Annotated in this window: 58 protein-coding genes and 2 tRNA genes (1 of these 60 only partly in view); 38 read left to right on the forward strand and 22 right to left on the reverse strand. The window is 62.4% G+C overall.

Going from position 1 to position 56,130, the window contains the following annotated elements:
• The coding region (locus KGJ62_06010) for a hypothetical protein (GenBank protein ID MDE2126125.1) at positions 1 to 428 on the reverse strand (428 nt) is incomplete at its 3' end.
• Positions 429 to 985: 557 nt separating this feature from the next.
• On the opposite strand from KGJ62_06010, the gene KGJ62_06015 reads away from it, so the two are divergent.
• Positions 986 to 2,023 (forward strand): Gfo/Idh/MocA family oxidoreductase, encoded by a 1,038-nt coding sequence (locus tag KGJ62_06015; protein MDE2126126.1) that lies wholly within the window; start codon positions 986 to 988, stop codon positions 2,021 to 2,023.
• Between the two features lie 42 nt (positions 2,024 to 2,065).
• Here KGJ62_06015 and KGJ62_06020 read toward each other — a convergent pair whose 3' ends face one another.
• The 9 genes from KGJ62_06020 to cax all read right to left on the reverse strand — a co-directional run bounded on the left by KGJ62_06020 (position 2,066) and on the right by cax (position 9,729).
• Entirely contained in the window at positions 2,066 to 3,052 is a 987-nt protein-coding gene (locus tag KGJ62_06020; GenBank protein MDE2126127.1) for a hydroxyneurosporene methyltransferase, read from the reverse strand.
• Positions 3,053 to 3,181: 129 nt separating this feature from the next.
• Positions 3,182 to 3,643 carry a hypothetical protein gene (locus KGJ62_06025; GenBank protein MDE2126128.1) on the reverse strand — a complete coding sequence of 154 codons (462 nt, stop codon included), beginning with the start codon at positions 3,641 to 3,643 and terminating at the stop codon, positions 3,182 to 3,184.
• Positions 3,644 to 3,657: 14 nt separating this feature from the next.
• Positions 3,658 to 4,116, reverse strand: coding sequence for a hypothetical protein (locus tag KGJ62_06030; GenBank protein MDE2126129.1), 459 nt, complete (start codon positions 4,114 to 4,116; stop codon positions 3,658 to 3,660).
• Positions 4,117 to 4,120: 4 nt separating this feature from the next.
• A complete protein-coding gene (locus KGJ62_06035; GenBank protein ID MDE2126130.1) occupies positions 4,121 to 4,753 on the reverse strand; it encodes a type II secretion system protein in 633 nt (210 codons plus the stop codon).
• Between the two features lie 513 nt (positions 4,754 to 5,266).
• Positions 5,267 to 5,770: a hypothetical protein gene (locus KGJ62_06040; GenBank protein MDE2126131.1), complete on the reverse strand. Its 504-nt coding sequence runs from the start codon at positions 5,768 to 5,770 to the stop codon at positions 5,267 to 5,269.
• Positions 5,771 to 5,895: 125 nt separating this feature from the next.
• Entirely contained in the window at positions 5,896 to 6,936 is a 1,041-nt protein-coding gene (locus KGJ62_06045; GenBank protein ID MDE2126132.1) for a Gfo/Idh/MocA family oxidoreductase, read from the reverse strand.
• 152 nt (positions 6,937 to 7,088) lie between these two features.
• Complete coding sequence (locus KGJ62_06050) at positions 7,089 to 7,937, reverse strand: DUF92 domain-containing protein (protein ID MDE2126133.1); 849 nt, start codon at positions 7,935 to 7,937, stop codon at positions 7,089 to 7,091.
• Complete coding sequence (locus KGJ62_06055; GenBank protein MDE2126134.1) at positions 7,922 to 8,542, reverse strand: DNA-3-methyladenine glycosylase; 621 nt, start codon at positions 8,540 to 8,542, stop codon at positions 7,922 to 7,924. The genes KGJ62_06050 and KGJ62_06055 overlap by 16 nt, the downstream gene beginning before the upstream one ends.
• 122 nt (positions 8,543 to 8,664) lie before the next feature.
• Positions 8,665 to 9,729, reverse strand: coding sequence for a calcium/proton exchanger (cax, locus tag KGJ62_06060; protein ID MDE2126135.1), 1,065 nt, complete (start codon positions 9,727 to 9,729; stop codon positions 8,665 to 8,667).
• Positions 9,730 to 9,828: 99 nt separating this feature from the next.
• On the opposite strand from cax, the gene KGJ62_06065 reads away from it, so the two are divergent.
• The 3 genes from KGJ62_06065 to KGJ62_06075 all read left to right on the forward strand — a co-directional run bounded on the left by KGJ62_06065 (position 9,829) and on the right by KGJ62_06075 (position 12,375).
• A complete protein-coding gene (locus KGJ62_06065) occupies positions 9,829 to 10,782 on the forward strand; it encodes a DUF111 family protein (protein MDE2126136.1) in 954 nt (317 codons plus the stop codon).
• A 112-nt stretch (positions 10,783 to 10,894) separates the two neighbouring features.
• Complete coding sequence (locus tag KGJ62_06070; protein MDE2126137.1) at positions 10,895 to 11,908, forward strand: ROK family protein; 1,014 nt, start codon at positions 10,895 to 10,897, stop codon at positions 11,906 to 11,908.
• Positions 11,908 to 12,375 (forward strand): SRPBCC family protein, encoded by a 468-nt coding sequence (locus KGJ62_06075; protein ID MDE2126138.1) that lies wholly within the window; start codon positions 11,908 to 11,910, stop codon positions 12,373 to 12,375. Before KGJ62_06070 ends, KGJ62_06075 begins: the two co-directional genes overlap by 1 nt.
• A gap of 28 nt (positions 12,376 to 12,403) precedes the next feature.
• Here the strand turns inward: KGJ62_06075 and KGJ62_06080 are convergent, their stop codons facing one another.
• Entirely contained in the window at positions 12,404 to 13,063 is a 660-nt protein-coding gene (locus KGJ62_06080; protein MDE2126139.1) for a hypothetical protein, read from the reverse strand.
• 105 nt (positions 13,064 to 13,168) lie between these two features.
• Here KGJ62_06080 and KGJ62_06085 point away from each other — a divergent pair, with 105 nt between their 5' ends.
• From KGJ62_06085 to KGJ62_06175, 19 genes are all read left to right on the forward strand, one after another.
• Complete coding sequence (locus KGJ62_06085) at positions 13,169 to 13,648, forward strand: DinB family protein (protein MDE2126140.1); 480 nt, start codon at positions 13,169 to 13,171, stop codon at positions 13,646 to 13,648.
• A 298-nt stretch (positions 13,649 to 13,946) separates the two neighbouring features.
• Positions 13,947 to 14,717, forward strand: a complete 771-nt coding sequence (locus KGJ62_06090; GenBank protein MDE2126141.1) for a 4'-phosphopantetheinyl transferase superfamily protein — start codon at positions 13,947 to 13,949, stop codon at positions 14,715 to 14,717.
• Between the two features lie 93 nt (positions 14,718 to 14,810).
• Positions 14,811 to 15,347: a hypothetical protein gene (locus KGJ62_06095; GenBank protein MDE2126142.1), complete on the forward strand. Its 537-nt coding sequence runs from the start codon at positions 14,811 to 14,813 to the stop codon at positions 15,345 to 15,347.
• Entirely contained in the window at positions 15,344 to 16,726 is a 1,383-nt protein-coding gene (locus tag KGJ62_06100; protein MDE2126143.1) for an aspartate kinase, read from the forward strand. The genes KGJ62_06095 and KGJ62_06100 overlap by 4 nt, the downstream gene beginning before the upstream one ends.
• Positions 16,727 to 16,738: 12 nt before the next feature.
• Positions 16,739 to 17,074, forward strand: a complete 336-nt coding sequence (locus KGJ62_06105; protein MDE2126144.1) for an AtpZ/AtpI family protein — start codon at positions 16,739 to 16,741, stop codon at positions 17,072 to 17,074.
• A complete protein-coding gene (locus KGJ62_06110; GenBank protein MDE2126145.1) occupies positions 17,071 to 17,583 on the forward strand; it encodes a hypothetical protein in 513 nt (170 codons plus the stop codon). Before KGJ62_06105 ends, KGJ62_06110 begins: the two co-directional genes overlap by 4 nt.
• Positions 17,584 to 17,587: 4 nt before the next feature.
• Entirely contained in the window at positions 17,588 to 18,433 is an 846-nt protein-coding gene (gene atpB, locus KGJ62_06115; GenBank protein MDE2126146.1) for a F0F1 ATP synthase subunit A, read from the forward strand.
• 50 nt (positions 18,434 to 18,483) lie between these two features.
• Positions 18,484 to 18,771, forward strand: coding sequence for an ATP synthase F0 subunit C (gene atpE, locus KGJ62_06120; protein ID MDE2126147.1), 288 nt, complete (start codon positions 18,484 to 18,486; stop codon positions 18,769 to 18,771).
• 52 nt (positions 18,772 to 18,823) lie between these two features.
• On the forward strand, positions 18,824 to 19,345 hold the full coding sequence (locus tag KGJ62_06125) for an ATP synthase F0 subunit B (protein ID MDE2126148.1): 522 nt from the start codon (positions 18,824 to 18,826) through the stop codon (positions 19,343 to 19,345).
• A gap of 37 nt (positions 19,346 to 19,382) precedes the next feature.
• Positions 19,383 to 19,916 (forward strand): ATP synthase F0 subunit B, encoded by a 534-nt coding sequence (locus KGJ62_06130; protein MDE2126149.1) that lies wholly within the window; start codon positions 19,383 to 19,385, stop codon positions 19,914 to 19,916.
• Positions 19,916 to 20,470 (forward strand): ATP synthase F1 subunit delta, encoded by a 555-nt coding sequence (gene atpH / locus KGJ62_06135; GenBank protein MDE2126150.1) that lies wholly within the window; start codon positions 19,916 to 19,918, stop codon positions 20,468 to 20,470. Before KGJ62_06130 ends, atpH begins: the two co-directional genes overlap by 1 nt.
• A 40-nt stretch (positions 20,471 to 20,510) precedes the next feature.
• Positions 20,511 to 22,208: a F0F1 ATP synthase subunit alpha gene (gene atpA, locus KGJ62_06140; GenBank protein ID MDE2126151.1), complete on the forward strand. Its 1,698-nt coding sequence runs from the start codon at positions 20,511 to 20,513 to the stop codon at positions 22,206 to 22,208.
• A 31-nt stretch (positions 22,209 to 22,239) separates the two neighbouring features.
• Positions 22,240 to 23,778, forward strand: coding sequence for a hypothetical protein (locus tag KGJ62_06145; GenBank protein ID MDE2126152.1), 1,539 nt, complete (start codon positions 22,240 to 22,242; stop codon positions 23,776 to 23,778).
• Between the two features lie 50 nt (positions 23,779 to 23,828).
• The gene (locus KGJ62_06150) at positions 23,829 to 25,901 is read left to right on the forward strand and encodes a Gfo/Idh/MocA family oxidoreductase (protein MDE2126153.1); all 2,073 of its coding nucleotides are present in this window, start codon (positions 23,829 to 23,831) and stop codon (positions 25,899 to 25,901) included.
• 3 nt (positions 25,902 to 25,904) lie between these two features.
• Positions 25,905 to 26,777, forward strand: coding sequence for an ATP synthase F1 subunit gamma (atpG, locus tag KGJ62_06155; protein MDE2126154.1), 873 nt, complete (start codon positions 25,905 to 25,907; stop codon positions 26,775 to 26,777).
• Between the two features lie 27 nt (positions 26,778 to 26,804).
• Entirely contained in the window at positions 26,805 to 27,695 is an 891-nt protein-coding gene (locus tag KGJ62_06160) for a diaminopimelate epimerase (protein MDE2126155.1), read from the forward strand.
• Entirely contained in the window at positions 27,692 to 27,955 is a 264-nt protein-coding gene (locus KGJ62_06165) for a hypothetical protein (GenBank protein MDE2126156.1), read from the forward strand. The genes KGJ62_06160 and KGJ62_06165 overlap by 4 nt, the downstream gene beginning before the upstream one ends.
• A complete protein-coding gene (locus KGJ62_06170) occupies positions 27,952 to 29,727 on the forward strand; it encodes a family 10 glycosylhydrolase (protein ID MDE2126157.1) in 1,776 nt (591 codons plus the stop codon). The genes KGJ62_06165 and KGJ62_06170 overlap by 4 nt, the downstream gene beginning before the upstream one ends.
• Positions 29,711 to 30,967, forward strand: a complete 1,257-nt coding sequence (locus KGJ62_06175; protein ID MDE2126158.1) for a DUF1343 domain-containing protein — start codon at positions 29,711 to 29,713, stop codon at positions 30,965 to 30,967. The genes KGJ62_06170 and KGJ62_06175 overlap by 17 nt, the downstream gene beginning before the upstream one ends.
• A gap of 548 nt (positions 30,968 to 31,515) precedes the next feature.
• Here KGJ62_06175 and KGJ62_06180 read toward each other — a convergent pair.
• The 3 genes from KGJ62_06180 to KGJ62_06190 form a co-directional block, all read right to left on the reverse strand.
• Positions 31,516 to 31,824, reverse strand: a complete 309-nt coding sequence (locus KGJ62_06180; protein MDE2126159.1) for a hypothetical protein — start codon at positions 31,822 to 31,824, stop codon at positions 31,516 to 31,518.
• Positions 31,825 to 32,195: 371 nt separating this feature from the next.
• On the reverse strand, positions 32,196 to 33,200 hold the full coding sequence (locus KGJ62_06185) for an acetyl-CoA carboxylase carboxyltransferase subunit alpha (GenBank protein ID MDE2126160.1): 1,005 nt from the start codon (positions 33,198 to 33,200) through the stop codon (positions 32,196 to 32,198).
• Positions 33,193 to 34,038: an acetyl-CoA carboxylase carboxyltransferase subunit beta gene (locus KGJ62_06190; protein MDE2126161.1), complete on the reverse strand. Its 846-nt coding sequence runs from the start codon at positions 34,036 to 34,038 to the stop codon at positions 33,193 to 33,195. The genes KGJ62_06185 and KGJ62_06190 overlap by 8 nt, the downstream gene beginning before the upstream one ends.
• 123 nt (positions 34,039 to 34,161) lie before the next feature.
• Here KGJ62_06190 and pheA point away from each other — a divergent pair, with 123 nt between their 5' ends.
• On the forward strand, positions 34,162 to 35,226 hold the full coding sequence (gene pheA / locus KGJ62_06195) for a prephenate dehydratase (protein MDE2126162.1): 1,065 nt from the start codon (positions 34,162 to 34,164) through the stop codon (positions 35,224 to 35,226).
• Positions 35,227 to 35,391: 165 nt separating this feature from the next.
• Here pheA and KGJ62_06200 read toward each other — a convergent pair.
• The 3 genes from KGJ62_06200 to radC all read right to left on the reverse strand — a co-directional run bounded on the left by KGJ62_06200 (position 35,392) and on the right by radC (position 37,445).
• Positions 35,392 to 35,474: transfer RNA gene (locus KGJ62_06200), tRNA-Leu, on the reverse strand.
• A gap of 281 nt (positions 35,475 to 35,755) precedes the next feature.
• A complete protein-coding gene (locus tag KGJ62_06205) occupies positions 35,756 to 36,712 on the reverse strand; it encodes a hypothetical protein (GenBank protein ID MDE2126163.1) in 957 nt (318 codons plus the stop codon).
• On the reverse strand, positions 36,699 to 37,445 hold the full coding sequence (radC, locus tag KGJ62_06210) for a DNA repair protein RadC (GenBank protein ID MDE2126164.1): 747 nt from the start codon (positions 37,443 to 37,445) through the stop codon (positions 36,699 to 36,701). The genes KGJ62_06205 and radC overlap by 14 nt, the downstream gene beginning before the upstream one ends.
• A 113-nt stretch (positions 37,446 to 37,558) precedes the next feature.
• Here radC and KGJ62_06215 point away from each other — a divergent pair, with 113 nt between their 5' ends.
• From KGJ62_06215 to KGJ62_06250, 8 genes are all read left to right on the forward strand, one after another.
• Complete coding sequence (locus KGJ62_06215) at positions 37,559 to 38,272, forward strand: hypothetical protein (GenBank protein ID MDE2126165.1); 714 nt, start codon at positions 37,559 to 37,561, stop codon at positions 38,270 to 38,272.
• Between the two features lie 53 nt (positions 38,273 to 38,325).
• On the forward strand, positions 38,326 to 39,522 hold the full coding sequence (locus KGJ62_06220; GenBank protein MDE2126166.1) for a pyridoxal phosphate-dependent aminotransferase: 1,197 nt from the start codon (positions 38,326 to 38,328) through the stop codon (positions 39,520 to 39,522).
• A 6-nt stretch (positions 39,523 to 39,528) separates the two neighbouring features.
• Positions 39,529 to 40,353, forward strand: a complete 825-nt coding sequence (gene rnc, locus KGJ62_06225) for a ribonuclease III (GenBank protein MDE2126167.1) — start codon at positions 39,529 to 39,531, stop codon at positions 40,351 to 40,353.
• Positions 40,238 to 41,158: an S-methyl-5'-thioadenosine phosphorylase gene (locus tag KGJ62_06230; protein MDE2126168.1), complete on the forward strand. Its 921-nt coding sequence runs from the start codon at positions 40,238 to 40,240 to the stop codon at positions 41,156 to 41,158. The genes rnc and KGJ62_06230 overlap by 116 nt, the downstream gene beginning before the upstream one ends.
• Positions 41,158 to 42,225, forward strand: a complete 1,068-nt coding sequence (gene mtnA, locus KGJ62_06235; protein MDE2126169.1) for an S-methyl-5-thioribose-1-phosphate isomerase — start codon at positions 41,158 to 41,160, stop codon at positions 42,223 to 42,225. Before KGJ62_06230 ends, mtnA begins: the two co-directional genes overlap by 1 nt.
• Entirely contained in the window at positions 42,222 to 42,746 is a 525-nt protein-coding gene (locus tag KGJ62_06240) for an adenine phosphoribosyltransferase (protein ID MDE2126170.1), read from the forward strand. Before mtnA ends, KGJ62_06240 begins: the two co-directional genes overlap by 4 nt.
• A gap of 291 nt (positions 42,747 to 43,037) precedes the next feature.
• A complete protein-coding gene (locus KGJ62_06245; GenBank protein MDE2126171.1) occupies positions 43,038 to 43,505 on the forward strand; it encodes a hypothetical protein in 468 nt (155 codons plus the stop codon).
• Positions 43,506 to 43,924: 419 nt separating this feature from the next.
• Positions 43,925 to 45,055 (forward strand): acetoin utilization protein AcuC, encoded by a 1,131-nt coding sequence (locus KGJ62_06250; GenBank protein ID MDE2126172.1) that lies wholly within the window; start codon positions 43,925 to 43,927, stop codon positions 45,053 to 45,055.
• Between the two features lie 295 nt (positions 45,056 to 45,350).
• On the opposite strand, the gene KGJ62_06255 is transcribed toward KGJ62_06250, so the two are convergent.
• From KGJ62_06255 to KGJ62_06270, 4 genes are all read right to left on the reverse strand, one after another.
• Positions 45,351 to 45,959, reverse strand: a complete 609-nt coding sequence (locus KGJ62_06255) for a cation transporter (protein MDE2126173.1) — start codon at positions 45,957 to 45,959, stop codon at positions 45,351 to 45,353.
• Between the two features lie 577 nt (positions 45,960 to 46,536).
• Positions 46,537 to 46,612, reverse strand: a tRNA-Val gene (locus KGJ62_06260).
• A 46-nt stretch (positions 46,613 to 46,658) separates the two neighbouring features.
• Complete coding sequence (alr, locus tag KGJ62_06265; GenBank protein ID MDE2126174.1) at positions 46,659 to 47,813, reverse strand: alanine racemase; 1,155 nt, start codon at positions 47,811 to 47,813, stop codon at positions 46,659 to 46,661.
• A gap of 147 nt (positions 47,814 to 47,960) precedes the next feature.
• A complete protein-coding gene (locus KGJ62_06270) occupies positions 47,961 to 48,734 on the reverse strand; it encodes a hypothetical protein (protein ID MDE2126175.1) in 774 nt (257 codons plus the stop codon).
• Positions 48,735 to 49,025: 291 nt separating this feature from the next.
• Here KGJ62_06270 and KGJ62_06275 point away from each other — a divergent pair, with 291 nt between their 5' ends.
• From KGJ62_06275 to KGJ62_06300, 6 genes are all read left to right on the forward strand, one after another.
• A complete protein-coding gene (locus KGJ62_06275; GenBank protein MDE2126176.1) occupies positions 49,026 to 51,005 on the forward strand; it encodes an APC family permease in 1,980 nt (659 codons plus the stop codon).
• Positions 51,002 to 51,829: a universal stress protein gene (locus tag KGJ62_06280; GenBank protein MDE2126177.1), complete on the forward strand. Its 828-nt coding sequence runs from the start codon at positions 51,002 to 51,004 to the stop codon at positions 51,827 to 51,829. Before KGJ62_06275 ends, KGJ62_06280 begins: the two co-directional genes overlap by 4 nt.
• Entirely contained in the window at positions 51,813 to 52,679 is an 867-nt protein-coding gene (gene nadC, locus KGJ62_06285; GenBank protein MDE2126178.1) for a carboxylating nicotinate-nucleotide diphosphorylase, read from the forward strand. The genes KGJ62_06280 and nadC overlap by 17 nt, the downstream gene beginning before the upstream one ends.
• Positions 52,669 to 53,457, forward strand: coding sequence for a biotin--[acetyl-CoA-carboxylase] ligase (locus tag KGJ62_06290; GenBank protein ID MDE2126179.1), 789 nt, complete (start codon positions 52,669 to 52,671; stop codon positions 53,455 to 53,457). Before nadC ends, KGJ62_06290 begins: the two co-directional genes overlap by 11 nt.
• A 284-nt stretch (positions 53,458 to 53,741) precedes the next feature.
• A complete protein-coding gene (locus tag KGJ62_06295; GenBank protein MDE2126180.1) occupies positions 53,742 to 54,452 on the forward strand; it encodes a prepilin-type N-terminal cleavage/methylation domain-containing protein in 711 nt (236 codons plus the stop codon).
• Positions 54,453 to 54,458: 6 nt separating this feature from the next.
• On the forward strand, positions 54,459 to 55,838 hold the full coding sequence (locus KGJ62_06300) for a hypothetical protein (protein MDE2126181.1): 1,380 nt from the start codon (positions 54,459 to 54,461) through the stop codon (positions 55,836 to 55,838).
• A 284-nt stretch (positions 55,839 to 56,122) separates the two neighbouring features.
• Here the strand turns inward: KGJ62_06300 and KGJ62_06305 are convergent, their stop codons facing one another.
• A protein-coding gene (locus KGJ62_06305; GenBank protein ID MDE2126182.1) for a M20/M25/M40 family metallo-hydrolase crosses the window boundary here: on the reverse strand, positions 56,123 to 56,130 show its final stretch. Its footprint extends 1,063 nt past the window's final position; only the last 8 of its 1,071 coding nucleotides appear in the window; its start codon lies beyond the right edge, outside the window — the gene reads right to left on this strand; the stop codon is at positions 56,123 to 56,125.

Consider the following 56,130-nt stretch of genomic DNA (forward strand, 5'->3'; position numbering starts at 1 on the left):
GCGGGGTACTCGCCGTTGCGCCGGAGCAGGTCGTTACCTATGGTGTACGCGGCAGTAAAGGTGCTCCCCTGCGTTTCCGTTACCGGCGCGCCGCCGGCGTACTGCGTGGAGGTGGTGGTGCCGGAGGCAGTTCGGCTCACGCGCCGGCCGAGGGCGTCGTAGCCGAAACCGGTCACCGCCGTACCCTGCGTAATCGACTTGAGTTGCCCGTCGTAATCGAAGGCGAGGGTGTATGCCGTACCGGCCAGCGTGCGGCCGGTCTGCTCGCCGTTGGCGTTGTACGAATAGCTGTTCGCGAATCCGCCGCTGGTCGACGTAAGCTCGTCGTCGTTATCCATCGTGAAGCTTGTAGAGGTGCTTCCCACCGTTTCGCCGGTGCGGTTTCCTACCGGATCCACGGTATACGAAATCGAGACCAAAGTGATCATGATCTAACAGACAAAGCCTGTCAAGGATTATACAGACTTTGCTTGAAAATGTTCGCACACACGCGGCATTTAATAACGTTAAGCGAGTTTTTTGGTCCGGAAAGTTCCATTCGGGCGACGTTTTTTGGATTCTTTTTTAGTTTGAGAGCGGAACGGCGCCGCAGTGAGCGCCGGAGCCCGAGCCATCAACTTTTTATCCTTTGGCTTCACTCAGGGCAGGTCCCTCGGCTTAGCTCGGAATGACGACACCAGGATTGGCTGCCGGTGGTCGTGCCGTCGTGCTGTAACCGCCAAACACGCAGCAGGAATATCGGGCCTTCTGGACGTCGGATCCGTGTTTGCGGTTTCATATTGCCAAAAGTCAGATACGTGCGTGGCGCAGCGAGCCTGGAAGTGCGCGACTTCCGCGGCGCGGCCGCCCTCAGCGCCGAAGCACCACGTGGGCAGGAAGCGCAGCAACTGCCGTCGAACCGGAAGCAAGATACGGCAAATCACCGCGGCTGCAAGACCGGCCGCCAGATGCCGCACACAATTCCATGGAGACGAGGACGGGCAGAATGCCGAAGAAGAAGATCCGGGTTGGTGTGATCGGTTGCGGTAGTATCGCGATTCACCGCCATGCGCCCGAATATGCCGCGAACCCGGAGGTCGAACTGGTTGCGTTTGCCGATATCGTGCCGGAGCGTTCGAAAGCCCTGGCAGCGCGGTATGGCGGCAAGGATTTTGCGCGCTGGGAAGATTTGCTGTCGGTGAAAGGACTCGACGCTGTCAGCGTCTGCCTGCCGAACTATCTTCATGCGCCGGTGACAATCGCGGCTCTCAAGGCGGAAAAGCATACGCTGTGTGAAAAGCCGATGGCAACCTCCGACAAGGAGGCCCGGGAGATGATGTCGGCGGCATCGCGCGCCGGCAAGTTCCTGATGATCGGACACAATCAGCGACTGGCTTCGCTGCATGTGAAAGCCAGGGAGTTGGTGGCAGCCGGCGTCATCGGCCGGGTGCTCACTTTCCGCACAGCGTTCTCGCATCCTGGCCCGGAAGGATGGAGCATCGACGGCGCCACGAGCTGGTTTTACGATAAGAAGCGCGCGTTCGTGGGCGCCATGGGTGATCTCGGCGTTCACAAGGCAGACCTCATACGCTGGCTGCTCGGCGAAGAGATCGTTGAGGCGGCCTCGTTCGTAGAGCATCTGCACAAGCCGATGGGGGACGTGGATGACAATGCGGTGTGCCTGCTGCGATCCGCGAGCGGCGCCATTGGCACACTGGTTTGCTCATGGACCCACAATCCGGGCGAAGACAACGCCACCACGCTTTTTGGGAGCCTCGGAATCATGCGCATCGGTTCCGATCCGCGCTTCAGCGTGGTGGTGGAACTGGCGAGTGGCGAGAAGCAGTGCTACGAAACCGGAAAGCTGCAGACGAACGAATCGGGCGGACAGAGCGATTCCGGCGTTATCCGCCAGTTTATCACCGCGATTGCAACCAATACGCCACCGGCGATTGACGGTGAAGAGGGTCGGCGCGCCCTGGCGATCATTCTGGCCTGCCTGGAATCGGCAAAAACCAAACGGTTTGCCGCAGTAAGCATCTGAATACGTGCTCGCCCTGGCCGGCGCGTGTCGATTCGCCAATTCTCAAATCGGCCGGCACTCTACGACGAAGTAACGCGGAGGCTGTTGTGCGGCGGCCAGCACCTCAAGACCGGCGCGGCCGGCAATGGTCTGCAACTCGGTCAAGGTGCGATGCTTGCCGCCGGCCAACACCATTTCCGGAGATAATGGCCGCGATGCCTCGTACGCGTCGATCCCGGCAAGGATGATAACGCGACCGCGTGGCCGCGCCGCCTCAGCGCACCGGGTGAGGATCGCGACGGCCTCCGCATCGGGCCAGTCGTTGATCACGTTCTTCAGGAGATAGAGGTCGGCGCCACCCGGCAGCGGATCGAAGAAGCTTTGCCCGATCGTTGATACCCGGGCCGCCACACCGGCGGAACCGAAAGCCGCCTCCGCGCGCGCAACGGTTCGTGGCAGGTCTACCAGCGTTCCGGTCAATGCCGGATGAACGCGGAGAAGCTCGGCGAGGAAAACGCCGGTACCACCGCCTACATCCACCACCGTGTGAACGCCCTCCCAGCCTCCCTGCGGCTGAAACGCCACGCTGGGGGTACCGTGCCCTATCTGCCCGATCAGGTCATCGAAGCTTGCGGCGAGAGCGGGGTGGGCGTCCAGGTCTTCCCAGAACGGCAGGCCGAACATCTCCGCGTAGCCTGGCGCGCCTGTACGGACGTACGTGGGCATGGTGCCCCACGCATAGGCCATACGGCCGCCGATACCGCCAAGATCCATGCCAATGCGCCGTGCTGGCTCCATCAGCGCTCGTGCGGCTTCGTTCAGGCTGAAGCAGCCGGGTGACGGCTCCTCAAACACGCCTTTGGCAACGAGCCAACTGAGCATTCGGTTGAGCGCTTCGGCGTCGCAGCCCACCGCGCGCGCGATGCCGTCGATCCCGGTGACCCCGCCAGCGATATGCTCAGCGATTCGAAGCGTTACCGCCGTATGAATGCACCACGGCGTACAGAGATCGCCAAGAGCGTCAATATCGGCTGGAGCGTCGTCGGGCACAGGTGCATCCTTAGGTCGGCCGGGGCGCCCGCTCCGACGTCCCGTATAGGCGTGAGCCTTGTCCAGATCACGTCGGCGGTGATGAATAGTACTCCTCCGGGCCCGGATTTCGCTGATCTGGAGTTGAACTTACTGAGATAGCAGCTGCCGATGCAGGCGTGGCAGCAGGAGGGCGAGGATCGCGCCACTCGCTGCTCCGACTGCGGCGAAGAATACGGGGGCGAGGATCACCGTTATGAGGGGCTTGGCCGTTCCGAGATTCCCGTGCGCCGCGTTCAGATTGATAATGATAAGGGTCCATGGCAGGAGGAAGAGGAGCAGCGCGCCAGGATACCAGATCGCGAGCCGGGTCGCCGCGGCCAAGGGGCGCCGTTCGCGCCAGCCGACCGCCGGACCCGCGACGGCGCCAAATAGCGCGCCAATGATGAAATCCTGCGAAATGGCGTACGAGCTGACAAGGCCAGTGAGCACGACGAGGGCGGTGATGCCCGCGCAGACGGCGCCGGAGGTTATTGCGCCAACCACGCTGTCGAGCGCGATCGTTTGCATTCGAAGCCGCACTGTGCCTGTTGCCGGCGGTGGCTCTTTCAACTGTGCTCCTCCGCTTATCCGAGCGCGCCGGAGATCGGGGGAGCGGACTCAATTGCCGCGTCCGTCGCAATAGGGTGCAGCCTCACGATAAGGAGGGCGGTCAATATGCCTGAGGCTATCGCCAGGGCTGCTGCGGCGACGAGCGGGCGGATCCATGCCGCATTGTCCGTGGCCGTGGCGTGATGCCGCCATGCCAGAAATGCCATCCACGCCACCAGGACGAGCAAGTCGGCCCACGAAGCGAGCAATGCGAACTTGAACGGCGCGCACGGCCGCCAGAAGTACGCGACGCCTAAGAGGCCGCCCGAGGCCGAACCGATGCCGGCCGATTGCGCGAACGCGAAGTGGCTGTACACGCCCGCGCCGAACAGCAAGTCGGTAATCGCCAGCCATGCCACGACGCAACATACGGCCCCAGCGGCGGCGGAGGATGCGGCACGGATCAGGCTGCGGCCCGGAACTGCCGCCGCCATACCGCTAAGGCTCCGCCGGCGGCGCGGCCTCGCCCGGTGACCACGCGAGGAGCCACCAGGTCTCGAGCTTTGCATGTGGGTAGTGAATGTTCAAGCTTATCACCGATCCATCCATCTCAAGCCGGAGCGTGCGGCCTGAGTACTCCGGGTAAAGCGAGGGCCACGGTCGGCCGGGAAAGGGCACACCATGCAGTCGGTCGTCAACATAGCCGGCGCGTAGGCCCAGTGATACGAGTTCGGCCCACTGCGCGTCGGTGAACGATCCCGGGAAGTAGTCGTACGATTGCGGCCACTTCCATTGGGCCGGCGGCATGTTATTGCGGCCCCAGTTCCACCACGCATAGTTGCCTGTGAAGTCGTCGGGACACATCAGGATCTTTGGCGATCGCAGGTAACCGGGCATCATCCGCTGGAGATCGACAGGTCGCTGGTTATCATAGTCGCCGAGGTACATGCGAAATGCCAGGTCGATCTGATGGAGGTTCGAGAGGCACACGGCTTGTCGGCCCCGCTCTCGCGCAGCCGACAGCGCCGGGATGAGCACGCCTGCGAGTAACGCTATGATACCGATAACCACGAGCAGCTCCACCAAAGTGAAGCCTCCGCGCCGCCGGATTCCGGTCAATTCAGGTTGCATGGGGGGCAATATAACAGCCCGCGTCGGTACCGTCGCAGCCGGTGGCCGATTGCGCCGCCTGCGGCTCACGCAGGCCGTAGAGGAAAACGATGCCGCAAATCCGCGAGACTCTGAAGCAGACGCCATGGTTATTGCGATGACCCGTATCGGTCCAAGGCACGAACCATTCCGCCGGATCGTTACGGCTCTGGAGTTATACGGTGCGTGCGATCCCGTGACTGCATACGCGAGTATAACCGAATGGACGCACCTCCTCCGACAGCTGTCAACGCGTGCGGCAAAAAAAGGCGGCATACAGCCGACTGGTCCGTCCACCTTACAGCATCGTGCCTGACAGGCAGCCTTGCGGGATGCGAAGCAAGGCGCATTATTCTGCTGCCGCGGCCGCCGACCGCCTTCATGCCGGCCGTGACCAGGGCAGAAATACTGGCAAAGATGACCGTGCGAGTGGCCGAACGGCGAGGCGATTGCCAGCTCGGAGTTGGGCTATGCCGTCAATTCAGAAGCGCCCGTCTACGAGCTCTCTGTTCCGGGCCCGGACGCCGCCGGCGGTTCAGCCGGCGGCTGGAATGCGGGCTTTCGGAACGCAGCCATGATCATTGGAACCAGCAGCCCGGCGAACAGTCCACCAACGGCCAGAGCGGCGATGCAGCTGGCGGCCGATTCGCTGTTGTACGCCATCGTATGGTCGATGCTGGCGTACACAGCGGTCTGGTTATAACTGATCACGGCCAGCGGAACCAGCACGACTGCGGCGGCGACGGCGAATCCAATGGCGGAGACGATGGCCCCCTTTAGCGGGCTGGTTGAGCGGCTGGCCAGAAAGTAGCCGGCCAGCAGCCCGAGGCCGGCGCCGCCGGCAAGCAGCTGGTTGGTGCCCAGAAACTCCGGTACGTTGGCCTTCAGCATTCCCATGGCTGCACCCATGGTAGCGCCGGCCGATATGATTATCCCGGCAACAATGCCGACGAGGAGTGCGGCGGAGCCGGGCGCTCCGCCCGATTTGGTTACTGCCATATTTGGACGACCTTTCACGGGCAAACCCACCTCTCCAAAGCGGGCGGCTGGAGAGGTGAGCGTGCCGCGAACTGCAGCTGCTTCACCGGGCGTGTCGCCACCCGGCGAAGCAGCTCACGCGGAGTTTAGTACCGTACGGTAACCGGCGCCTTCTTGTCGAAGCTCTCGTTAGCGGCCAGCGCCAGCAGCGTGGTTCGTACGCCATCGGCATGCGAACATCGTATGCCGGCGGTATCGCCCGATTTCACGGCATCGATGAACGCGCGATCCTCCACCGGGAAGATATCCTCGGTGCTCGGCAGGTCTTCTTCCCCGCCTTCGCCTTCCCGATAGATCCGGACGCTGTGGCCCCAATCGGTGAATCGCGCACTGTGGTGGCTCGCCCAGATATTCAGGAAGACTCCACCGCCGCCGGCGCCGGCGCCGCAGCAAGACATGATGTTGCCGACAGCGCCCGACTCGAACTTCATGGCAACCACCATCGCGTCTTCCAGGTCGTAAGCCGGAATGATGTTCGGCCGCCTGGTATTCCAGCCATTGGCGCCGTATGCAAACACTTCCTGAACCTCACCCATCAGGTATCTGGCAAGGTCCACCGTGTGGATCACCTGCTCCACAAACTGGCCTCCGCTTCTGCTCTTGATTGGCCACCAGAGGCCAATAGGCTGGCTGGCAAAGTAGTCGCCCTCCTTGCGAAGGGGCGGACCACCGACCCACGCGCCATCCAGCAGCATGCCGGGGTCGTCTTTCAGCAGTCCGCGGACACGGTTGACCGATTTGCGATAGCGGTTCATGAATCCGGCGGAGGTGATCAGTCCGCTTGCCTTTACCTCCTCGGCAAGTTTGCGCAGATCATCGGGATCGATGCCGAGCGGCTTTTCCACCAGGAACGGAACGCCGGCCGCGAGGCAGGCTCGCTCCGGCGCGCCGTGCGCATAGGTGGGAATCATGATGTAGGCCGCATCGAGCTTTTCGGCGGCGAACATTTTGGCCGCGTCGTCGTATGCTGCGCCGCCATACTTCTCTACATACTTTTCGGCGCGCTCCACGATGACATCACAGAACGCCGCCAACTGCACATCTTCAAACTTGGAGAGGCCGGCTTCGTGTGCATGAGATATTCCGCCGCACCCGATAAAGCCGACGCGTAGCTTTCCTTCAGACATAACGGTTCTCGTCCCCCTCGGTGGGTTGTTGTGCCGGGTTCACCCGGAGTTCGCAACTGTTCCCGTTTAGTTTGTGCGCCGGCTTGCCGAACTCCTGCCCGGGCGCAGCGCGTAGATAGCACGCTCGCTGGCATGCATGCCGCACCGTGCGGCTATCCCCAGGGATAGTGCGTTGTAGCAAGTAACAGCCACGCCATAGCCGCACCGGCCAGGCTGGCGGCCAGATTGACGACGTCGTTGGTGACCGGGCGGAATCCATGAACCGGTTTCTGGCCGGCAGCCGCGGGTCCGTCGCGGGGTGCGTAGTCGTCTTCACCCGCATACTGCGCCTGAAGACCTGCTCCGAGGATGCTGTCGGCCATGCTGCCGAGGAAGCCTGCCCACACCACCACCAGGATTTCGCCCGGCTGCAGCCGCCATACGAAGGCGACGCCTGCCGGGATCAACGCAGCGCCGACCAGGCCGGCCAGCGTGCCTGGCGTTGAGACCGCGCCGGATACCCCGGGTGCGACCTTGCGCCACGAAGTCAGCAGGCGCGGAACGCCGCCCAGCAGGCGACCAACCTCAGTGCTCCACGTATCGGCGGTTACGGTGGCCAGCGCCGCAAGATATAGCATCAGTAGCTCGCGGCTTCGGTACCACGGCCACTCATGCGCCTTTGCGGCGAAGAGCACGACGAGCGCAGCCGCCACGCCGCCATTTGCCCATACCTGCCGGGCACGCCGCGGGCCCTTACCGGCATTGCAAACGTTGGCTTTGCCGATCCTGGATAGTATCGTTCCGGTCGCCAGAAACACCAGGAGAGGAATCGCGAATGCAGGGCCACCAATGCCAAACACGATGCAGCCAACGGCAAACGCGGAAGTCGCGCCTCCCACCGTCAGCGCCTTCAGCGCCCATGCGGCAAACGCAACGGCAGCGGAGGCGCATATCGCCACGGCAACCGGCGGCTGATGCAAGAGGAAGGGTATGTGGGCTTCGGGTCTCAACGGCTCACCCACCGATCGCCCTCCAGGGTGTACCGCCATGGTCTTGCAGCAGCCCCCGGGTGACCGATTCCAATGCGGCGCGAGGCGATAACAGCTCCTGTCGAACCGGTCGATCCTGCAGGCGGTGTGATCCAGAGGGATCTCGAATCGCAGAGATCGACGCCGTCGTGCGAACGATCGATCCCCATCGCCTGGCAGAGCCGGCCAGGACCGCAAGCCACCTGCCGCATGAGGTCGGTCCGGCGTCCAGCGCCGGCGTCGCAGCCCTGCATGCCGGTTATGCCACGGCGCGCCGCCATAATCTCCACACCGATCAAAGATTCCACGGAGCGAATCAGCACCGCGCCGGCTGTTCCGTCCAGTCCGGTTACGGCGTTCAGGCAGTGGTGGATGCCGTAGATCAGATAGACGTAGGCCCTGCCGGGTGGCCCGAACATGCTGCCGTTCCTCGCTGTCTTGCCCCGGTAGGCGTGGCTGGCCGGATCATCCGGCATGTAGGCTTCCGTTTCCGATATGCGGCCGCATGTGATTACGCTGCCGGCACGGCTCCAGAGCAGGCCGTTCAAAAGTCTCGGTGCAACCTGTGTGGCATCGGGCAGGTAGAACTCGGCCGGCAGCGCTGCGAAGGATTCCGGAACAGCGATAGCCGGCTGGCGAGATGGTTCAGCGAGTTTCATCCGGTTGGTTTTACGCTTTGGCGGGCCATATCGGCTCAGAGCGGCCAGCCTGCAGTCGCACATTATACGGCGATGTAGTAGAACGCTAGAGCAACGACGACCCAGGTGGCGAGCAGTTGTGCGCCTTCCAGCCAGTGGCTTTTGCCGTCCATCGATATCAAGACGGCGATCACCGCTGAGGCGGTAAGTGCCACGAGCTCAAATGGACTGAACAGAACGGTGATCGGATGTCCCAGTGTGCCGCTCAGCAGTATTATCACCGGTATGGCTAGCATAGCGATCTGGGTACTGGAAGAGACGGCGATGTTCAGGCTGACTTCGATCCGGTTTTGAAGCGCCATCAGGATGGCGGTGCTGTGCTCTGCGGCGTTGCCAATGATCGGGATCACGATCACGCCGATAAAGAGCCGGCTCAGGCGCCATCGCGCAGCCACCGGCTCGATGCCCGCCACCAGCAGCTCGCTCTCCATGGCGATGAACACCGTGGCCGCCGCAAGCGTAAGCGCAGCCATCGAGCGCGGCCACACAGCCGCCTCATGTCTGTTGTTGAGGTCACCGCGAAACAGGTCTTCATGCGTATAGAGCGAGAAAACCAGGCCTCCGATGTACACCAGCAGCAGCACGACCGCGATGCCGGTGCTGAGGTGGGCAACCCGCGGATTGGAGACCAGCTCGCTGATGCCGTGAAGGTTGCGAACGAACAGGGCCGGCACCAGCAGACCTACTACAGCCATACCCAGCATGGTGGCATGCGCCAGGGCTACATCCACGCTGAACCGCTGCACCTTGTGGCGTATTCCGCCAAGAAATACGGAGAGTCCCAGCACCAGCAGGATATTGCCGATGATGGAGCCGATGAGCGACGCCTTCACCACTTCGACTTCGCCGGCATGCACGGCCACCATGGCGAATATGATCTCGGTGGCATTGCCGAATGTCGCCGTCAGTAATCCGCCAACACCCGGTCCATACCGAAGAGCCAGTTCGTTGGTCGCGCGTCCCAAAAAGCCCGCCAGTGGTATAACTGCAAGGCAGGCTGTGGCAAATACCCAGGGTGCGGGAGCGTTCAGCACGTGCAGCGCCAGGCTGATGGGTACAAACACCAGCATGACGGCCATAAGGCGCATCGAGCGATCTCCCAGTGGCCGCAGAATCTTCCGGGCTTTTCGACGTAGGCCGGTGGACTTCCTGCCGCAGCGGCTTCGGAGGGTGCGCGAAAGGCAAGCTTGAAGGCAGCAGTGCTGACGGTGAGTGACCGCTGTTCCAGCGGCGCGATGGAGGATTTGAGCGGAGCCCTGGCAGCCGGGCTGCTGGCCGCGGAAGGCTTCGATCCGGTTTTGCGCGCCTGCGTCGCGGATGATGCGGCCGCGATTGCGGCACAACTGATCGCTTTTTGCGCTGACGATGCCGCGCTGGTTCTCACGACGGGAGGAACGGGCATGGCGCCGCGAGATGTGACGCCTGAAGCCACACGGACGGTGCTGGAACGCGAGGCGCCGGGAGTTGCGGAGCTTCTCCGCTGGCGCGCCATGGCGCAGTTTCCGCGGGCTGTTCTATCACGCGGTCTGGCCGGCACGCGGGGCGGCACGTTGATCGTCAACCTGCCCGGAAGTCCTGGTGGCGTGCAGGATGGCGTCAAGGAGCTTTTACCGCATCTTGGGCATCTGCTTGCGCTGCTCCGCGGCGAGCCAACCGAGCATTCGGCCCCGGAGTCGGCAGACCCGCCAGCCGTGGTGACGCAGCTGGAAGCGAACATCGACGACATGTCGCCGGAGCTTTACGATGTAGCTCTGGAGCGCATCGCCGCGGCGGGCGCGCTTGAGACGTTTCTGACGCCCGTGATCATGAAGAAGTGCCGGCCGGCCGTGCTGCTTACCGCCCTTGCGCCGCCGGAGCGGGCGGCGGCGGTGGCAAAAGCCATCCTGCGGGAAACTACCACATTCGGCGTGCGTTGGTCGGTGCGGCAGCGGTTTGTGCTCCGGCGTTCGTGGAGGACGGTTACCACGCCATACGGGGCTATACGGATCAAGCTGGGCGAAGCGGCAGATGGCAGCATTACAGCTTCGCCGGAGTTCGAGGACGTGAAGGCGGCTGCGGCGGCAACCGGCGCCCCTGCGGCGGCGATATTGCAAGCGGCGACTTCCGCGTATGCTGCCGAAGTGACGGCTGAAGCGCCGTAACGATGGTTTCAGAGCCGACAGGGCGTTTGACAAAGGCTATCGGCTTGGCTATACTCGCGGGGCACTGACATTGACAGGCGCGCGGCGACGGGAGCCGCGGGGAGGGGTGGCGTTGCAGGCCAGAAAAGGCGCGGAGTATGTGGTCGGAGTTGACCTCGGTGGCACCAACGTGCGCGCTGCCGTTCTGGATCGCACCGAGAATACGTTGGGGCGCCAGGAGATGGCATCGGACGCCAAGGCGGGCGTTGAGCGGACTGTTGGGCAGATCGCCGCGTGCATTCAAGGCGCGGTTCGATCCTCCGGACTGGCCCTGGAGCAGATCGGCGCTATCGGCATGGCTGTGCCGGGCCACATCGATTCTCCCGCTGGTGTAATCCGCTGGGCGCCAAACTTCGGCGACAATCTCGGGGGCAGCTACGCCCCCTACAAAAACGTTCCGCTTCGCCGTTTGGTGGAGGAGGCGCTTGGCGTCGCGATGGTTATGGATAACGACGCCAATGTAGCCGCGCTCGGAGAGTTTCGTTTCGGCGCCGGCCGCGGCACGCACCATCTCGTGATGTTCACTCTGGGCACCGGCGTCGGCGGCGGTGTTATCATCGACGGTCTGGTGCTGCGTGGCGCAACGGGTGGCGCCGCCGAAATCGGCCACATCATTATCGCCGACGGTGTTGGCGGCAGCGCCAACGGTGCGCACGGCCGGCTGGAGTCGCTGGCGGGTCGCGACGCGATCATCGAGCGGGCCGCGCTTGCCATGGAATCGGGGCGCGAAACGCTGCTGTGGGAGCATGTGGAGAGCACCGACGCGCTTCAGATCGTACTAACCCCAAAGGCAATCGACGATGCGGCCGAGAAGGGTGACGCGATGGCCGCAGAAGTGATGCGCGAGACCGGCCACTTCGTAGGGCTCGGCATAGCCAGCATGGTGAACGTGTTCAACCCAGACGTGGTGGTGCTTGGCGGGCAGATATCCAACTCCGAGGTTTTGTTTCAGGCGGCGAAGCGAACGGCGCGCGCCAGCGCCGTGGGATCACTGTTCGGCTCCGCGCGGGTAGTCCGCGCCGAACTTGGCGACAATGCCGGCATCATGGGCGCGGCGGAACTTGCGTGGCGTGAGGTCAACGCCTGATGCCGCACATTGATCACTCCGTGGAGATTGAGGCGCCTGTAGCCCATGTTTTCGCCACTGCCCGGGATGTTGAAGCATTTCCGGCCTACATGGCCGACCTGAAGTCCCTCACCGTGATCGAACGTTCGGAGGATGGCGCACGCACCGTCACCGAGTGGGTGGGCATGATCCGCGAATTCAACATGACGGTGAAGTGGGTGCAGGAAGATTTATGGGATGAATCGCGAGGCTGCGATACATTCCGCATGCTGAAGGGTGATATGGACAGCATGTCGGGCAAGTGGCAATTCACGTCGCTTTCACCAAGCCGCACGCGTTTCGATTCCAGCCTGGACTACGAGTACAACGTGCCGCTGATCGGCGCCATGGTAAAGAGCCTCATCCGTAAAAAAATGGCCGAGAACCTGAGCGCGACGATGGAAGCTATTCAGCGCAAGTCCGAGGCGACGCGGCCCGTTATCGAATAGTTGTTGTAGGGCTAGGTTGCGCCGCCAGCTAGAGCAGCGGCGCCTGGCTCAGCGCGGCCGTCGCTCCCGCTTCCAGTTCCGCCGTCGGACGAACCAGTTCATCGCGGTCAGCGCGTTCCAGAGCGCTTCGCGACGGCCGAAGCAGCGTGTGGACGGCATGCACTCCCGGGCGCAGCAGGCTGGTTTGCGGCTCAATCGATGCGATGGCGGCTCGCAATGCGCCGATAAAACCGATACCACGCACAGTCTCAAGGCGGCGAAGAAGCGGCAGCGCTCTGCGGTCGCCCAACTTTCCCAGCGCCTGCACAATCTCCTCGGCAACATCACGCCAACCGGGTCGCTGCGCTTCAACATACTGGTCAAGTGCGCGCATCAACACCGGCACCGCAGTAGGGTCGTTCGCCATTCCAAGCCGCGACGCAGCGTCAATGACGAACGGCCCGTAGTCACCCAGCAATTGCGGTGTCAACTCGCTGACGAGGTCCGAACAGCGCCGCTCGGCACGTTTCTGGGTATGGCGCGTCCACCAGATGACGAGCAAGAGAGCAAGCGCGCCGGCAGCGCCGCCGAGCGCGAACACGGCTGCCAGCAGTAGAAGGCGCCCGGAACCCAGTGCGCCATCCGAAAGGCCGGCAAGCAGACAGGCCGCCACGACCAGGATCGCATTACGGGCAAGAAATCGTCTCAAGCTGGGTGCACTGTTTCCAACGCAGGATTCGGCAGGGCTATAGTATGCTCTTACTTCACCGTCAGGCTGCGAGTTCCTTCATTTGACGCACAAGGAGGCCGACGAATGCCATTTCATCTGAGTGACGTTGTACGGGGCGTGAGGAGTTCGCGCAAATACTTCCTGCGCCATCTTGATGGGCTTACGCCCGCTCAATGGTCATGGAAGCCGTATCCGGCGTGCAAAAGTGTGGTAGAGACGCTGGCGCACCTGGTGACGGACGATTCTGCCTATCTGCAATCGCTGCAAACCGGCGTCGAACCCACGTACGAGGCGCTTGAGGTAGCGGAGCGCGATCCTGGGCGCCTGCTCCAGATGCTGCAGGAATCGCACGAAACGCTCCTTGCCTACATTGAGGAGAAGTACGCCGATGCGCCGCTGGACAGCACCGTAACGGCCTGGGGTTCCCCGCTGCCGTTGGGCAGCGCAGTGGCCCACATTTCGTCGGAAGATTTCTATCACGCTGGTCAGATCGCGTTCATCCGCATGGCTACCGATCCGGACTGGGACTACTATACAGCCGTGTACGGTGAGCATTCCGAATAGCCGGTTCCCCGGAAGCCAAACGGAGTGCACGGAGCCGGGCTGAGCCGGCAGGTGCGGTCATCCGGCGCGCTCAAAGAGCCGGCATGGACGGAGCTCGGAGTGAGACATTCGGCGCCTTTACCTGCGGAGCACGCGGCGCCACGTAGAGTTGAGCTGGGACGGCCGTAGCGTTTTCCCCTGCAGCGTAGTGGGCACGGAAAACGGATGGCGGCATAACGTATCGAGGTCCAGAGGCCACCACCAGGCGGCACGGGCTGTTTCAGACCGTTTCGGTTCAGGAGTTATGGAATTGGCGGCGATGGTTACAACGGAAGCCGACCAGAACGGGGCATGGCGGGTCCCGTCGCCACCCGGGTGGCGCGAAGCCCTCGGTTTCGCGCACGCTCTCGGCGCTGGAACAGGCGCTCGATCCCCGAACCTGACTCTGGCGGCCGCAGTTCAGGCGGTGTGCGGCCTTTTGCCCGGCGCACAGATGCCGGAGCCTGACGAGTTGGCGTGGACCCGGGAGGTTGGCGGGCGGCCCTCGGGAATTCTGTACGGCTCGCTACGGGCATCCTCGATCGCTGCGGGTTACGATCCGGCATGGCTTCAGGTATCTAATACGCACGAACGCGGCATCGAGATGGTGGCAGCTACATTCGATTGCAAAGTGGCTGGGATCGGCATCGACCTTGTCCAACTGAGCCGAATGCGCCGTCATGGGCCGCCGCAGCTCCTTCAAATGGCGCGCCGGTTCATGAGCGCGGACGCCTACGAAGAGTTCACTGTCGGATCCGCGGGCGGCTCCTCGAGCGATGCTCCGGAGCGTGTGGCAGCGGGTTTCGCACTGATGGAAGCCACCTCGAAGGCGCTTGGCGCCGGGCTGCGGATGGGGCTGGGAGTGGGCGGACCGCTAAGCGTGAGGATGCAAAGCATCGGTGTGACGGATCCGTTTGGGGCGTGCTCCATTGCGGTCCTCGGCGATGCTCGTGACCGGCTGGAGTTGTTGGGTTGTGACCAACTTACAGGCGCCTGCTCGAACGATGGTGAACTGGTATGCGCCTGTGTGGCTGCGTGCCGCTCCGGTTGACACCGGCGGTGTCGCGGGCTATACTGCTTGCGCAATAATGCACAAACTTCCGTCGATGGCCCGGCGGGCATGGCTCCCGAATGGAATCAGCGAATGAGTACCCGAACGGCGATTGATTCGCACGACGTCGCCTTCGAGCGGGAGCGCGGTGTAGTTGCCGTTGAGGTAACGCGGCAGGTTTGCCATGCCGTGATTGATGTTGGTGACGGGGACGACCGGCCGACCCGGATTCTGAACACATTCCAGACACTGGCGACCGCTCACGTCCCGGTCTTCCTGATCAAGCTGCACCGTACGGCGGTAACCCTGGGATTGGCCGGCCTGGATGCGGAGCGAGCCGAAGCTGCCATTGCGTCCGGTGGCATGCAGGTCAGACTGCGGTGCGACCTGGCGCTGATTGTGGTGCGCGCCAGCTCCATGCGCGACCTTTCCGGCATCATGTCGCAGATTGCCGACGCACTCTTTGTGGTTGGCGCTCATATGCTGGCGACCGGCGACTCACACAGTACGGTGCAGTGCATCATCGAAGACGATCGCGCCAACGCCGTGGCGCAGGAACTCGCGACCGTTTTCGGGCTTGAGCCTTCCGGGATTGTTCAGCGGCCATTGCCCGAGGCGCCGAAATCGTGAAGATCCTGGTTCAAAAGTTCGGCGGCACGTCCCTCGATTCACAGGAGCACCGCGAAATGGCGGTGCGCAAGGTAATCCAGGCCCAGCAGGCGGGCCATGCCTCGGTCGTAGTTGTTTCAGCCATTGGACGTTCCGGCGCTCCGTACGCTACCGATTCGCTGATCGGATTCCTTGAGGCTGTGGACCCTCAGGCGCCGATGCCACCGCGTGAACTGGATGTGATGATGGGCTGCGGAGAGATCATCTCTGCGGCCGTTTTCGCGCGCGCCCTGCAGGCGTCGGGCATCAAGGCATCGGCCTTGACGGGTGGTCAGGCCGGCATCATTACCGATGAGGTTTACGGCAACGCCCGCATCCGCGAGATCCGAACGCAGCACCTTCTATCGCTTCTGCGGAAGGGAATCACGCCGGTGGTATGCGGGTTTCAGGGCGCAACGGATCACTCCGAAGAGGACGAATCGTGGTCGCTCACTACCCTTGGGCGCGGCGGCAGCGATACCACCGCCACGGCGCTTGGCGCAGCTCTCAAGGCAACTGCCGTTGAGATCTATACCGACGTGGATGGCGTGAAGTCGGCCGATCCCGATCTGGTTCCAGATGCGCGCACGCTGGACGTTTGCAGCTACGAAGAGGTGGCCGAGATCGCGCATCAGGGCGCCCGCGTGGTTCACCCAAGGGCGGTTGAGATCGCGATGGATCACCGGATGCCGCTCTGGGTGAAGGGGACGTTCACGGAATCGCCGGGCACGCGCATTGAATCGATTCCGAATCGCGGCGCCGGCGCGCCGCGCGTTACCGGCGTAACGCATACCGGCAAGATCGTGTTCATTCGGCTGGAGATCGGCGAAACAGTTCACAAGGCGAGCGTGGAGCGCGAAGTCTATCGGATGATGTCTCGCGCCGGCGTCAACATCCACTACGTCACATTTGGGCCTAACGCCCTTTCGTTTGGCGTGCCGCGCGACAAGTTTCCAATTGCGCGTGACTTGCTGGACGGCATGGTGGTTCCTGTACCGTACGAAGCGCCGGATTCCAGCGGAAAGGTTGCCGCGTTCTTCATTTTCAAGTTTTCTGAGGGGCTGGATCTTGCTTACAGCGTCCAGCGCCCGCTATTGCGAGCGATGGAGAGCAAGATCGACGTGGTAGACGTACCCGGGGCCGTGTTTGAGAACTGCACGACGGTCTCGGTGGTAACTTCCGGCCACCGCAGAGTGCCGGGTATTATGGCGGGAGTTTTCGAGACGCTGGCGGGCGCCGGCGTAGCCGTCTATCAGACGGCGGACTCCGAGATGTCGGTGTCGTTTCTCGTGCCGGAAAGTGACGCGGAGCGAGCGGTTCGGCTGCTGCACGCCCGCTTCTGTCAGACTACAGCGGCATAGCTGAACCAGGTCATGGAAAAGCCGGACGACAAGCTGGCGGAGGAAAAAAAAGCGTGGGACGTAGCGCCGGATGCGCCGATTGTGCCAAAATTCACGGTCTCACTTCCACCGCGGCCCGTGGAGCCCGAAACGCTGGCCGCTGGACAGCGTCAGGCTTCCAATACGGCGCTGGCGCTCTCGGCGGTTTCGGCGTTCGTCGCTCCAATTATCGTTCTGGTGGTTGCCGGCTGGCTTCTCGACCTCAAGCTGCGGCACACAACGTACTGGTTCTCGCTGCTGGGCGCGGTGCTCGGACTGGTGGTGGGCATCAGTTCGCTGGTGCGCACGCTTCAAAAGCTTAACTCATGACCGGTATTCGCACGACCAACTTCATCGCCACCGCAGGCGCGCGTCCCAAGCAGGGTTCACTCGGTATAACGCTGTGCGTCAGCGGCGCGGTGGCTTTGGCGACGTCGCTGCTGCTGGTTGTGCTCAATCTGCGCCCGGCCGCCTGGGCGTTTGCTGGTGGCTCGCTGCTATCGCTCCTCAGCGCCGGCTCGATCACGCTCTCGGTTCCGTTTGCGCTCCGCGGAAGATCACTCCGGAGGACACGCCGCGTGCTGTTGGCGCTGCTCATTGCAAAAGTACCGATCTTTGGGGTGATTCTGGCCGTGGCGGCAGCGCACGCCGGCGCCGACCTGCCATTTATTGTGGTCGGTATCGGCCTCGTACCATTTGCGTTTACTGCCGTGGCGCTCACACAGGCGGCGCAATCCTCCAGAGCGAAGCGCTCGACAGCAACTGTTCACCGGCTTGCGGAAGCCACAGCGGGAATGCAGTTTACCGCCGAGTACAGCGGCGAGACGGAAGGGAGATAGCGGGTTGCCGAACGGCTCGCAGCATACTGCCTCAAACAGCCGGTTGATTCACCTGCCTTCCGGCGCAGCCTTTCAGCTGGCGCAGGGCGGTGCGCCTTCCGGCGTCAGCGCCGACGCACCAGCCCAAACGGCAGGATCGCGCGAGCAGCCGTTCAAGCCGGGCGACATGGCCGATCCAAGAGCGTTGCTCTGGGATAGTGGACTGATTGCTGTCGGGATGATTGTTTTCGCGCTGCTTGCAAAACGGAACATGCAGGCTGTGCCGCGAGGGCTTCAGAATGTCGGCGAGTTCATCGCGGAGGGCCTGAACAGGTTTGCCGTGCAGACTATTGGCCCGGGCGGGGAGCGGTACACGCCGCTGGTGGGCACCATCTTCATCTACGTGTTGTTGATGAACCTGTTCAGTGCGATGCCCTTCGTACACGCGCCCACGGCGAACCTCACGTTTACGCTTGCCCTGGGCGTGGTGGTGTTTGTGTACGTGCAGTTTGTGGGCATCCGGTCGAATGGCCCGGTGGGTTATGTGAAGCACTTTCTCGGACCAATCTGGTGGGTGGCGCCCCTCCTGGGTCCGATTGAACTGGTTTCGGAGCTGGTCAAGCCCTTTACGCTGGCCCTCCGACTTTTCGGCAACATCTTCGGCGAGGATGTTATCATCCTCATTCTGGCTTCCATGGCGTCCGGCAGCATCATCGGACGATTCATCCCGCTGCAGTTTCCAGTACTCATTCTCTCTCTTCTGACCGATGTGGTCCAGGCGCTGGTATTCACCATCCTCACCTGCATCTACATCCAGCTGATGACCGGGCACGGCAGTAACGAGCATGAGGCGGCTCACGCCGCTCATTAGTGCCCTTCCGGTCGGATCTCGTTCGAGATATATCGAAAGGAACAGATACAATGGTCTATTTTATGGCTCTGGCGCTGGCCGTCGGCTTCGGCGTCCCCGTTGCCGTACTCTCTGCCGCGCTCGGCCAGGGTAAGGCGGCGGCCGCCGCTCTGGAGGGTATGGCCAGGCAGCCGGAGCAGACCGGCAACCTGCAGATCAATATGATCATCGCGCTCGCGTTTATCGAGTCCCTCGTGATCTTCTCACTGTTGGTCTTTCTGATGATGCGCGGCAATCTGCCTGATACCGGCAAGGTGATGTCGGCCGTTCAGTCGGCTGCAACGTCGCTGGCCAAGTAGTCATAGCGGTGCGGGCGCGTGTGGCCCGCACCCAGGCCTCCATTTCCATATCATGAACTCCATGCTGCAGAGCCTGAAGTTTGATCCGGTGGTCTTCCTGGCGCAGATCGTCATCTTCATTGCGCTTGTTGTTATCATGCGTTTCGTATTTTGGGAGCCGATGCTCGCGAACATTTCGAAACGCGATCGCGACGTAGACGATGCCTACCGACAACGCGATGCTCTGGAAGCGGATATGCACGCCCTCCGGGATGACTATCAGCGGCGCATGGCGGCTGTGGAGGCGGAGGCGCGCACGCGCATTCAGGAGTCGATCAAGGATGCGCAGGCACAGCGCGAGCTGCTTCTGAACGAGGCACGTGAGCAGGCCGAGGAGGTGATACGTCAGGGTATCGCCTCTATCGACGCCGAGCGTGCAGCCGTGCTTGCCGGCATGACCGATCAAATAGCTGCGGTTGCCGCCACTGCCGCCGCAAACGCGCTGGGTGGCGGCGCCACGGAAGTTCTGCTGCGCCGCGAGCTCAAGCCGATCGTTGCGCAGGCAACCGGCGGCGGAACGGAACGGTCCGCATGAACGCTGTCCTTCTCAAAGCGAGCGCGAGGCGACCAGCGTGATTCCCGAATTTCACCTTGGGCCGTTTGCCAACGAATACCCGCCCTCACTCTGGGCGATTATTGTCGGATTCGCCATCATCGCGTTCGCCTTCGTCCGGTTCGTCCTGCCCAGGCTGAAGGTGCTGCTGAGCGACCGGACGGAGCGCATCGAACAGGCGCAGAAGCTGCTTGAGAAGGCGATGGCCGATCTCCAGTCGCAGCACGACCTGTATGCCGCGCGCATTGCCAACATCGAGTCCGAAGCGATGGCAGCCAGCGAGCGCGCTGTGCAAGAGGCAAAGGCGGCGCACGACGAGTTGCTGGCGGAAGCTCGGACGATGGTGGATGCCATGCTGGCCCGAGCGAAGGCCGAGATTACCCGTGAAGAGGCCCGTACACGCATCGAGTTGCGTCGCGATGTCGTGCGGATCGCGATGGATTCGGCGGAAGCCGGCATCCGCGCTCACGCCAGCGAGACTGCGCACTCCTCGCTGATCGATGACTTCATCGGCGCGGTGCAGCAGCCTGCGGCCGGTGGAGGCAGTCACTGATGGCGACGATCGATTTTCGCGTTGCGCGACGGTACGCATCCGCGGTGTTCGCTGCCGCATCGAAAGCCCGCAAGGTGGACGCCGTGACCAGCGACCTGGCACAGTTCAGCGCTCTGGTCGGTGGCTCGGCGAGTCTGCAGAGCCTGTGGCGATCGCCTTTAATTCCGGCCTCCAGCAAAGAAGCGGCCGTGGTTGCCGCACTGAAGGGCAAGTGCGAAACGCTCACAGTGTCGCTGCTCACACTGTTGATCGCCAAGAGTCGCGAGGAGATGCTGCCCGGCGTGGTGACGGAACTTCAGCGGCTTGCGGATGCCGCAAAGGGTGTTGTGCGGGCTGAGGCCGTGTTTGCGCTGCCGCCGACGCCGGATCAGATAGGACGCTTGCGGCGCAGCCTGGAGCTGCGTACCGGGCAGCGGGTTGAGCTGACGGTGGATACCGAGCCGGCCGTGCTGGGCGGCGTTCTGGTGAGGCTGCAGGATACGCTTATCGATGGAACCGTGCGCGGCTCGTTGGAGCGGATGCGCGACCACCTGCTTGCCGAGGCGCAATCTTAGAGGCCCAACCGGCCGCATATGATGGGAGACTGAGGACTACATCCTTATGGCTATTCGACCCGAAGAGATAACTGGGATCCTTGAACGTGAGTTGGGCGGCCTCTCCGGCCACCTCAATGAGGTGGGCGTTGGCACCGTTTTGCAGGTGGGCGACGGAATCGCCCGCATCTACGGGCTGCAGGACTGTATGGTGTCGGAGCTGCTCGAGTTTCTCGACAGCCGCGGCAATCCCGTATTGGACAGCAATGGTGCGCCGGTCCGCGCCATCGCACTGAACCTTGAAGAGGATAATGTCGGCGCGGTTGTACTTGGGCCGATTGAGCAGATCAAGGAAGGCACGGTCGTCAAGCGAACGTCGCGCATCGTGGAGGTGCCTGTCGGCGAGAAGATGCTCGGGCGCGTTGTGAGCGCACTGGGGGACCCGCTGGATGGCGGCGGACCGATTGTCACTACTGAAACCGCGTTTATCGAGGCGCGCGCGCCCGGAGTTGTCGACCGCCAGCCGGTCAAGGAGCCGCTACAGACCGGCCTCAAGGCTATCGATGCGCTGGTGCCAATCGGACGCGGACAGCGCGAGCTGATTATCGGCGACCGCGGAACCGGCAAAACAGCAATTGCGCTTGACGCTATAATCAACCAAAAGGGCGGCGACGTCATCTGCATCTACGTGGCGATCGGGCAAAAGGCCACGACGGTCGGCAACGTGAAGCTGGCGTTGGAGGCCAATGGCGCCATGGCCTACACGATCATCGTGTCGGCTGCCGCCTCAGATCCGGCGCCTATGCAGTACATCGCCCCGTACACCGGGTGCGCCATCGGTGAGTTCTTTCGCAACCAGGGTAAACACGCTCTGGTGATCTACGACGACCTGTCCAAGCATGCGGTTGCCTACCGGCAGGTTTCCCTGCTGCTGCGCCGGCCGCCAGGTCGCGAGGCCTATCCCGGTGATGTCTTCTACCTGCACAGCCGCCTGCTGGAGCGAGCGGCAAAGGTGCGTGAGGACTACGTGATTGTAGCCAGGGATGCCGCGGCAGAGACCAGCACCGGCGTGGACGGCAAGGTCTACGAAGGCGGAGACGGGTCGAAGGAAGCGAAGAAGGCGGCAGCAGCGCTGCCGAATGCGGCAGAGGTAGAAGTCCGCCGCGTGCCGGGTACCGGCGGCACGCTCACCGCCCTGCCAATCATCGAGACCCTGGCCTCCGACGTATCGGCCTACATCCCGACCAATGTCATCTCGATTACCGACGGCCAGATATTCCTGGAGCCGGATCTCTTCTTTGCCGGTGTGCGTCCGGCGATCAACGTGGGTATCTCCGTCAGCCGCGTTGGCCGCTCCGCGCAGGTAAACGGTATGAAGAAGGTTGCCGGAAGGATGCGGCTCGATTTGGCGCAGTATCGGGAGGTGCAGGCGTTTTCACAGTTCGCGTCGAACCTGGATAAAGCCACACGCGATCAATTGGACCGCGGCGCGAGACTGGTCGAGTTGCTCAAACAGCCGCAGTTTGAGCCAATGCCGGTGGAAAAGATGATTACCATCATCTTTGCCGGTTACCACGGCGACCTGGACGACATTCCGGTTGCCGACGTTCAGCGATTCGAACAGGAGTTCCACCCGTGGCTGGCAGAGAACTATCCAGACGTGATCGAAAAGATTCGACATTCACTGGACGTGGACGAACCTACGGAAGCGACTCTGATCAAGGCACTGGCTGCGTTCAAGGCGCAGTTTCAGCGATAAGACTGTAGAGCCGGAGCCGCCGGAGGCCGCAATGAAACAGTCAAAACAAAGTTCGGCACTTGCTCTCCTGGTCACCGCAGCGGCTGCCGCTCTCTGCCCCACCGGCTCCCGAGCGCAGGTCTCCACCCGCACCTGGTACGGCTATGGGCGTGGGCCGCAGCACCAGGCGCAATCACGCGTTGGAGGGCAGGCGCTAGCTTCAATTCTGTGGCAGAAACAGATCGATCTTTCGGTGACCTCCGGCAGCGGTGAGCTGCTGATCCACTACGGATCCGTGATGATAACGCACCAGAACACCGTGGTGACGCCGATCAAAACGACCTCCGCCGGTGACTTTGAGGTGGAGGGGCTCGCCGGCGCTACTGGCGCCACACAGTGGACCGTAACCAGCGATTGGGTTCCGCCACCCCACGATTGGTACCCCGTATTCGGCCCGGTTCTGGCTCCGAATGGCCGCGTGTACTACCCGGGCGCCGGCGGTACGGTGCAGTACCGCGACCGGGCCGACCAACCCAATACGGCGCCGACCGGGCGCATCGCGTTTTTCGGTAATGCCGCATATGCCGCGGATCCCACCGACTTCAACAACAACGTCTTCATCAACACGCCGCTCACACTCGATTCCGCCGGGGATCTCTACTTCGGCTTTGAGGTCACAGGAACCAACCCGGCAAACCTGGTGAGCGGCTTGGCGCGAATTGCACCCGATGGACGCGGCTCGTATGTTTCCGCCGTCACGCTGTCGGGCGACACCAGCATGACCAAGACGCAGGATAACTGCACGCCGGCCGTGTCGCTGGATGGCAGAACCGTCTACGTGGCTGTTAACAACACTACCGGCACTAACGCCTGGGGCAACGGTTACATCTGTTCCTGCGATAGCGTGACGCTCGCTCCGATCCACCATACGTACCTCCTGGATCCGAAGAGCGGCGACGCCGGTATTGTCATCGACGACAGTACAGCATCACCGCTGATCGGTCCGGACGGCGACGTCTACATTGGCATCCTCGAGAACCCGTTCCCGGAGAACAACGACCGGGGCTGGCTGATCCACCTCGACGCCAACCTCACACTCAAAGGTGCGCCCGGGGCATTTGGCTGGGACGACACGCCCTCAATCGTACCTTCGACCATGGTGCCTGCGTACAAGGGCACGTCGTCGTATCTGCTGATGTGCAAATACAACAACTATGTGGGTATCGGCACCGGCAATGGTGATGACAAGATCGCTGTACTGGATCCCAACGCAACCGAGACCGATCCCGTAAGCGGCTGGACGACGATGAACGAAGTGATGACGGATGACCAGCAGCTTCCCAGCCCGGCCGGCGGAGTGCACGAGTGGTGCATCAACTCTGCCGCGATCGACCCGGTTACAAAGGCGATATTCGCCAACTGTGAGGATGGCCATATCTATCGTTGGGATATGACCACCGGGACGCTGACGCAGACCATCGGCCTGACCAGCGGAATCGGCGAGGCATACACCTGCACGGTTATCGGCCCGGATGGCAAGGTCTACGCGCTCAACGACGCAATTCTATTCGCCTGCGGCACCGCTCCGTAGAGGTATCGGCCTTGGCCCTGTCCTTGCGGGCAGGGTAAGCCGAACGCGCCATGCCGCCAGAACAGCCCACTCAGGACCCCAAGCAGCAGCTGGCGGAGGCTATCCGACAGCTGAGCGTGGCGTTCCATGAGGTCAAGGAGCGCGTGGTAGTTGCGGTGATGCGCCGCAATCGCCTCCAGGACCAGGTGACGGCCGCCAAACGCGTTCTTGAGGATCGGCAGGCGAAGCGCCGAACCTCTGAGCAGCTCAACGACCCGCAACTGCTCAAGGACCTGGATGCCGATATCAAAAGCCGCCAGCAGGAACTCGATGGCCTGAACAGGATGCTGGTGCAGGCTGAGGTTGAAGCCGATACCGCCAAGACCGCGCTCCCGGTGGAGCAGGGCCGGCTTCTGGAACAACTGCGCGAGATGAAAGCCCGGTTTGGCGAGGCTATTCATCAGAAGATTACCAACAGTGGCTGGCCAACTGCGGCCGACGAACTGCTGGACCGGGCATTTTCCAAATCCCGTGAGATACAGCACGAGGCCGCGGCCCGTGAAGAAGCCTCAGCCGCGGCCGCTGGGCAAGCGCGAACCGTCCAACCGGTCTCTCGCATCGAGATGCCGTCGGAGTCGACGCTGGACGAGATGTTGAGCGCCCTCGAGGCGAAGGTGCGTGGCGATGTGCCGGCCGAGGCGCTGGACGGGCCGGCAGCGCAGCCGGCATCGGCGCCGCCCGTTGCCCCGCCGGTGACAGAGGCGACCCCACCGGCGGTTCCGGCTTTGGCGCCGCCGGCTGTGCCGGGCATACCGGTGGTGCAGTCGACATCGGCGCCGGTGATAGCGCCGGCCGTTATTCGAAAGGAAATCGATATGGATTCAAACCGGCGTGTGCGTGTAGCCGGCATCGGCACAGGTGGCATCTATCGCGGCGCCCATTTGCCCGCCTATCCGCACATTCCACACGCGCAGCTCGTTGCCTTGTGCGATCCGGATCCTGAGGCGCAGAAACTGGCGCTGGCGCGGCACCACAGCGTGTTTGAGGCAAAGATCAAAGAGCTGCGAGAGCGCAAGGAGACCGAAGCGGCCGACCTGTTGGAGCGCGACCGCGATGCCGTTCAGGTGCGCTCTGATATCAGCGAGGTGATCGCTCAAGACAACGTGGACCTGGTGGATATCTGCACGCAACCCTTTTTGCACGCGCCACTCTCCATCCAAGCCCTGAACGCCGGCCTCAACGTGATGTGTGAAAAGCCACTCTCACGCAGCTGGCTGGAATCGAAGCGACTGCTGGCTGCCGTTGAGCGGTCCGGCCGATTCTATCAGCACAATGAGAACTGGCTATGGGATCCGGACTACTACAGCGCCATGAAACTCGTGCGCAGCGGCGCCATCGGTGAGCCGCTGCTGATGTTCTTTGCCACCGCTCACGGTGGACCGGAAGGGAATGGCAAGTTCTGGAACAGTGAGTTTGGCGGAGGCGGCTCACTGCTGGATAACGGGATCCACGCGATCGGCGCTGCCTGGTACATCGCCGGGATGAGCCGGCGGCCAAAGTTAGTGAAAGCGGCCGACCCGTTCGGCATGCAAATCCGAATGCCCCATCGGATCATCGACGGCCGGTTTCAGCAGGTGCGCGTGGAGGACGATGCGCATATTCTTATCCGGTTTGAGGACCCCAACACAGGCGCCTGGACGAGTGCCCACGTGGAGGGTTCATGGTCCGAGCGCGACTCGCCGGATACCGTGATCATCGGCACCACCGGCAAAATCCGGTTCGAATCGAACGAAAACGGTCGATTCGCCGTGGTGGTGGATGCCTGGGACCGCGATCAGCGCCGTTTGTTCGTCAGTGGCCCAACATGGCAGCACTGGCCCAGCAGCTTCTACGGCGAAATCCTCAACATGGTGGAGTGCGTTCGCAATGGCGTACCGTCGATCTCCACTGCAAGCTTCGGCGCGGAGTGCTCTGCTATTGTGGGCTGCTCGTACCTCTCTCAAAAGGAGGGGCGGCGCGCCGTGAGCCTGGATGAGTTCAAGGCTTTTGCCGAGGGTATTGAGTCCAGATATCCCGGAGACGCGAAAGCGGCCGACGACGCGCTGGTGGATGCACTGCTCTCAGCCGTACGGCCACAGGACTGACTTATGGCGACTATTCGGCAGATCCGGCAGCGCATCCGCGTTGCGAAGAACATTGAGCAGATCACGCGGGCGATGAAAATGGTGGCCGCGGCCCGCCTGAAACGCGCGCAAGATCGCGTTCAGCAGGCCAGGCCCTACGCCCAGTCGATGCGGGAAATGATGACCGGGCTTGCGCGGAGCGCGGGAAGCGACGTAACGCACCCGCTGCTTGAGGTGCGTGAACCGGGCAACGTGGGCTTTCTGATCATCACGTCGGACCGGGGGCTTGCAGGCTCATACAACTCGGCGCTGCTTCGCCGCGCTACCGAGCTGCTCAACGGGTACGACCGATCTCAACTCAAGCTCTATCTGATGGGGCGAAAGGGAATACAGTTCCTCACGCCGCGCGGCTACGCTATCGAGCACACTTTTCCGATAAATGCCACGGCTCCCACCTATTCGGAAGCCCGTGATGTGATGCGCGTCATCGAGGCCGACTTCAAGAACGGGACGATCGACCGGCTGGTTCTGGTCTACACGCGTTTCGTTACGGCAATGACTCAACGCCCCACCGATTTGCTGCTGCTTCCGGTTCAGCCCGACGCGCTGGAGGGTGCCGCGGGAACCGCCGCCGCTGAGGACTATATCTATGAGCCAACTGCGGAGCAGCTTCTGCAGTCGCTGATACCGAGGTATGTAGAGGGCCAGATCTTTCAGGCGCTGCTGGAGGCCGTAGCCAGCGAGCATGGCGCCCGTATGACGGCCATGAGTTCCGCCACAGATAACGCCGGCAAAATGATTACCAACCTGACGCTCGGCCTGAACCGGGCCCGCCAGGCCGGCATAACGCGAGAGATTTCTGAGATTGTTGGCGGGGCGGAGGCGCTGAAGGGCTAGCCCGGGCGCCGTGGCTCTATAAATCGAATGGATGCCGAGCTGCGATTTGTAAAGATGCAGGGCGTCGGCAACGACTTTGTGCTGATCGACGCTCGCGTCGCTCCAGCCGCCGACTGGCCGGCACTGGCCGTGGAACTGTGCCGTCGCCGATTCTCGGTAGGCGCGGACGGTCTGCTGGTTGTGGATCGTTCCGAGGTTGCCGATGCCATGATGCGCATGTACAACCCGGATGGCTCACCAGACGTTTGCGGCAATGGAATGCGGTGCGTGGCGCGATGGCTCACCGAGAGTTGCGGCTACACCGCACCGGCACTAGCGCTGGAAACGTTTAATGGCGTCCACCAGATTACTGTTGAACCGGACGCCGCCGGCCGATCAGCCGGTTTTACCGTGAACATGGGCCCGCCTGCGCTGCACCCGAATGCCATCCCGATGGTTGCCCCCGGCGATACAGTCTGTGACTTTCCGCTGGAGCTTGCCGACGCGCCAAACGGATTCTCACGCTTGCCGGTTACGTGCGTTTCCACGGGATCGACCCATGCAGTCACGTTTGCGCCATTGCCCGGTTCGGACCTGGAGTTCGAGCGTATTGCATCCTGCGTGGAGCACCACCACCGGTTTCCAGAGCGCACCAGTTTGATGTGGGCCAGGCAGGCGGAGGATGGTGCGCTTGCGATCCGCATCTGGGAGCGTGGGGCGGGAGAAACACTGGGCTGTGGAACCGGCGCGTGCGCCACAGCCGTGGCCGCGGTGATGCACGGAACTGCGCAGCGCGATTCGCCGGTGCGGGTCCGAAGCGCCGGTGGCGAGCTGGTGGTAACCTGGCAGAGCGACGGTGACATACTCATGAGCGGCCCTGCCGAGATCGTATATTCCGGTTCATGGGCCGGCGACAGCACGGCGGAGGTAATGGCATGAAGGCGGTATTTGAAGGCATGCGGCCCGGCGAGCCGATGATGAAGGATGAAGATGGGCGGCGGATAGCCGTAACGCTGCGGCTGGTGCCGGAAACGCCGGACGAGGTTGCCGAGCTGAAAAAGTTCTGCACCCTCACTGAGGCGTTTACTTTTGTTATCGACGAGGAGTTTCGCTTCAATCAGGCGCACATTGCGCCGGTGTATGGCGAGCGCCTCTACCCGGTAGTAGCCCGTCGCGCGTCGCTGTTGGAAGACCTTTGACGCGACTATCACTTGCTCTATTTGCCGCAGTACTGTGTGCATCGGCGCCACAGGCTTGTAGCGGCCAGTCGGTTACCGACCTGGCGCGTGGCGTATCGGCCGGCCTGGGCTTACAGGGCCGTGTGATGTGGGTGGATGGTACGGCCAACCTTTTTCGCACCGACCCGGCCAGTCCCGGGGGGTACCGCAACTACACGACCACCGAGGCCGGTGTGGCGCATGTGGTGGCAGAGTGCAAGGCGGCGCACGTAAACACGCTGGTGGTGGATGTGAAGCCGCTAGCGGGCGAGGTGCTTTACAACAGCCGGATTGCACCGCGCATGACGCAGTGGCTGGGTAGACCGGTCCCCGATTTTGACGTGCTGGCGGCATTTGTCAAACTGGGTCACGCTGCCGGTATGGCCGTGGATGCTTCGGTGAACATCCTCAGCGAGGGGCACAAGTACTTCAGTGTGGGACCGGCCTATTCCCACCCGGAATGGCAGAGCATGGTCTACACCGTGGACCGCGGATTGATCGCGGCGAATGGCTCACGCCTGAAGCTGCGCGTTCCGAACGAGCCGACAAACCCTGCTCGGCCCGTTGTAGTCTCGGATACCACGACGATTCTCGGCGAAGAGGGCCCGAATGCCATGGTTGGTCTGGAGACGCCGGAGCGGCAACAGACCGATGTAACTGCTCAATCCGCCATGCAGCCCGGCGCCCAGTTGAACGTTGTGATGGATGCGCAAAACCGTGTGGATGGCGTGGTGGACAGCGCTCTCCTGGGCGATGACCCTCTGGTTGCGCCCGATGGCGGCCACATTGTGCCGGTAACCCGGCCGGGTGACGTGGCCTGGGTATCGCGGAACGTTCATCCGGGCGATCCGATGCGATTCGATGTGGAAACTGCGATTGTGCCGATATCTCAGGCTCCGAGCGAAAAGGTGGCCGATTTCGTGAACCCGCTCATTCCCGCGGTGAGGAGCTACGAGTTGGGGATGGTACGCGAGATTGCGCAGAACTATGCGGTCGACGGCATCGTTGTGGACCGCTTGAGGTACAGCAATCTTTACAATGACTTCAGTCCGGTGACGCGAGCGGCATTCGAGGCGTGGTTAGGTCGGCCGGTATCGCAGTGGCCGGAGGATGTGTATTCGTTTTCATCTGTACCCGGCAACCCGATAGTGCGCGGACCACTTTTCAAGCAGTGGCTGCAGTTTCGGGCACACGTGATTCAGGGCTTCGTGGCCGACCTTGCCCAGACGGTGCACACGGCGCGCCCCGGGGCCTCGTTGGGTACCTACGTGGGATCGTGGTATCCGGATTACTACCAGGTTGGCGTGAACTGGGGTAGCCCGCGAACGGCGCTCCGGTACCCGTGGTTCACGGCCGCCTACCCGGAAACCGGATATGCCGAGTACTTCAACTGGGTCTCAACCGGATGCTACTACCCGGTGGCCACGCCATCGGAAGCCCAGCGACTGGGGCGCAGCCAGGGCGCCACTGTGGAAGCGGCGGCGCGACTTTCGAGCAATGCCGTGGCAGACGGGGCATGGGTTTACGCAGGCATCTTTGCCAAGGATTACAAGGGTCACCCCGGCGAGTTTGTTCGGGCGCTGAACGCGGCGGCCACGCAAAGCGAAGGCTGGATGGTTTTTGATCTCTCTTACATCGACCGGTACCACTGGTGGCCGCTGCTCGACGCTGCATCCGGCGCCGATGTATCGCCGCCGGACCGCACAAGCGGCCTCTTGAGCAAAGTGCGATCCATTCGTGATGGCGCCGGGTGAATCGGGCGGCGGGCGCCGCTTCAGCCGACGCGGGCTTCTTGGCGCAGCATGCGCCTGGCTGCCGGCACGCGCGGCCGCAACAGGCACAGTACTGCCCGGCCTGGAAGTGGCTCGCCAAATGGACTTCCGTGACCTGGCGGGAAGTTCGATCGGGCTGATTACCAATCCCACCGGCATAGCACCCGACGGCGCCAGTGGCATCGACCTGCTTGCGAAAGCGTCCAATGTGCATCTGAAGGCGCTGTTTGGGCCCGAACACGGCCTGCGTGGAACAGCCGGCGCCGGTGCAGCCGTGAAGAACGGACGCGACGTTCGTACAGGCCTCCCAATCTACTCTCTTTACGGCGTAACGCGAAGGCCTTCGCCGGAGATGTTGAAGGGTATTGACACCATTGTTTACGACATTCAGGACGTTGGGTCGCGTTCCTACACCTTCATCAGCACAATGGGTTTGGCCATGCAGACCGCCGCGCAACACCGCCTTCGCTTTGTGGTGCTGGACCGGCCATCGCCTGCGGGCGCCAATCGGATCGAGGGAAACATACCGGGCCCGCAGTACCACAGCTTTGTAGGCAGTTACCCGATACCGTACTGCTACGGCCTTACCGTTGGCGAACTCGCCCGGATGATCAACGGGAGTGGGTGGATGGGCGACCCCTGTCACCTGCAGGTGATCCCGATGGAGGGTTACAACCGGCGGATGTTCTGGCGCGATACCCATCTACCGTGGCGCCCCACTAGCCCGCACATCCCAACGCCGGAGGCCGCGTGGGGCTACGCGGCCACCGGCATCATGGGCGAGTTACCCGGGTTGAGCATCGGGATCGATACGCCGGATGAGTTTCTGGTTGCCGGCCGCAGCGATATCGACTCGACGCGTTTTGCAGACGCTCTCAATGCCAGGGCTCTGCCTGGCGTACGCTTCCTGCCGTTTCAGTGGCGCGTTCCCGGATCCGGCAGCGGCGCTGTGGACTGCGGAGTTCGAATCAGGATTGATGACCCGGCATCGGCGCAGTTGACGCGCATCAACTTTGAGCTGATGGTAACCGCACGGCGTTTAGTCCCGCATATCGCATTTTTCGCCAGAGCCGATCAGGAGCGGATGTTTGACATGGTTTGTGGCACCGACGTGGTTCGCCGCCGCTTCCAGGCCGGGGCAGACTCGGCGGAAATATGGGCTGCCTGGAATACAGCTTCATCCTTCGCGGCTCAGCGCAAGCCGTGGCTTCTTTATGCTTAGCTGCGCCGGACGCGGGCGATTTGTTCACTTCGGCTTCAAACTCTGAGGGCGAAAAAAGCCTCACCACTGGCCTTGACATCCGGCGCCGGGTAACGTATCATGACCCGGAACGTAGAAAGAGGTGGGTGCTCGGAACGCGGAGCGGTCTGCGGACCGTGGGCCGCGGAACCTAATAATCTGGATAGCCCGGAGGTTCAAGATGGACGAAAACACGATAGTCATCTTGAGGTTGCCGCGCTGGAAAGGGAGGTAGGGTATAACGCCACCGGACAGTTTTGGATGGGCCAGACGCTGACGCGACAAAGGCAGTAGGATCGCAACCCACCGCATAGACTGGTTATGCGGAGTGCGAGCGAAACGCTAAAGCGCGGCGTAAAAGCGCAAACTGTAAGACCATATCCGCCTCAGTGTCGTTCGCCGGTGATGATGGCGCCCCGGGTTGGGGATGCCCAGCAGCCGGCGGGGCCAATAGAATTCAACAAGCCTTCCGCAATTGCGGAGGGCTTGTTGCTGTGTGAGCCAACATCAATTCAAATCTCGCTCCGTGGTCACGAGCCGATTCGCTTCCGTGCCGGCCGGCTTGCTGCTCGCACCAACTCCTCGGGCTGCGAAGTGGCCGCGGCGCCCGCGGCGGGACGCAACAGCATATCGGAGCTTGCGTCGTGCGCGCCCGTCCAGAGGTGGTCGGGATCCGGATAGAACGAGATGACCGGCTGCGGCGCCGTGCTGCGCGAATTCAGCGCCGCCACCAACCAGCCGCCGGGTACCGGCGACCTCCATACATTCAGCCGGTATGTGTGCGCACGTGGCAAGCCGGTTTCCACTAAATCCTGCGGACCCAGGAACTGCCACTTCATGCGTTTGCCTCCGGCAATAGCGACGTGTTGGTTTGGCGGCTGGTTTCGGCGAGGCAGCGTTGACCGCAGGCGAGGTGCAATGTCACGCCCGCCGCATCGGTTCGTTCCTACCTATAGCCGGCGGACCAATGGCGGTTGGACCGTGCGAGGATCCGCCCGGCGAGGAATTGAACAGCGTGGTGTCGGCGGACGGTCTGCGGGGCGCTGCAGACCGTTACGGCGGCAACGCGATGCGGGGAGGCCGAGGCGGATCGGCCTCCCCGCGCATGGCGCTCGGCCCCGCCGCTCCACCAAAACGGACCGCGGCGGGGCCATCATTTGCCGCCTGCGATCCGTTACGCCTCGATGAACGCGATTCCTGCCGAAGGAAGTCAGGCCGGCGGATCGATTTCAGACTCGGTCCAGCGACCCATCGCCCGGAACTTTGCGTACCGCATCGCGGGCAGGTCAGACGGTTGGACTGCGAACAACTCCTTCAGGCGTCGCTCAAGCGCTTCGCCCAGCGTGTCGGCAGCTCCCTGAGGATCGCGGTGCGCACCTCCAAGTGGCTCGGGAATCACTTCATCCACCAGGCCGTATGCCATGGCATCCGCAGCCGTTAGATGCAGCGCGGCGGCAGCCTCGGCCGCGCGTCCACGGTCGTTCCAGAGTATTGCCGCGCAACCTTCGGGTGGGATCACCGAGTACACGGCGTGCTGCAGCATCAGGACGCGGTCGCCAAGAGCGATGCCAAGTGCGCCGCCGCTGCCGCCCTCACCGATGACAGCTACCACGATTGGAGTCTGCAGAGTAGACATTTCGCGCAGCGAAACCGCAATGGTTGTGCTTATGCCTTCCTCTTCAGCCATCAGGTTGGCTTCGGCGGCCGGAGTATCCACCAGCGTGATGATAGGACGCCTGAACTTCTCCGCCAGCTGCATCAGGCGCAGCGCTTTCCGAAATCCGGCTGGACGTGCGCTGCCGAAGTTACGCAGCTGCCGTTCGCGCAGGTCTCTGCCCTTCTGGTGCCCGATAACAACCACAGGTGCGCCGCGAAACCTGGCAAGCCCGCCCACGATCGCCTGGTCGTCGGCATTTGTTCTATCGCCGCGCAGCTCCACGAAGTCGGTGAACAACAATCGGATATAGTCCAGCGAGTATGGCCTGTCGCGATGGCGAGCCATCTGGACTTCGTCCCACGGCGTGAGTTGCTCAAAAATCTGCTGCAGCATCTCGCGCCGGCGCTCTTCAACGCGGGCGATCTCTGCGTCGACGTCCGTGCCCTGTGCAGCAGCATTGTTCCGCGCTTCCGGGTCGCTGGCGACGCGCTTCAACTCGGCGATCAGGTCGTCCAGCTCGGCGATCGGCTGCTCAAACTCGAGCGGGTTACTAGCCATCTGGAGCGGCTTCCGTAAGGAGCGCGAGCACTGTTGCAAGAGTGGCGCGAAGCTCTTTCCGCGGCACGATGCGGTCGATCATCCCACACCGGCTTTGAAAGTCGGGACGCTGAAAGTCTGGCGGCAGCTTCACGCCAACATCCTGGTTACCCACCCGAAGCCCAGCAAAGCCGATCACGGCGCCCGGCTCGGCAAAGATGATGTCGCCTAGCGAAGCATACGACGCGTAGACACCGGCGGTGGTGGGGTCGGTAAGCACCACAATGTACGGAACACGCGCCCGGGCCAGTTTGGCTACCGCTGCGCTGGTCTTCGCCATCTGCATCAGTGAATGCAGACCCTCCTGCATCCGCGCACCGCCAGATGCTGTAAAGAGCACCACCGGCTTGTGGTTGTCGGCGCCACGCTCCATCGCGCGCACCAGTTTCTCTCCGGCCACGCCGCCCATCGAGCCGCCCATGAACGCAAAGTCTGAGGCTCCGGCGATCACGGGGATCCCCTCGATCTCGCCCACGCCCGTGACGATGCCGTCGTTGAGGCCCGTTCGTTCGGCTCCGCGCGCCAGCTTGGAGGCGTAGTCTGGGAAGGCGAGGGTATCAACCGAGCGCAACCCGGCGTCCGTTTCGGTAAAGGTGCCCTCATCCAGCGTCATTCCCAGGCGTTCGTACGCTGGAAGCCTGTAATGATAATCACACTTTGGACAAACGCGAAGATTTCGCTCGATGTCCTTCGTGAAGACGATGTCGTCACACGAAGGACATTTGGTCCAAAGACCTTCCGGCACCGAGACATCGGACGTCCGTCCCGGATCGCGGTGAAACCATCGCTTGTGATTCATAGGGCGGGCCTTGTGCGCTCGCTAGGCGGTATCAGCCGGTTTGGTGCGCAGGAAACGCCCGCCTCTGCGGGGAAATTACGCCGTACCGACTCTTGCCGGTACGGCGCAGGAAAGTGACTAGCGATGAGTTTGCCGGAATGGCGCAAAGAGATAGATCAGATAGACAGCCAGATGCTGGTACTGGTGAATCAGCGGGCCGACCTGGCTCGCCGGATTGGAGCCGCCAAAACCCGGAGCCGCGCACACTATTTTACCCCGGAACGGGAACAGGCGATTTTCAAGCGGATCGTCGAGCGCAATGGCGGTCCGCTGGATACACCGGCCATCCGTGCGATATTCCGTGAGATCATCTCAGCATGCCGGGCGCTTGAGAAGCCGATCTCCTCCGCGTACCTGGGACCGGAAGGCACGAACAGCCAGGCGGCCTGCATCACCAAATTCGGCAGTTCCTCGCTTCAGATACCGGTAGGCTCTATCGCCGAGGTCTTTGCCGCCGTTGAGCGCAACACGTGCGATTACGGCATCGTACCGGTGGAGAACTCGTGGGCCGGCGTGGTGCCGGAAACGCTTGACACGTTTCTTAACTCCAACCTCCGGGTTGTTTCCGAGGTGTACGAGCCGATCGTGAACAATCTGTTGACGCACTGTGAAAAGCTGGAGGATGTGCGCCGCCTCTATACACATTTTCAGCCTCTTGCTCAGTGCCGTCAGTGGCTGCGCAACCACCTTCCGGGCGTGGAGGAGGTTGAAGCTTCCAGTACGGCACGGGCTGCGGAACTTGCCGCCGGCGACCGCGAGAGCGCCGCGATTGCCAATGCTCTGGCGGCCGAACGGTACAACGTTCCGGTACTGTGTGAACACATTGAGGACAATCCGCAGCACCGAACGCGGTTCCTGGTACTCGGCTATAACGAGCCTGAGCGCAGCGGGCGCGACAAAACCTCGCTGATGTTTTCGGTTCACAATCGCGCCGGCGAACTGGTTCACGCGTTGAACGCATTTGAAAAGTACGACGTAAACCTCACGATGATCGAGTCGCGGCCCACAAAAACCGCTGCCTGGCAGTATGTGTTTTATGTGGATGCTCAGGGCCACGTGCAGGATAAAGGCGTGGCGGATGCGATCAATCTCCTGAAGCAGCACAGCCTCTTTGTGCGCGTATTGGGTTCGTATCCCGAGTCGGTTTGAGCCGGCATCGGGGCGGCTTGAGCGCTGGAATGTGGTAATACGCCGGCACTGCCACCTCGTCCCAGAGCGGAACCGCCTGGCTGCGGGCTCGCGGCTTCTGTAACGCCCTGTTCGCGCGGCGCACTATCGCTCTTTCGTCCCGGCCAGTTCCACCGGGTTCCGGAATGCCCAGAGCGGGACTCGAACCCGCATGCCCGTAAGGGCCGGGGTTTTTAAGACCCCTGTGTCTACCGTTCCACCATCCGGGCACGTACACCGTCAACCTGTGTCCGCCCTCGCGCAACGCTCCCTCCCGAGCCGGCGCACCGTGAGCGGGTTTCACTCCTCAACTTAGTTTAGACCGATTCCTGTCGATCCTTCTGTCAGGGAGACCGGAGCTCACGCCTCTCGAATGTGGCGTTGGCCTGTGACCGATGGACCGTGCGGCGGCACACGAAGCGCCGCGTTCATCCACCGTCCGAGACGGCGTGCTGGAGAGAAATTGAGCCGGTGAACTCCCACGACTCCCAGCTCGCGCTTCATCTCGCCTCTACGGGCTGGCGGCCTGTCGCTGCGTTGGATTTCCGCTGCTGCCAATGGGTCCGGCCGCCGGATTCGGCGGGACGGGATTCTCCACGACCACGAGATCCCTTCGGCGGGTCACAACGGCGCCGGCGTTGTCCAGGCCTTGCGCTTCCACCACGTGCTCTCCATTGGTTGCTGCCGTGGTATCCCATCTGTAGATGAACGGCGCTGCGTTCTGTGCCGACACCGACTGGCCGTCGATTGCGAACATAACGGCCGCCAGTTCGTGGCGAGGATCCGACGGCAGGTTGGCGTGGATGGTCAGCGTGCCGTGAACCACGGGGTATCCTGCCACCTTTGCGCGCTGTTCTGCCGAACTGGCATACCGATCCGCCACCGCGGTCAGCCGAGCCGCGTCCGCGACGGCGGCAGGCGTCGAACCCGGCGGAGGGCACTCAACAACCAGCTGGTCACCGGTGCCGGGAGTGTACGGATCCGGTATAGGAATGACGTGGCCGTCTCGCTGCAGCTCGACGCTGCTGCCGGCCGGCGGCATCAGGCTGCCGAACAGGCTGTGCCGCGCGGGCAGGTTCGTGATGATGCTGGCGTTCTGACTCTCGGAGTGAAGCGCGCTTTCACGGGCTAGCTTCATCGAATCTTCGCCGGGCAGCAGGTAAAACGCATACTGGTGACCGATACAGACGGCTCCGCCAAACCGACCGGAGCGCGACAATACGCCGACGCCATGGGCGGCCTTGTCTACCACCGTGGCATTGGCCGGGCGCATCACGCGCCCAATAAGCCTCCAGTGTTCGCCGCCGTCGGAACTGGCTTCGATAGCGCCGAAGAGCGAGTTATGGATGCGGATTCGCAGCGCTGGAAGCGGCGTTTTGGTCGCCGTCTGCGCCGCGGCTGCCGCTGCGCCGGCAATCGCAAGGCCGGCCAAAGCAACGGCGGTGCACCGAAAGCTAACCGCGCGCATTGGCCCAGATATCGGTGGTGGCGCGCAGGCTTGTGTACCTGTTATGCCCGATGACTACGTGGTCGTTCAGCGGTATATCCAGAATTTGGCCGGCCTGAACAAGTCGGCGCGTAACGTCGAGGTCTGCCTTGCTGGGCGCTGGATCGCCGCTCGGGTGATTATGCGCCACGATCAGCGACGAGGCCTTCAGTGAAACGGCCAGGTGAAACACCTCGCGGGCATCCACCAGGCTGGCGTTAACGGTGCCCCGCGTAAGCGCCTGGCGGCGGATCAGTTGATTCTTCGTATCCAGGGCGAGCGCCACGAACACCTCTTGCCGTTCATCGCGCATCGTTGTCCACAATAGGTCGTACACTCCCTGTGGATTGTTGATAAGCTGCGCCGATGAGGCGTGGGCTTCGTAGAGTCTTTTACCGAGTTCAATGCCGGCGGCGATCTGTACGGCCTTGCTCTTGCCCACGCCGTGTATCGCCTCCATTTCGGCTACTGATGCTCCGGCGAGGCCTTTTATGCCGCCAAACTGCTGCAGAAGATCCTCGGCAAGTTCCAGGGCGGATCGGCCTTTGAGCCCGGTCCTGAGCTGGATGGCGAGCAGTTCACGCAGCGCCAGATCGTGCGGGCCATAGGTCTCGAGGCGCTCTCGCGGTCGCTCCTGCGCGTCCATCTCCTGAATCCGCCTTGAAGCGCGCTCCATCGTCAAGCCTGCCGGCATGCTGCTGGCGCTGCCTGTCATCTTACTTCCCTGCTTTCGCCCGGCCCGCGTCCGTTGGATATAATAACATACTTGCGCGGGCGCCATGGAAGCGGAACCGGCGCGAGCGGATTGATCCGGACCGAGGCAGCGGCATGTACCTTCCCGACAGCGATGGAGTTGAAACGAGTTCCGGTGAGCTGCCGGAGCTACCGGAGCTGCCGGAATTACCGGAGCTGCCGCCCCGCGTTCCGCCCCTGCCGCCCCAGGTACCGCCGATGCCTCCTGCGCTTCCGGCGCTGTCGACCACGGCCAGGCAGCGACGGCGTCACGCGGCCGCTGCTCCGAACCTGGTTATCCGCCGCTGTCTGCTCTGTGGGAGCGCAATGAGCGCCGCTCGGTCTACGTGCCAAGTTTGTGGCGCGCCATATGGGTATGTGGCGAACGCGGCCGACGAGACGGCCTCCACATGGCTGCCCGCCTCGGCGCCGGCCGATGGTGTATCCGTTGCGCGTGAGGCGCGAGCTCCGCGGTTTCAATGGGCGGGCCTCACGCTTTCGCCGCTCTGGGGGCTCAGCCATCGGGTTTGGTGGTACTTTATTGCTGTTCTGGCGCCTTTTGCCGCCGCAGTAGTCGCTGGGCAGCGCTACCGTACGCTGCTGGTAACGGTCGGCATCTTCACCTATCTGGCGTTGGCTCTGGTGCTTGCATGCGCCGGCAGTTCGATCTCACGCCGCAGCGAGAGATTTGCTTCGATCGCGGAGTGGATTGCGGCGGAGCGCGCCTGGTCCGTGTGGGGTTTGGCGGTGGCGATCGCCGTCGTGTGTACACTGGCTGGTTTGGCACTATCGGCCGTGCTGCTCAGTTAGGCGCGCACCGGCCGAGAACCTGAAAGGCTCCGCAGAAGGAGGGGATACCGGCAATGAAGGTTTCGGTACGCGCGCGCAATACGCTGCCCTCGCCAACGCTTGGCATAACAGCCCGGGCGAAAGCGTTGGCGGCACAGGGCGTGGACGTGATCGATTTCGGCGCCGGCGAACCCGATTTTGATACTCCCGCACATATTCGCGCTGCCGCTATTGAAGCCATTGAACAAGGCTTCACGCGCTACACGCCCAGTGCAGGCGCACCCGCATTGCGGCAGGCGGTGTGCCAGTCATTTCTTCGCGATTATGGTTTGCAGTATCGCCCGGAGCAGGTGCTGGTTGGTGTGGGCGCCAAACACGTACTGTTCAACCTGATGCAGGCGCTGCTCGACCCTGGCGACGAGGTGATTATTCCATCGCCGTACTGGGTGAGCTATCCGGAACAGGTCAAGCTGGCCGGTGGCGTGCCGGTAGCGCTTTGCGGCGAGCCCGAGGCCGGATACATGCCGTCCACCGACGGAGTCAAGGCGGCACTCACGCCGCGGACGCGGGCGATCATCCTGAATTCGCCGGGCAATCCGACCGGCGCTGTAGCGTCCAGAAGGCGTGTCAAGGAGCTGGTTTCGCTGGCGATCAAGCACGACCTTGTGATCATCAGCGACGAGATCTACGCAAAGCTTATCTACGATGATAATGAGCATGTAAGCCCGGCCGGTCTCGGCGCCGAAGCGTACGCCCGCACCGTCACGGTCAACGGCTGCTCCAAAACGTGGGCCATGACCGGCTGGCGTATCGGCTACTGCGGGGCCGCCGACACCGAGTTGATTTCCGCCATGAGCCGTATGCAGGATCAATCAACATCCAACCCGGCGTCGATATCGCAAAAGGCGGCACTGGCAGCGCTTACCGGTCCGCAGGAGTGTGTAGAGGAGATGCGCCTGGCCTTTGAAGAGAGGCGCAACCGGATTGTGGAGCTGCTGAACGCCATACCGGGTATCCGCTGCCCAATGCCCGGCGGCGCGTTTTACGCATTTCCGGACGTGAGCGGCCTGATCGGGCTCGGCGCCGACAATGTTACGATCGATGGAGCCGACTCTCTGGCAGCGTACCTGCTGGACGCCGTGCAGGTTGCGGTGGTGCCCGGCGCCGGATTCGGCGCGCCGGGAAACATCCGCATCTCTTACGCCACCTCCATACCGGTAATTGAAGCCGGGCTGGAACGGATGCAAGATGCCATCTGCCGGCTGCGCTGACAGGGCATGACACGCAGCGACGCGCAGCCGCAGCGCGATCCGACACAGCTCGCCGATCTGGAAGAGCGCCTTGGCGTAAGCTTCCGCCGCATCGATCTGCTGCGCCACGCGCTGCGCCATCGTTCCGCATCGTTGGCGCCGAACGAACCGAGCAATGAGCGCCTCGAGTTCCTCGGCGACGCGATAATCGGCATGGTGGTGAGCCACGAGTTGTTCCGGAGTGACCCATCGCTCAGTGAAGGCGGCCTGGCCAAATCCAAATCGTTTGTGGTCAGCAAGCCGGCGCTGGCCGCGGCCGCCCGTCAGCTGGGTTTGAGCGCTTTTGTTCAGATGAGCGCAACCGATGCAGCTGCTGGGGGATGTGAGCGCGACTCGGTGCTTGCAGATACGTTTGAGGCTGTAATTGCAGCCGTCTACCTGGATCGCGGAATAACGGCAGCACGCCGAACCATCCGGTTGTGGCTTGGCGCTGCGATGGACGGGGCGCTTGCCGGCGGAATCGGCTGTGACTATAAGAGCGCACTGCAGGAGATGGTGCAGGCGCGGCTTCGGCATGCGCCGGTATACCGCACCTCACCCTCCGGCGTGGTGCACAAGCAGGTGTTTGACGCGGAAGTGCTGGTCAACCACTGCATGGTGGGCGCCGGCACCGGCTCTTCAAAACGGGCGGCACAGCAGGCAGCTGCGCGTGCCGCACTCAGCCGGATAGAGGCGGATGGATGGCCGGAAGGCGTCGTTGACGTCGAGCCGCAGGCCAGCAGCGCAAACGGTGAGCGTGGAACGCCTCCGGGCGCGTTACCAGTTGTGCAGGAGGACGCAGTTGACGCTTGAGGCGCGTGCCGATATCGGCGTTATCGGCGGCAGTGGCTTCTATTCACTGCTCGACGATGTGCATGAAATACCGGTAAGCACTCCCTACGGCCCGCCGAGCGACAGCCTGTTCATTGCCGAGGTAGGTGGCCGCGGCGTCGCATTTCTACCGCGGCATGGAAGGTCTCATACAATTCCTCCCCACCAGATCAACTACCGGGCCAACATCTGGGCGATGCATCAGGCCGGAGTGCGGTATCTCATCAGTCCCTGTGCGGCCGGGAGCTTGCAGAAGCATATCAAGCCGGAGGACTTTGTGGTGTGCGATCAGTTTGTGGATCGCACTCGCGGACGGAAGGATACATTCTTCGATGGTCCTGAGGTGGCCCATGTCAGCGCGGCAGAGCCCTACTGCCCCCACCTGCGCAAGTTGGCGGTAGCAGTGACAGAGGCGCACAACATCTGCGTTCATCCGCGAGGAACCGTGGTGGTTGTCCAGGGGCCGCGCTTCTCGACGCGCGCCGAAAGTCAGTGGTTTACTCGCGCAGGCTGGGAGGTGATCAGTATGACGCAATACCCTGAGAGCTACCTGGCCCTTGAGCTCGGAATAGCGCCCGTGAACATCAGCCTGATCACGGATTACGACGTGGGCCTGGTTGCCGATGGCGAGGTCCCTGCAGTGACCGCCTCGGACGTGATGGCGGTGTTTAAGAGGAACTCGGATCGGATCCGGGGCGTTGTCCTGGACCTGATTCGGAGGATCCCGCCCGATCTCGACAGCCCGTGCCACCACCTCGCCGCGGTTGCCAAGGTAGGTGAAGCGTGATGGGTTCCCAAGGTCTGCCGCCCACAGTGGCCTGGCGAAATGGCGCGGCCTGGCTGATCGATCAACGCATTCTGCCGGGTGAACTCAAAGTGATTCCGATCCACTCCGCCGCAGAGATGGCCGACGCCATCTCGTCGATGGTAGTGCGCGGCGCGCCGGCGATCGGCTGCTGTGCGGCACTTGGCTTGCTGATGACAGCCGCCTCCCACGCAAGCTGCGGACGTCCGGAATTCGACGCGGCGATCGATGCCGATGCGGCGCTGCTAAAGCGGTCACGCCCAACCGCTGTCAATTTGGGATGGGCAGTCGACAAACTGCTGGCCACGGCGGCTGACGTGAATGGAGGCCCGCTTGCAGCGTTCGCGGCGATGGAAGCGTGCGCAATACAGATGCTTGAGGAGGATGTGGCCGCCAATTGCAGTATGGGTCGGCATGGCGCAGCCCTACTGCCGCAGTCGGGCGGAGTGCTGACGCACTGTAACGCCGGAGCGCTTGCCACGGTTGGGTATGGCACGGCTCTTGGCGTGATCCGCGCAGCTGTAGAGCAGGGCAAAAGCATCCGCGTCTTTGCCGATGAGACGCGCCCACGGCTGCAGGGCATGCGCCTCACCGCCTGGGAACTGGCGCAAGACGGCATCCCGGTCACCGTTCTCGCGGATGGCGCTGCGGCATCGCTGATGCGCAGCGGATGCGTGGATTGCGTTGTTGTTGGCGCCGACCGCATCGCCGCCAACGGTGACACGGCAAATAAGGTCGGCACCTACTCGGTGGCCATCAGCGCGGCTCGGCATGCACTGCCATTCTATGTAGCGGCGCCGCTCTCTACGTTCGATCTTGCGTTGAGGGATGGCCTTGAGATACCGATTGAGCAGCGTGACTCATCCGAAGTTAGCCATGTAGAAGGGGTGCAGTTGGCGCCCAACGGCGTGGATGTCTGGAACCCCGCGTTTGACGTGACGCCGGCCGAGCTGATCACGGCCTTCATCACCGAGCTTGGGGTTCTGCGGCCGCCGTACCACGCATCGATCGCCGGGGCGTTCCGCGCAGCTGGAAGGAGGCAGCCATGAAGCCGTTACGAGCAGCAAGCCTTATCCGCGACATACCCGATTTTCCAAAACCCGGAATACTGTTCAAAGACATCACCCCGGTCCTCGCCGATCCCGATGCCTTTCGGGAGGTGACTCAGGCGATGACGGCGTGGGCGGCCGGCCAGCGCGTGGACGCCGTCGCGGCCATCGAGGCGCGAGGGTTTCTCTTCGGCGGTCCCGTGGCGCTCAGCCTGGATGTGCCGCTGATTCCGGTGCGAAAACCGGGAAAGCTTCCGCATTCTACGATTGCGGAAGAGTATCTATTGGAGTACGGTTCCAACACGGTTGAGATGCACCGCGATGCCGTGGCGGCTGGCCAGCGCGTGCTGGTCATCGACGACCTGCTGGCCACGGGCGGAACGGCGGGCGCAGTCGGGAGTCTGCTCCGCCAGCTGGGCGCAGAGGTGGCCGGTTACGCATTTTTCATCGAATTGATGTTCCTGAACGGTCGGCAGACTCTTGCGCCGGCGGAAGTGCTGTCGCTGGTGAAGATCGAGTAAACGCTTGCCGGCAGTTGCAAGATCCACTTGGGTTTCTGCTTGCGGAAACCACTCAGGGCGGTACCGGAGTAACTGCAAGATATCAAACACATAACGCGATCTACATGGTGGCGCGGTAAGATGGGCCGGGGATCGCGCATTGGCTGGCGTGGAGAGCGGCGCAGCCTCCGTACGTGGCTTGGTTCTAACCATTTAGCGCTCGGCAGTGCCCGGCCGTGATCCGGCGCCTGTGACGTTGGACAAGTGCGACGGTCGGCGGTCGTTCGCCGATAGAATAGAGGAGATAGACGCATGGCTTCGGTAGTGGAAATGATGGCGACAATGAATGACGACGTAGCCGGCACGCTCCGTCGGCACCTGCTTGCGATGCCGGCAGAGAAGCAGGTATGGAAGCCGCTGGACTGCGGCCGCTCCGCGCTCGACCAGGTGCAGGAGTGCATTGGAGTGAACGCGTGGATCGCACAGTCACTGCGTGAATGCGCGCTTCAGACGATGTCGGACGACTGGCTGGATTCTGTGCGCGCAGAATATGACACGCCCGAGAAGGCGGCCCAGGGGTTGGCCGACGGGACTGCCGAGCTCGTTGCCGCGATGCGCGCCTTGCCGGCGGATCGGCACAGCGACATGGTGCCGTTACCGTGGGAAGAAAAGCCATCCGCCTTTGTGGACCTCATGGCGATTCCATACTGGAACATGGTCTATCACCTGGGACAGGTGAGCTACATCCAGACGCTGTATGGCGACAAGGCCCACCATTAGACGGCATGGCCACGCTGCGTCATAAACCGGATCTGCCGCATCTCCGAGCGTGCGCTCCGAGGTGCGGCAGATGGGTTGGTGGATCAATGCTATTCGATTGTCGATATTTGGTTTTGCGCGCTATTTGGTTTTCGCCGCTATGCAGTTATCTCTATTAAGTTGAAGCGCATCCCATGGGCCTGCGCTTACCAGACCTGGTCGGCGTCGCGGCCCCCGTGCAACGGCGCAAGTTGCGCCCGCCTCCCGCTGCTCCAGGCCGCGATGCTCCGGCGTAAATCCCCGGTACCAAACGGTTACAATGACGCAGGCGCGCTGGACATGGTTCCATTATATGGAGTATTTCACACGCCTTTAGCCGGCTACGCCGGGCGAACTATGCCAACGTGCGAATGCTGCCTTGCCGGCACGGAGATACGCGTGTGACTGCACCATTTCTGTACAGTTCGGACCTGCTGGCGTACGATATGGGGCCGCACCATCCGTTGCGCCCGGAGCGGACCGGCGAGACACTGCAGCTGCTTACCGACTTTGGAGTCACGGCTCAGTACCTGCAGATCGTCGCCCCAGCGGAGGAGTCGGAATACGAGATTCGAGCCGTGCATGCAGCGGACTACGTAGACGCAGTGCAGCGTGCGAGCGAGGGGCGGCCGGACTCTTCTCTCCGTCGATTCGGCCTGGGAACGGGCGATAATCCGATCTTTAACGGCATGTACGAGGCGGCGGCGCTCTGCTGCGGCGCTGCCGCGTCCGCCGCACAGTACGTGGTGAACGGCGCCGACCTGGCATTCAGCTTCTCAGGCGGTCTGCACCACGCTCATTTCGACTGCGCCGCCGGGTTTTGTGTGTTCAACGACCCTGCTTTCGCCATAAACGCGCTAAAGGAGCGGTTTGAGCGGGTTGCCTATGTGGATATCGATGTCCACCATGGCGATGGGGTGCAGGAGCTTTTCTACCACCGGTCCGATGTGCTTACGCTGAGCATCCATCAGGACGGAAGAACTCTGTTTCCCGGCACGGGCTCCGTTGCGGGGATGGGAACCGGCGCCGGGCAGGGTTTCAGCGTGAACCTGCCCGTTGCCCCGTTTACCGAGGATGGCGTATGGCTGGATGTGTGGCGGCGGGCCGGCATACCGATACTGCAGGCATTTCGGCCGGATGCAATTGTTCTGCAGTTGGGAGCCGACGCCCACCGTGACGATCCGCTGGCGAACGTGATGCTGACCACGCGTGGATGGCTGCAGGCCGTTACCGATGTGCGGGAGATTGGTGTACCCATTGTTGCCCTGGGCGGTGGTGGCTACAACCGAAACACCGTACCACGCATGTGGACGCTTGCCACGGCGGAGTTGCTCCGCGTGGAGCTGCCAAACGCCGTGCCGGAAACGAGCCCGCTGCGGAAGCGAATGCCGTTTTTGCACGACGCCCCGGAGACGGATCACCCGCAGTGGGAGAGCGAAACAAGCGTGGACCGGACGAAACGCGCCGCCTCAGAGGTCATCAGCGAGATTCGACGCCGGGTTTTCCCGCTACACGGCATACCGGCTACGTAACAGAGCACCGCTCGCGAAAACTCTCTGCGGCCGGCGTTGCCCGGCGAGGCGCCTGGACCGCATGGGCCTGCATTTTGGCGCGCCAGGTGTCGATTCACTCTGCGGGCCGCCGATCCGCTCGCACATTGACCACGTGGCGCAGCAGCCCCACCTGCCGTTTGTGGGCTGGTCGCAGCCTCTGTGGCTCAAACGTTACCCGGACCTCACTGAAACCCCTCTAGGAGGTGCCCCAGATACAGCGCAGCCGCGCACGACCGGCTCCTTCGTGAGCGTTCCTGCTGGGTCCGTTGGGCCGTCATGCTTCTGGCGCGTCAAACGTTGAGAGATGCTCGGCTTTCGCGACTCGAAACACCTTGACGGCGCTATCAGCATTAAGCGCCATTATGCCTATTCCAACAACAAAGTCGGGCCAGGGAGAACTGAACGCCAGTGTCACCAAGCCGGCACAAATGATAGCGAGATTGGCCATCACATCGTTCCGCGCTGAAAGGAAGGCTGCCCTGGTAAGGCTGCCCGAATGATGTCGAATCTTCGCCAGCTGGAGTGCGCAAAAGAGGTTTACGAGTAAAGCGCCAAGGCCAACCGCGCCCAGGCTCGCCGCGGCCGGCACGGTTGGATGGTAGAACTTCCGGATAGCGGTCCACAATGTCATAGCGCCTGGGACCAGCAGAATTCCAGCGAGCGCCATGCCCAGCCGGGCGCGGGCGCGGACCGACCAGGTGAGTCCGAGCAGGATGAGGCAGTTGATCGCGGTGTCTTCCAGAAAATCGACCGAGTCGGCAAAGAGCGACACCGAGCCTTGCCGAAATGCCACGCTCGACTCAATGAAGAAGTAGCCAAAGTTTACAAGAGCAATAAGAACTATAGTCCGTCTTAGGCCTATGGCATGGTCGTGGCGGCTCATTCGTTGGCCGTGCCCGCTGGAGATTGGCATTGGCCTCTCCCTGGAGGAGCGGCCTCTGGATCGCCGCGAAAGACCGGAACAGTACCGATGATGGTTCCTGCCTCAACAGCGGCTGGCGGGTGGGGGCCGGTGTCTCCTCGGCTCATCACCGGCAGGCCTGTGAGGCCGGCCAGAGGAAGCGCACGCTGCTGTTCGATGATGTGCGCCAACACCGGGGTGGCACTTCGGCCCGGACGCCCTGGCAATGCCACTTTCAATCCGACTTCGCGCCAGCGCGCTGCGAGCGGGCGAACCTCATGACCATCTCGAAATGGAACTGCTCGCCAGACCTCATAGGGCAGTAGGGTGCCGATCTTGTGGAAGCTCAATGCCGAAAGTAGACCGACGACCGCTTTTGACTGCCTGGACACGGCTTCCGAAAGGCCATGCGTGGCGGTGAACTCGCAGCCAGTTCGTCTGTAACGGCCTCCGGCCGTTCGTGTTCTGGCACTGGCGGCAAGGAGCCCCTGCAGGCGACGTGGAGGTAGCGGATCGTCCGGGCTTCGGTGTCTTACATGCGAAGTCCGGATTGAAAGCCTGGTGGGCGAAGAGGGACTCGAACCCCCGACATCTTCGGTGTAAACGAAGCGCTCTACCAACTGAGCTATCCGCCCATAACGGTACGGTTATGGCATAAACGGTTGGAATTGGCAACCACGGTCAACCCGTCGAGCAGGCATCGCCGCCTCGATAGATGCGCGGCACGCGGCCGGTTATGCCGGTGGTGATTGTGTGCTCGGGCAAGCCGGATGCCGCTGCCAGCCCGGTCACCGTAACCTGCAATTCACCACTCGTACCGATGCAGACGCATACGTCACTGCACTCCACGGCCGGCACGTCGGTAACATCCACCATCAACTGATCCATGCATATCCGGCCCAGGATGGGCGCGACCTGGCCGCGAACCAGCAAGTGGCCCTTGCTCGAGAGTCCGATCGGATAGCCGTCCCCGTAACCCACCTGTACCGTGGCAACTTGCGACGCACGCCTTAATGTGAACGTGGCGTCGTAGCTGATCGTACTGCCCGCGGGAAGATGCCGGATGGCAGCGATACGGGCATACCACGTGAGCGCCGGCCGAACGGCTATGCGGAGCTTTGGTTGAGCGGGCGAGTTTGGGATGATTCCATAGACCAGCAGTCCGGTTCGCACCAGATTGCAGCCGGCGGCGCCGAGCGCCAGGACGCCGGCGCTGTTGCAGATATGCCTCCAAGCGATGGCGGCGCCGCGTGCCTCAAGCTCCGACAAAGCCGCGCGGTAACTTGCCAATTGGGCCATGGTGAGCGCGTCATCTCCACCGGCCGCGGCGAAGTGACTGGCAAGGCCCTGTACATCGAGCCCGGCGGCAACGCACGCGTCGTAGGCGTCAATCACCTCTGTCGGTAGAGCGCCGCTGCGGCCCATGCCGGTGTCAACCTCCAGGTGAACTCGCGTTCCCTGGCGACCAGTAGACAGTGACCGAAGGGGTGAGCCTGTGCCGACCAGCGGTGTAATACCCGCCGCGGCGATGGCGCCGGCCTCGTGCGCGCGGAATGGAGCAAGGAGGCAGATGCGGACCGCCGGAGCCAGTTTGCGCAGCGAGATTGCCTCGCGGGAAGTTGCCACGCCGAGCCAGGTAGCGCCGCCGAGTAGAGCAGCCTTGGCGGCATGCTCCATACCGTGCCCGTACGCGTCGGCCTTCACCACCGCCATCACTTCGGCCGGCGCGACGGCCGCGCACAGCGAACGAACGTTGGCGCTGATTGTATCAAGGTCGATCTCGACCCACGTCCGAATGTCGCGTAAGGCGATGCGAGAGCTATCTTCGTGATTCATGAGAAAAGAGTGCGTAACCCACACCATCCGATCACGTCTAGAGATATAGCAGCTCGATTAGGGGTAACCCTTCGCTCTCCATCGCCCGGGCATAAGCGGCTTTGCCGTCGGTGCCTGGAGGATTGGAAGCACCGCTGGCCCGGGGCGTTATTCACGTTCCGGCCGGCGGTTTTCTTTTTTGTCGGGCTCCGCTCCCGGTGCGGACTGGTGTGCGGCGTTCATGGCCCGCTGCATGGCCTCCGCCATCGCGCTGGGAGGTGGCGCCGCTGCTGCGGCCGCATCCATGACTGCACGCCACTCTCTGTCTTTCGGATCATCGTACTCACCGATCCGCGATTCCGGATCAAGCCAGTTGGCGGGCAACGGCTGGTGAGCCAGAGCCATGGCTTCCACCTCCGCTGCCGGCGGCCAAATCACTCCGAGTGGTGTATCAAGTTCCGTACACTCCACTGTTGGCACTTCGCCGGCGCAAACCTCAACAACCCTCTCTGCTGCGTACACGACCCGCTTCACGATCCTGCTCCAGCCTCCGTGTTCCAGAAGGGCTGCAGCAAGTCCCAGCTGCTTGAGGCCGGCGCCGGCGGCCATCGCCTGTTCGGTGGTCAGCTTTATCTCGAAGATGCATAACTCACCGGGAGCCGTTATGCTAACTGCGTCGAGTTCACGGTAGAGTGGGCCGAACCGACCATTGGCCAAGCGCTGCTGCCATTGGATGATCCGCTCTGGCGACAGCGTCAGCCTTTCTGCGAGCCAGGCGCGAATCGCGGCTTCGGCCAAACCGCCCAGCGCTTCTCCGGCCGCGCGCCGTCCCCACCGGCCGACCCGGCGTTGGCGGATTGCGGCCAGGAAATCGCGGAAGCCAGGGTCGTCCGGGGCGACCAGTCGCACGTCTCGCACGCTCGGGGGTATTGGTGGCTGCATAGAAGGTGGTCGCGCCGTCCGTGCTCTGGGTGAACTTACCGCTACCCGATTTCAATGCACGCAAGCGCAAAACTGCCTGTGGTGGCAAAATACGTCGTAATTCTGCCACCAGCGCACACACAGGTATACTGAACGCCGGTTCGGGCTACGCTTTCCGGCGGCTTGAAAGCCGGGTTGCCGAAGGGTTGGCGGTATGCCCGCGCTTCGAGGCCGCAGAGAGGCCCGGCCGAATTCCGCCTGCAGGATCCGCTTCGGGCACTGGCCCAGCCACGGCCCACCGCACCTTCCTTTATGGGTTTCTACAAGCTGCACCGGCGATTGCGCCGCTTTGTTTTCGGTTCCCCGATCTCCAGCCAGCACATGGAGCACACGCTGCTCTCCAAGTTGCTGGCGCTACCGGTATTCTCATCGGATGCCATTTCGTCGGTAGCGTACGCCACACAGCAGATCGTTCTGGTGCTGGGTGCGGCCGGGCTCTGGATGAGCCAGCAGCGGGTGCAGTACACCCACTTCACCATGCTCATCACCGGCAGCATTGTGCTGTTGTTGACGATTGTGGTGATGTCGTACTGGCAGACCATATTTGGATACCCGAGCGGTGGCGGAAGTTACATCGTATCCAAGGACAATTTGGGCGCCTTTCCCGGTCTCATTGCTGCCGCCGCCCTTTTGATCGACTATGTGCTTACGGTATCGGTATCCATTGCGTCCGGGGTTCAGAATCTGGAAAGCGTGCCGCTCTTCCGCGTCTTCGGAGTGCAGGAGCACCTGGTGCTCTACTGCATGCTTGCCATTTTGCTGCTGGTGGTGGCAAACCTCCGTGGCGTTAAGGAATCGGGCAAGCTTTTTGCCGCGCCCACCTACATCTTTGTGTTCATGTGCTACCTGATGATCGGCTTTGGCCTGCTTGGCCCCATGATCGGATGGCACTTCCACATGCAGTACGTGAACCAGACTGTGCCCGATGCTCTGAAGCGCTCGGCGCAGACCGTAGGAGTGCTGCTTCTGCTGAGAGCGTTTGCCAACGGTTGTTCCGCCATGACCGGCACGGAAGCTGTGAGCAACGGGATACCGGCATTTCGGGTGCCGAAGTCCCGGAACGCAGCGTTTACGCTTGTAGCGATGGGTGCTATATTAGGATCCATATTCCTCGGCGTCTCGTGGCTCGCCGTGCGCCTCCACGTGGTCTACTGGGAGATGGGCAGCAGCCACACGGCTCCGGCGGTTATCGACCAGATCAGCGGAGCCGTCTTCGGAAAGACCGGCGGCTGGTCGTGGGCCTACCTCACCACACAGGTATTCACCGCTTTGGTGTTGGTTCTTGCCGCCAACACCAGTTTTGCCGATTTCCCACGCCTGGCCAGCATTCTGGCGCGCGATCGCTACGTGCCCAAGCAGTTGGCAAACCTCGGTGACAAGCTGGTGTTCAACAATGGCGTGGTGATGCTTGGCCTGTTCGCCGCACTGCTTATTCTACTCAAGGGCGGCAGCGTCGACCAGCTCATACCGCTGTATGCAGTGGGCGTCTTCTGCGCCTTTACGCTGTCGCAAAGCGGAATGGTGGTCCATTGGTACCATCAACGCGGAAGCGGTTGGGCGCGCAAGCTCGTGATCAACGGATTAGGCGCTATTGCCACATTTGTGGTACTACTGGATATTGGTTTCGAGAAGTTTCTTGACGGCGCATGGATGGTGATTCTGGTTGGCGCCGTACTCGTTTTCATCTTTCGCAAGATTCATGCGCACTATACGGAGATGGCGCAGCTGCTCGAGACACCGGCGGTGCTGGATACCACGCCGCCCGACAATCTGGTACTGATTCTTATCTCCGGTATCCACCGCGGTACGCTCAATGCCCTTGCTTATGGCAGATCGATCTCGCAGAATTGCCGTGCTGTAACCATCGAACTGGATCCGGAACAATCGCGCGCGTTGCGCGACCGTTGGGAGGAGATGGGCGGCGATATTCCGCTGGTGGTGCTCAATTCGCAATACCGGTCGATAATCGGCCCGATTTTGGAGTACATCCATTCGGAACAAGAGGCGGAGCCTAATCGTATCATCACCGTCGTGATCCCCGAGTTTGTGACCACGCGGTGGTGGCACCACTTGCTGCACGGGAATACGGGCTTTATCCTGAAGCTGGCTCTATTGGGCAATACAAACGTCGTTGTAACCAACGTGCGGTACCAGCTTGGGGCCACGGCGCGTGTAGCTCCAGCGGCCACCAAAGGGTCAATGCATTCAGACGGATCGAGTGAACCACGATGATCATCGAGTCTCGGGCGGATGTCCTTCAGCTTACCGGCAAGCTGCACAAGGATGAGTGGCCGACCATCCGGACGGCGGCGAGGCTGCTGCTGCGCGAGCACCCTGCCGGCGTCATCATTGATTGCAACGGCCTTACCGACGTATCGAAGGATGGCGCCGCCACCTTTTTGAATGCCATAGAGGATATCGCGCAGCAGCACACCCGCATCGTAGTGGTGGGCATCCCCGAGCGGGCCCGCGAAGTCTGCCGAGGTGTTCCGGGTGTGCGCTCTCAGATGCCGGTGGCGGAAACGCTTCAGGAGGCGCGCGAGTCACTGCATGTGCTGGATCGCGTGGCGCGCTCCAAAGCGCGCGAAGCGCCGGCCACGCAGGGAGCGGTACTGGTTCCCCTGATGAGCGGTATCGCGCTGGAATATGGCGCCGAGCTAGGCTCGCGGATTGCGGCATCCAGCCGCGCATTGGTGCGGCTCGTCTACCTGTTGGAAGTTGCGCGACACCTGCCGTTAAGCGCTCCACTCGCGGCTCAGGAGAAGGAGGCGCTCGCCAGCCTTAACGCCGCAGTTGGCTTGGCGGCGCGGTACAAAGCCAACACCTCGTCGGCAATCGAGCGGGTTCGCGACCCGGTCGAGTGGTTGGTAAAGCGCCTGCACGATGGCGATATCGGCACCGTGGTGATTGGCGCGCAGCAGATGCCGGCGCCTGGGGAAGCCCGGGATAAGTTTCACGGATTCGTAGACGCGCTGATCCAGCGCGCCCCGTGCGAGGTGGTGGTGGGGCGCGGCATCGATCCTGGGGCGACGGTTAGCCATGAAACACCAGATTGACGGCGATTTCGGCCTGCCGGAATGTGGGGACACAATCCGCCACGCGCTCCGCGAGGACGTTGGATGGGCGGATATCACGTCGCTCTTCACGGTACCGGAGGATGCTGCCGCTACTGCGGTGATCACCGCAAAGGAGCCCGGAGTGGTTGCCGGGCTCGGGGTGGCCGCGGCCGTCTTCGAGGCCGTTGATAGCGATATAGCGTTTCTGGCATCACTGGAAGAAGGTGCGGTGTTTGAATCCGGCGCGGCGCTGTGTACGGTGGCCGGGCGAGCCCGCTCATTGCTCTCCGGGGAGCGCGTTGCGCTCAACTTTTTGCAGCGGCTGAGCGGAATCGCCACGCTTACCCGTGCCTTCGTGGACCGCATCGGCGGGTCGGATGCTCGAATCGTGGATACGCGCAAAACGGCGCCGGGACTGCGAGCACTCGAAAAATACGCCGTTCGGGTGGGTGGTGGGTTCAACCATCGCATGGGCCTCTTTGACGCAGTGTTGATCAAAGAGAACCACATCTCGGCGGCCGGTGGTATAGCCGCGGCCGTCGCAGCTGCGTATCAACGCGCTTCGCACGTGGTGACCGTAACGGTAGAGTGCAGGACGCTGGATCAGGTACGGCAAGCCGTGGAGGCCGACGTGGACATCGTGCTGCTCGACAACATGTCACCCGATACGATGCGTGAGGCAGTAGAGACGTATCCCGACGTTTCCATGGAAGCCAGCGGGGGCGTCTCGTTGGACAACGTGGCGGATATCGCGGCTACCGGTGTCCGTATCATCTCCGTGGGCGCGCTGACGCACTCCTCTCGCGCCCTCGACCTCTCGATGATCCTGAGCCTCCAGCATGCTGGTTGAGACCGTGGAAAGCGCTCCGTCGACGATGGACGCAGCGCGAGACCGGCTGCTGAATGGACGGGTGCACATCTCCGACAGCGGGCGAACTGCGCCAGCCGGGATCATGGCGCACTGGCAAACTGGCGGACGCGGCCAGCAGGGCCGCTTCTGGTTCTCGGCGCCGGAGGAGAGCCTGGCCATCACGCTGTACATGGCAGCGCCGGAAGGCTGCCATTTGATACCGGTTGCCGCGTCCCTGGCTGTGGGGGTGGCTGCGGCTAAAGCAATCGGCGCGCTTACCACCCGAACCGGCTGCCCCATCGCTCAGGGGGAGCTGGGCCTTCGCTGGCCGAACGACATCATGCTCCGAGGCAGGAAGCTGGCCGGGATTCTGGTGGAGCGGATCGCATTGGATCGTGGCGCGGTTGCGCTTGCAGGAATCGGCGTCAATGTAAACGTGAGCAGTTTCCCGGATAGCCTGGCCGGCTCGGCAATTTCGCTGCTCTCTGCGGGTTTCACCGGCATTTCGCCGGCCGTGCTCGCTATGTATCTGGCCGAGGAGCTGGAAGCATGGAGGCGCTTGCTGTTTTCGCAGGGTACCGCCCCGATTGTGGCTGAGTGGCGTACTATGGATTGCTGCAAGAATACTCCGTTCACGTTTCTTTTGGATGGAGCGCAGGCCCGCGGAACAGCTGCCGGTATCGAGGATGACGGCAAGCTGCGACTGCGGCTGGATGATGGGCGCTTCGTCGCCACCGTGTCGGCCACGCATGTGCAAGCGTGCGTTGGGGCTGCCTGAACTCAGTCACGCCGGGTTGTGGGAATCGTACTTCCAACTACCGCTGCCTTTACGGCAGACCGCCCGGTAAACCTTGAATCTGGGAGAGTCTGCCGTACCATGACACCACCGCTGCAGCCGCACTTGCATCTCGACGCCACCCCGATATGCCGAACATCGCCGCCGGGCGCCGGCACCGAAACGCACGGCACACCCTGGAGAAGGAATAGGCTGCCGACTTACCGAAATCGTAACGTGGCATCGGCGGTATCCGGCAACGACCGCGGCCGGGCGGAAGAGCATCCATGGTTCGATTGCGTTACTTTGACCGCTTCGCTCGTCACCGCGACCGGCGGCGGGGGTTCACCTTGATTGAGCTTCTCGTTGTCATTGCCATTATTGCCATATTGGCGGCGCTGCTCTTTCCGGTATTTGCGGCGGCCCGTGCGGCTGCTCGCAAGACCGTATGCCTCAGCAACATGCACCAGTGTGGGCTGGCTTTTGCCATGTACTCCAGCGATTACGACGAACTCTATCCCTACGCCGTGGATCCTGCCGATCGCGAGACGCCTCAGATATGGAACGCCTACCCGGCATTCAAAGCGCAGATTCCGACGCTGCCGTGGCTTACGGACGTGCTCTACCCCTACACCAAATCACACGAGGTGTTTCACTGCCCAAGCGACTCGGGTATATACATTGAGGACTTTACCCATCAGTTGCTGAACGCCGAGCCGTCGTGCTTCCAATTGTACGGAACCAGCTACCTGTATCGGACCGAGATCGCGGTACTACATGCTGGTGATGCAAGTTTTCAGACCCCTTCCGACCTGAACGTCTATATGGATGGCTCCGGCATTTGGCACGGCAGTGGCGAGTCGGATCAGCAGATCGGCCTTCAAAACTACGGAGATGGCTGGCTGCTGGGCAGGCGGTACAATGTACTTCACGGCGACGGCCACGTGAAGTCTCTGACCTTTAGGCAGCTCCAAACTGAGTGGAATACGCCCCTTTAAATTATCATGACCAGCTCCAGACCTTCCGGCTCAACCGGGCGTTCATCGCGCCCACCGCGTTCGCAAGAGGCCGCCGACCCGCGGTCCGAGAGCGGCGCGCATTCCGATGTTCCTCCGCTAAGCTCCGCGGATGCGTTTGAGCAGTACTGCCGCAACGTGCACGCGCGGCTGGCTCAGCGGGCGTCCCGGCGGCGCGAGTTTCTGCAGGCGGCGTACGAGCGTCTGACACACCTGCTGCGCGCGGCGCAGGCAGTTGGCGATGATGGTCTCGTCGGTGAAGTGTTGGAGATGCGGTCCGCCGCTGCCGAAATGCTGGCGGCCGCGCTCGGCCAGCCCGAACTTGTCTCGTTAGCCAGCGACGACGGCACGGAATCGCTTGAGATGGAGGCGCCGGTACGCCAGCGAACGACGCCGGTGTCGCAGTCGGGCAGCCTGGCGCCGAAGGCGGTGCTGCGCCCACATCGGACAGGGTCGCAGGCCGGTCCGTCGCAATCGCGATCCGAACCCCGCCAGGAGCCGCGCTCCGAACCACGCTTGGAGCTCACCCCGGAGGAGCTTGAGGCTGCCGTTTCGCGCGTTCAGGTAGAGGCGGCTGAGTGGCGTAAGCAGCTCTCCGGCGTTGCGACGTTGGCCGGACCGGAGCTGCTCCGGCTCCGGGCCGTGGCTTGCCGTGCACGGCGGTACGCTACCGAAAACGATCCCGACCTGGCTGCCCGGGCAGCGTCTGCCGTTGCCGACATCATAGACCTGCTCAAGCAGGTCGGCGATGAAGACTACACGATCGCCACCGATCCCGAGGTCTATGCCGAGTCGTTCCAGTGGAATGAGGCGGCGACGCGCTATGAGGATATGGCGTATGCGCAGGAGGTGTTTGATTGGTGGATGAGCCATCGCGATCAGGTGGCTCATGCGGACGCACAGCCACTAGCCGAGGCTCTGGCGGCAACACAGCAGCGCTTTAACCGCCTTCTGTTCCGAATCGGCGCGTATGATCCCTACCAGCAGCGGATGTTCGACGCGCTGCGCACATGGGCTCGCACAACGCCTTGCTACCTGTTCAGCCTCCGGCCAAAGGTGCCGCTTGGCGAATTGACCGAACGGGCCGGCCAGCTCAAGCCTGCTTATGAGCGGGCACAGGAGCTGCTGGGCACCGCCACGCCAGGCGCAACCAGCGAGGCGCAGCCGGTCGAAACAGCTTCAGAAGCCGAAGAGGCGGCGCCAAAAGCTACCGTTCGACCGCGGCGTGCGCCGCGGGCAAAAGCTGCCGCAGCTCCGGCTCAAGACGAGTCCCAACCTGCGGAGGAGCCGCCGGCCGAGCCTGAGGCGCCGATTCAGGCTGAGATTGAGGAAGAGGAGCCTGAGAGCTCTTCCGAAGATAACTGGTAAAGGCATGCGCTGATAGGCGGTTTGCGGGCGCCGAGTGGCAGACCAAAGTTCCGCGCCGCGCACGTGCATTTGTCAGGCAGGGGGGCGGCACGGCGCCAGATGGATGCGCATGGACCCACCTGGGCAGGTCGCGATTACCTTTGCATCTCCTCACTCGACGCTGAGCGTTACGACCACGAGCCTCACAAAGCACGGATCGATCGGCATCGCCAGGCCGTCGGCAACCGTGAGTCCCGGCCACAGGCGGCAGACTCGCGGCCGGATGTGATCAGCCGACCACCCGCTCAGGCTT

Source organism: Armatimonadota bacterium (assembly GCA_028871815.1).
Lineage (GTDB): Bacteria > Armatimonadota > Chthonomonadetes > Chthonomonadales > Chthonomonadaceae > REEB205.

Excerpts from the sequence above, each read along its gene's own strand:
- KGJ62_06015 (MDE2126126.1), top strand. The coding sequence starts at position 986 with ATGCCGAAGAAGAAGATCCGGGTTGGTGTGATCGGTTGCGGTAGTATC.
- KGJ62_06030 (MDE2126129.1), bottom strand. The coding sequence starts at position 4,116 with ATGGCGGCGGCAGTTCCGGGCCGCAGCCTGATCCGTGCCGCATCCTCC.
- KGJ62_06035 (MDE2126130.1), bottom strand. The coding sequence starts at position 4,753 with ATGCAACCTGAATTGACCGGAATCCGGCGGCGCGGAGGCTTCACTTTG.
- KGJ62_06040 (MDE2126131.1), bottom strand. The coding sequence starts at position 5,770 with ATGGCAGTAACCAAATCGGGCGGAGCGCCCGGCTCCGCCGCACTCCTC.
- KGJ62_06045 (MDE2126132.1), bottom strand. The coding sequence starts at position 6,936 with ATGTCTGAAGGAAAGCTACGCGTCGGCTTTATCGGGTGCGGCGGAATA.
- cax (MDE2126135.1), bottom strand. The coding sequence starts at position 9,729 with ATGCGCCTTATGGCCGTCATGCTGGTGTTTGTACCCATCAGCCTGGCG.
- KGJ62_06075 (MDE2126138.1), top strand. The coding sequence starts at position 11,908 with ATGCCGCACATTGATCACTCCGTGGAGATTGAGGCGCCTGTAGCCCAT.
- KGJ62_06085 (MDE2126140.1), top strand. The coding sequence starts at position 13,169 with ATGCCATTTCATCTGAGTGACGTTGTACGGGGCGTGAGGAGTTCGCGC.
- KGJ62_06090 (MDE2126141.1), top strand. The coding sequence starts at position 13,947 with ATGGTTACAACGGAAGCCGACCAGAACGGGGCATGGCGGGTCCCGTCG.
- KGJ62_06095 (MDE2126142.1), top strand. The coding sequence starts at position 14,811 with ATGAGTACCCGAACGGCGATTGATTCGCACGACGTCGCCTTCGAGCGG.
- KGJ62_06105 (MDE2126144.1), top strand. The coding sequence starts at position 16,739 with ATGGAAAAGCCGGACGACAAGCTGGCGGAGGAAAAAAAAGCGTGGGAC.
- KGJ62_06110 (MDE2126145.1), top strand. The coding sequence starts at position 17,071 with ATGACCGGTATTCGCACGACCAACTTCATCGCCACCGCAGGCGCGCGT.
- atpE (MDE2126147.1), top strand. The coding sequence starts at position 18,484 with ATGGTCTATTTTATGGCTCTGGCGCTGGCCGTCGGCTTCGGCGTCCCC.
- KGJ62_06125 (MDE2126148.1), top strand. The coding sequence starts at position 18,824 with ATGAACTCCATGCTGCAGAGCCTGAAGTTTGATCCGGTGGTCTTCCTG.
- atpH (MDE2126150.1), top strand. The coding sequence starts at position 19,916 with ATGGCGACGATCGATTTTCGCGTTGCGCGACGGTACGCATCCGCGGTG.
- KGJ62_06145 (MDE2126152.1), top strand. The coding sequence starts at position 22,240 with ATGAAACAGTCAAAACAAAGTTCGGCACTTGCTCTCCTGGTCACCGCA.
- KGJ62_06150 (MDE2126153.1), top strand. The coding sequence starts at position 23,829 with ATGCCGCCAGAACAGCCCACTCAGGACCCCAAGCAGCAGCTGGCGGAG.
- atpG (MDE2126154.1), top strand. The coding sequence starts at position 25,905 with ATGGCGACTATTCGGCAGATCCGGCAGCGCATCCGCGTTGCGAAGAAC.
- KGJ62_06160 (MDE2126155.1), top strand. The coding sequence starts at position 26,805 with ATGGATGCCGAGCTGCGATTTGTAAAGATGCAGGGCGTCGGCAACGAC.
- KGJ62_06165 (MDE2126156.1), top strand. The coding sequence starts at position 27,692 with ATGAAGGCGGTATTTGAAGGCATGCGGCCCGGCGAGCCGATGATGAAG.
- KGJ62_06180 (MDE2126159.1), bottom strand. The coding sequence starts at position 31,824 with ATGAAGTGGCAGTTCCTGGGTCCGCAGGATTTAGTGGAAACCGGCTTG.
- KGJ62_06185 (MDE2126160.1), bottom strand. The coding sequence starts at position 33,200 with ATGGCTAGTAACCCGCTCGAGTTTGAGCAGCCGATCGCCGAGCTGGAC.
- KGJ62_06190 (MDE2126161.1), bottom strand. The coding sequence starts at position 34,038 with ATGAATCACAAGCGATGGTTTCACCGCGATCCGGGACGGACGTCCGAT.
- pheA (MDE2126162.1), top strand. The coding sequence starts at position 34,162 with ATGAGTTTGCCGGAATGGCGCAAAGAGATAGATCAGATAGACAGCCAG.
- KGJ62_06205 (MDE2126163.1), bottom strand. The coding sequence starts at position 36,712 with ATGCGCGCGGTTAGCTTTCGGTGCACCGCCGTTGCTTTGGCCGGCCTT.
- radC (MDE2126164.1), bottom strand. The coding sequence starts at position 37,445 with ATGACAGGCAGCGCCAGCAGCATGCCGGCAGGCTTGACGATGGAGCGC.
- KGJ62_06215 (MDE2126165.1), top strand. The coding sequence starts at position 37,559 with ATGTACCTTCCCGACAGCGATGGAGTTGAAACGAGTTCCGGTGAGCTG.
- KGJ62_06220 (MDE2126166.1), top strand. The coding sequence starts at position 38,326 with ATGAAGGTTTCGGTACGCGCGCGCAATACGCTGCCCTCGCCAACGCTT.
- rnc (MDE2126167.1), top strand. The coding sequence starts at position 39,529 with ATGACACGCAGCGACGCGCAGCCGCAGCGCGATCCGACACAGCTCGCC.
- KGJ62_06230 (MDE2126168.1), top strand. The coding sequence starts at position 40,238 with ATGGATGGCCGGAAGGCGTCGTTGACGTCGAGCCGCAGGCCAGCAGCG.
- mtnA (MDE2126169.1), top strand. The coding sequence starts at position 41,158 with ATGGGTTCCCAAGGTCTGCCGCCCACAGTGGCCTGGCGAAATGGCGCG.
- KGJ62_06240 (MDE2126170.1), top strand. The coding sequence starts at position 42,222 with ATGAAGCCGTTACGAGCAGCAAGCCTTATCCGCGACATACCCGATTTT.
- KGJ62_06245 (MDE2126171.1), top strand. The coding sequence starts at position 43,038 with ATGGCTTCGGTAGTGGAAATGATGGCGACAATGAATGACGACGTAGCC.
- KGJ62_06255 (MDE2126173.1), bottom strand. The coding sequence starts at position 45,959 with ATGAGCCGCCACGACCATGCCATAGGCCTAAGACGGACTATAGTTCTT.
- alr (MDE2126174.1), bottom strand. The coding sequence starts at position 47,813 with ATGAATCACGAAGATAGCTCTCGCATCGCCTTACGCGACATTCGGACG.
- KGJ62_06270 (MDE2126175.1), bottom strand. The coding sequence starts at position 48,734 with ATGCAGCCACCAATACCCCCGAGCGTGCGAGACGTGCGACTGGTCGCC.
- KGJ62_06275 (MDE2126176.1), top strand. The coding sequence starts at position 49,026 with ATGGGTTTCTACAAGCTGCACCGGCGATTGCGCCGCTTTGTTTTCGGT.
- KGJ62_06280 (MDE2126177.1), top strand. The coding sequence starts at position 51,002 with ATGATCATCGAGTCTCGGGCGGATGTCCTTCAGCTTACCGGCAAGCTG.
- nadC (MDE2126178.1), top strand. The coding sequence starts at position 51,813 with ATGAAACACCAGATTGACGGCGATTTCGGCCTGCCGGAATGTGGGGAC.
- KGJ62_06290 (MDE2126179.1), top strand. The coding sequence starts at position 52,669 with ATGCTGGTTGAGACCGTGGAAAGCGCTCCGTCGACGATGGACGCAGCG.
- KGJ62_06295 (MDE2126180.1), top strand. The coding sequence starts at position 53,742 with ATGGTTCGATTGCGTTACTTTGACCGCTTCGCTCGTCACCGCGACCGG.
- KGJ62_06300 (MDE2126181.1), top strand. The coding sequence starts at position 54,459 with ATGACCAGCTCCAGACCTTCCGGCTCAACCGGGCGTTCATCGCGCCCA.